Origin of the sequence: Blautia sp. An81 (assembly GCF_002161285.1) — a bacterium.
Classification (GTDB): domain Bacteria; phylum Bacillota; class Clostridia; order Lachnospirales; family Lachnospiraceae; genus Blautia; species Blautia ornithocaccae.
The window spans coordinates 1-57,671 of sequence record NZ_NFHH01000020.1; the positions used below are offsets into that span (position 1 = coordinate 1).

Annotated in this window: 58 protein-coding genes, 1 tRNA gene and 1 riboswitch; of the genes, 19 read left to right on the plus strand and 40 right to left on the minus strand. The window is 42.9% G+C overall.

The genetic code is table 11. From position 1 onward, the window contains the following. Positions 1-1,668 (plus strand): IS66 family transposase (tnpC, locus tag B5G33_RS15145; protein WP_143276540.1); only part of this gene is annotated, 1,668 nt, incomplete at its 5' end. Between the two features lie 339 nt (positions 1,669-2,007). Here tnpC and B5G33_RS22410 read toward each other — a convergent pair. The 9 genes from B5G33_RS22410 to B5G33_RS21405 form a co-directional block, all read right to left on the minus strand. After that, positions 2,008-2,403, minus strand: a complete 396-nt coding sequence (locus tag B5G33_RS22410; protein WP_330396710.1) for a PD-(D/E)XK nuclease domain-containing protein — start codon at positions 2,401-2,403, stop codon at positions 2,008-2,010. 79 nt (positions 2,404-2,482) lie between these two features. After that, positions 2,483-3,172: an AAA family ATPase gene (locus tag B5G33_RS22415; protein WP_330396711.1), complete on the minus strand. Its 690-nt coding sequence runs from the start codon at positions 3,170-3,172 to the stop codon at positions 2,483-2,485. After that, complete coding sequence (locus B5G33_RS22420) at positions 3,130-3,651, minus strand: AAA family ATPase (RefSeq protein ID WP_330396712.1); 522 nt, start codon at positions 3,649-3,651, stop codon at positions 3,130-3,132. The genes B5G33_RS22415 and B5G33_RS22420 overlap by 43 nt, the downstream gene beginning before the upstream one ends. Before the next feature lie 204 nt (positions 3,652-3,855). Continuing rightward, positions 3,856-4,233, minus strand: coding sequence for a PD-(D/E)XK nuclease domain-containing protein (locus B5G33_RS15155; protein ID WP_087418221.1), 378 nt, complete (start codon positions 4,231-4,233; stop codon positions 3,856-3,858). A 237-nt stretch (positions 4,234-4,470) separates the two neighbouring features. Continuing rightward, positions 4,471-5,010: a hypothetical protein gene (locus B5G33_RS15160; protein ID WP_087418222.1), complete on the minus strand. Its 540-nt coding sequence runs from the start codon at positions 5,008-5,010 to the stop codon at positions 4,471-4,473. After that, positions 5,003-5,755 (minus strand): ImmA/IrrE family metallo-endopeptidase, encoded by a 753-nt coding sequence (locus B5G33_RS15165; protein WP_087418223.1) that lies wholly within the window; start codon positions 5,753-5,755, stop codon positions 5,003-5,005. The genes B5G33_RS15160 and B5G33_RS15165 overlap by 8 nt, the downstream gene beginning before the upstream one ends. A 5-nt stretch (positions 5,756-5,760) precedes the next feature. Beyond that, complete coding sequence (locus B5G33_RS15170) at positions 5,761-6,093, minus strand: helix-turn-helix domain-containing protein (protein ID WP_087418224.1); 333 nt, start codon at positions 6,091-6,093, stop codon at positions 5,761-5,763. Positions 6,094-6,430: 337 nt separating this feature from the next. Further along, positions 6,431-7,900 carry an MBL fold metallo-hydrolase gene (locus B5G33_RS15175; protein ID WP_087418225.1) on the minus strand — a complete coding sequence of 490 codons (1,470 nt, stop codon included), beginning with the start codon at positions 7,898-7,900 and terminating at the stop codon, positions 6,431-6,433. 54 nt (positions 7,901-7,954) lie between these two features. Continuing rightward, positions 7,955-8,095 carry a hypothetical protein gene (locus B5G33_RS21405; RefSeq protein ID WP_158229630.1) on the minus strand — a complete coding sequence of 47 codons (141 nt, stop codon included), beginning with the start codon at positions 8,093-8,095 and terminating at the stop codon, positions 7,955-7,957. A 257-nt stretch (positions 8,096-8,352) separates the two neighbouring features. On the opposite strand from B5G33_RS21405, the gene B5G33_RS21740 reads away from it, so the two are divergent. Beyond that, positions 8,353-8,490: a hypothetical protein gene (locus B5G33_RS21740; RefSeq protein WP_204247402.1), complete on the plus strand. Its 138-nt coding sequence runs from the start codon at positions 8,353-8,355 to the stop codon at positions 8,488-8,490. A gap of 155 nt (positions 8,491-8,645) precedes the next feature. Further along, the gene (locus B5G33_RS15185) at positions 8,646-9,164 is read left to right on the plus strand and encodes a sulfatase/phosphatase domain-containing protein (RefSeq protein WP_204247403.1); all 519 of its coding nucleotides are present in this window, start codon (positions 8,646-8,648) and stop codon (positions 9,162-9,164) included. 120 nt (positions 9,165-9,284) lie between these two features. On the opposite strand, the gene B5G33_RS15190 is transcribed toward B5G33_RS15185, so the two are convergent. Further along, on the minus strand, positions 9,285-10,985 hold the full coding sequence (locus tag B5G33_RS15190) for an AAA family ATPase (protein WP_087418226.1): 1,701 nt from the start codon (positions 10,983-10,985) through the stop codon (positions 9,285-9,287). Positions 10,986-11,218: 233 nt separating this feature from the next. On the opposite strand from B5G33_RS15190, the gene B5G33_RS15195 reads away from it, so the two are divergent. The 6 genes from B5G33_RS15195 to B5G33_RS15220 all read left to right on the plus strand — a co-directional run bounded on the left by B5G33_RS15195 (position 11,219) and on the right by B5G33_RS15220 (position 18,479). Beyond that, complete coding sequence (locus B5G33_RS15195; protein ID WP_204247404.1) at positions 11,219-12,901, plus strand: sensor histidine kinase; 1,683 nt, start codon at positions 11,219-11,221, stop codon at positions 12,899-12,901. Then, the gene (locus B5G33_RS15200) at positions 12,898-14,475 is read left to right on the plus strand and encodes a response regulator transcription factor (protein ID WP_087418228.1); all 1,578 of its coding nucleotides are present in this window, start codon (positions 12,898-12,900) and stop codon (positions 14,473-14,475) included. The genes B5G33_RS15195 and B5G33_RS15200 overlap by 4 nt, the downstream gene beginning before the upstream one ends. A gap of 90 nt (positions 14,476-14,565) precedes the next feature. Beyond that, positions 14,566-15,831: an ABC transporter substrate-binding protein gene (locus B5G33_RS15205; protein WP_087418229.1), complete on the plus strand. Its 1,266-nt coding sequence runs from the start codon at positions 14,566-14,568 to the stop codon at positions 15,829-15,831. 302 nt (positions 15,832-16,133) lie between these two features. Continuing rightward, positions 16,134-16,778, plus strand: a complete 645-nt coding sequence (locus B5G33_RS15210; protein ID WP_204247405.1) for a carbohydrate ABC transporter permease — start codon at positions 16,134-16,136, stop codon at positions 16,776-16,778. Next, positions 16,775-17,611, plus strand: coding sequence for a carbohydrate ABC transporter permease (locus B5G33_RS15215; RefSeq protein ID WP_087418231.1), 837 nt, complete (start codon positions 16,775-16,777; stop codon positions 17,609-17,611). The genes B5G33_RS15210 and B5G33_RS15215 overlap by 4 nt, the downstream gene beginning before the upstream one ends. Positions 17,612-17,624: 13 nt before the next feature. After that, positions 17,625-18,479, plus strand: a complete 855-nt coding sequence (locus B5G33_RS15220) for an alpha/beta hydrolase (RefSeq protein WP_087418232.1) — start codon at positions 17,625-17,627, stop codon at positions 18,477-18,479. A 133-nt stretch (positions 18,480-18,612) separates the two neighbouring features. Here the strand turns inward: B5G33_RS15220 and B5G33_RS15225 are convergent, their stop codons facing one another. The 7 genes from B5G33_RS15225 to B5G33_RS15255 all read right to left on the minus strand — a co-directional run bounded on the left by B5G33_RS15225 (position 18,613) and on the right by B5G33_RS15255 (position 24,740). After that, positions 18,613-19,857, minus strand: coding sequence for a GNAT family N-acetyltransferase (locus B5G33_RS15225; RefSeq protein ID WP_087418233.1), 1,245 nt, complete (start codon positions 19,855-19,857; stop codon positions 18,613-18,615). Positions 19,858-19,893: 36 nt separating this feature from the next. Beyond that, a complete protein-coding gene (locus B5G33_RS15230; protein WP_087418234.1) occupies positions 19,894-20,328 on the minus strand; it encodes a cupin domain-containing protein in 435 nt (144 codons plus the stop codon). A 77-nt stretch (positions 20,329-20,405) separates the two neighbouring features. Continuing rightward, the gene (locus B5G33_RS15235; protein ID WP_087273304.1) at positions 20,406-21,650 is read right to left on the minus strand and encodes an ethanolamine utilization protein EutH; all 1,245 of its coding nucleotides are present in this window, start codon (positions 21,648-21,650) and stop codon (positions 20,406-20,408) included. Positions 21,651-21,742: 92 nt separating this feature from the next. Beyond that, on the minus strand, positions 21,743-22,285 hold the full coding sequence (locus tag B5G33_RS15240; protein WP_087273302.1) for a BMC domain-containing protein: 543 nt from the start codon (positions 22,283-22,285) through the stop codon (positions 21,743-21,745). A 3-nt stretch (positions 22,286-22,288) separates the two neighbouring features. Further along, positions 22,289-23,638 carry a 4Fe-4S dicluster domain-containing protein gene (locus B5G33_RS15245; protein ID WP_087418235.1) on the minus strand — a complete coding sequence of 450 codons (1,350 nt, stop codon included), beginning with the start codon at positions 23,636-23,638 and terminating at the stop codon, positions 22,289-22,291. A gap of 4 nt (positions 23,639-23,642) precedes the next feature. Continuing rightward, positions 23,643-23,936, minus strand: coding sequence for a EutN/CcmL family microcompartment protein (locus B5G33_RS15250; protein ID WP_087273298.1), 294 nt, complete (start codon positions 23,934-23,936; stop codon positions 23,643-23,645). Between the two features lie 3 nt (positions 23,937-23,939). After that, positions 23,940-24,740, minus strand: coding sequence for a hypothetical protein (locus tag B5G33_RS15255; protein WP_087418236.1), 801 nt, complete (start codon positions 24,738-24,740; stop codon positions 23,940-23,942). A gap of 400 nt (positions 24,741-25,140) precedes the next feature. On the opposite strand from B5G33_RS15255, the gene B5G33_RS15260 reads away from it, so the two are divergent. The 5 genes from B5G33_RS15260 to B5G33_RS15280 all read left to right on the plus strand — a co-directional run bounded on the left by B5G33_RS15260 (position 25,141) and on the right by B5G33_RS15280 (position 27,370). Then, positions 25,141-25,404 carry a hypothetical protein gene (locus B5G33_RS15260; RefSeq protein ID WP_087273293.1) on the plus strand — a complete coding sequence of 88 codons (264 nt, stop codon included), beginning with the start codon at positions 25,141-25,143 and terminating at the stop codon, positions 25,402-25,404. Positions 25,405-25,470: 66 nt separating this feature from the next. After that, the gene (locus B5G33_RS15265; RefSeq protein WP_087273291.1) at positions 25,471-25,959 is read left to right on the plus strand and encodes an RNA polymerase sigma factor; all 489 of its coding nucleotides are present in this window, start codon (positions 25,471-25,473) and stop codon (positions 25,957-25,959) included. Beyond that, complete coding sequence (locus tag B5G33_RS15270; RefSeq protein WP_087273289.1) at positions 25,949-26,770, plus strand: anti-sigma-I factor RsgI family protein; 822 nt, start codon at positions 25,949-25,951, stop codon at positions 26,768-26,770. The genes B5G33_RS15265 and B5G33_RS15270 overlap by 11 nt, the downstream gene beginning before the upstream one ends. A gap of 221 nt (positions 26,771-26,991) precedes the next feature. Then, positions 26,992-27,065 (plus strand) — tRNA-Arg (locus B5G33_RS15275). Positions 27,066-27,199: 134 nt separating this feature from the next. Further along, on the plus strand, positions 27,200-27,370 hold the full coding sequence (locus B5G33_RS15280) for a hypothetical protein (RefSeq protein WP_242971352.1): 171 nt from the start codon (positions 27,200-27,202) through the stop codon (positions 27,368-27,370). A gap of 44 nt (positions 27,371-27,414) precedes the next feature. On the opposite strand, the gene B5G33_RS15285 is transcribed toward B5G33_RS15280, so the two are convergent. Both B5G33_RS15285 and B5G33_RS22020 read right to left on the minus strand, forming a co-directional pair. Further along, positions 27,415-28,641: an ATP-binding protein gene (locus B5G33_RS15285; protein WP_087418237.1), complete on the minus strand. Its 1,227-nt coding sequence runs from the start codon at positions 28,639-28,641 to the stop codon at positions 27,415-27,417. A 208-nt stretch (positions 28,642-28,849) separates the two neighbouring features. Further along, positions 28,850-29,002 (minus strand): hypothetical protein, encoded by a 153-nt coding sequence (locus B5G33_RS22020; protein ID WP_242974717.1) that lies wholly within the window; start codon positions 29,000-29,002, stop codon positions 28,850-28,852. 250 nt (positions 29,003-29,252) lie between these two features. Between B5G33_RS22020 and B5G33_RS15295 the strand changes: the two genes are divergently transcribed. Further along, the gene (locus B5G33_RS15295) at positions 29,253-30,935 is read left to right on the plus strand and encodes a phospho-sugar mutase (protein WP_087418238.1); all 1,683 of its coding nucleotides are present in this window, start codon (positions 29,253-29,255) and stop codon (positions 30,933-30,935) included. Between the two features lie 182 nt (positions 30,936-31,117). Further along, positions 31,118-31,223, plus strand: a riboswitch (TPP riboswitch). A 40-nt stretch (positions 31,224-31,263) separates the two neighbouring features. Beyond that, positions 31,264-31,929 carry an energy-coupled thiamine transporter ThiT gene (locus B5G33_RS15300; protein ID WP_087273279.1) on the plus strand — a complete coding sequence of 222 codons (666 nt, stop codon included), beginning with the start codon at positions 31,264-31,266 and terminating at the stop codon, positions 31,927-31,929. A 202-nt stretch (positions 31,930-32,131) separates the two neighbouring features. On the opposite strand, the gene B5G33_RS15305 is transcribed toward B5G33_RS15300, so the two are convergent. Together B5G33_RS15305 and B5G33_RS15310 are read right to left on the minus strand one after the other, a co-directional pair. Beyond that, positions 32,132-34,564, minus strand: coding sequence for a glycoside hydrolase family 31 protein (locus B5G33_RS15305; RefSeq protein ID WP_087418239.1), 2,433 nt, complete (start codon positions 34,562-34,564; stop codon positions 32,132-32,134). Between the two features lie 30 nt (positions 34,565-34,594). Then, the gene (locus B5G33_RS15310; RefSeq protein ID WP_242974718.1) at positions 34,595-35,032 is read right to left on the minus strand and encodes a carbohydrate ABC transporter permease; all 438 of its coding nucleotides are present in this window, start codon (positions 35,030-35,032) and stop codon (positions 34,595-34,597) included. 22 nt (positions 35,033-35,054) lie between these two features. Between B5G33_RS15310 and B5G33_RS15315 the strand changes: the two genes are divergently transcribed. Beyond that, the gene (locus tag B5G33_RS15315) at positions 35,055-35,747 is read left to right on the plus strand and encodes a LacI family DNA-binding transcriptional regulator (protein WP_158229632.1); all 693 of its coding nucleotides are present in this window, start codon (positions 35,055-35,057) and stop codon (positions 35,745-35,747) included. Here B5G33_RS15315 and hydF read toward each other — a convergent pair. Genes hydF through B5G33_RS15335 form a run of 4 tightly spaced genes read right to left on the minus strand, consistent with a single transcriptional unit; the run spans position 35,742 to position 39,788 of the window. Beyond that, positions 35,742-36,959 carry a [FeFe] hydrogenase H-cluster maturation GTPase HydF gene (hydF, locus tag B5G33_RS15320; protein WP_087418242.1) on the minus strand — a complete coding sequence of 406 codons (1,218 nt, stop codon included), beginning with the start codon at positions 36,957-36,959 and terminating at the stop codon, positions 35,742-35,744. The genes B5G33_RS15315 and hydF overlap by 6 nt on opposite strands. A gap of 19 nt (positions 36,960-36,978) precedes the next feature. Next, positions 36,979-38,397 carry a [FeFe] hydrogenase H-cluster radical SAM maturase HydG gene (gene hydG / locus B5G33_RS15325; protein ID WP_087418243.1) on the minus strand — a complete coding sequence of 473 codons (1,419 nt, stop codon included), beginning with the start codon at positions 38,395-38,397 and terminating at the stop codon, positions 36,979-36,981. A gap of 4 nt (positions 38,398-38,401) precedes the next feature. Further along, positions 38,402-39,481 carry a [FeFe] hydrogenase H-cluster radical SAM maturase HydE gene (hydE, locus tag B5G33_RS15330; protein WP_087418244.1) on the minus strand — a complete coding sequence of 360 codons (1,080 nt, stop codon included), beginning with the start codon at positions 39,479-39,481 and terminating at the stop codon, positions 38,402-38,404. Continuing rightward, positions 39,471-39,788 (minus strand): TM1266 family iron-only hydrogenase system putative regulator, encoded by a 318-nt coding sequence (locus B5G33_RS15335; protein ID WP_087273261.1) that lies wholly within the window; start codon positions 39,786-39,788, stop codon positions 39,471-39,473. Before B5G33_RS15335 ends, hydE begins: the two co-directional genes overlap by 11 nt. A 368-nt stretch (positions 39,789-40,156) precedes the next feature. On the opposite strand from B5G33_RS15335, the gene B5G33_RS15340 reads away from it, so the two are divergent. Next, on the plus strand, positions 40,157-40,666 hold the full coding sequence (locus B5G33_RS15340; protein ID WP_087418245.1) for a GNAT family N-acetyltransferase: 510 nt from the start codon (positions 40,157-40,159) through the stop codon (positions 40,664-40,666). 4 nt (positions 40,667-40,670) lie between these two features. On the opposite strand, the gene B5G33_RS15345 is transcribed toward B5G33_RS15340, so the two are convergent. The 11 genes from B5G33_RS15345 to B5G33_RS15395 form a co-directional block, all read right to left on the minus strand. Continuing rightward, positions 40,671-42,098 carry a CotH kinase family protein gene (locus B5G33_RS15345; RefSeq protein ID WP_087418246.1) on the minus strand — a complete coding sequence of 476 codons (1,428 nt, stop codon included), beginning with the start codon at positions 42,096-42,098 and terminating at the stop codon, positions 40,671-40,673. A gap of 3 nt (positions 42,099-42,101) precedes the next feature. Then, complete coding sequence (locus tag B5G33_RS15350; RefSeq protein WP_087273255.1) at positions 42,102-42,773, minus strand: DUF4956 domain-containing protein; 672 nt, start codon at positions 42,771-42,773, stop codon at positions 42,102-42,104. A gap of 26 nt (positions 42,774-42,799) precedes the next feature. Then, on the minus strand, positions 42,800-43,549 hold the full coding sequence (locus B5G33_RS15355) for a polyphosphate polymerase domain-containing protein (RefSeq protein WP_242974719.1): 750 nt from the start codon (positions 43,547-43,549) through the stop codon (positions 42,800-42,802). Next, positions 43,527-44,606: a PepSY domain-containing protein gene (locus B5G33_RS15360; protein ID WP_087418247.1), complete on the minus strand. Its 1,080-nt coding sequence runs from the start codon at positions 44,604-44,606 to the stop codon at positions 43,527-43,529. Before B5G33_RS15360 ends, B5G33_RS15355 begins: the two co-directional genes overlap by 23 nt. Before the next feature lie 113 nt (positions 44,607-44,719). Beyond that, positions 44,720-45,661 carry an anti-sigma-I factor RsgI family protein gene (locus B5G33_RS15365; protein WP_087273249.1) on the minus strand — a complete coding sequence of 314 codons (942 nt, stop codon included), beginning with the start codon at positions 45,659-45,661 and terminating at the stop codon, positions 44,720-44,722. Further along, positions 45,658-46,386 (minus strand): sigma factor, encoded by a 729-nt coding sequence (locus tag B5G33_RS15370; RefSeq protein WP_087273247.1) that lies wholly within the window; start codon positions 46,384-46,386, stop codon positions 45,658-45,660. Before B5G33_RS15370 ends, B5G33_RS15365 begins: the two co-directional genes overlap by 4 nt. Positions 46,387-46,693: 307 nt before the next feature. Then, positions 46,694-47,575 carry a DUF3881 family protein gene (locus B5G33_RS15375; protein WP_087273245.1) on the minus strand — a complete coding sequence of 294 codons (882 nt, stop codon included), beginning with the start codon at positions 47,573-47,575 and terminating at the stop codon, positions 46,694-46,696. A gap of 14 nt (positions 47,576-47,589) precedes the next feature. Then, a complete protein-coding gene (serS, locus tag B5G33_RS15380) occupies positions 47,590-48,876 on the minus strand; it encodes a serine--tRNA ligase (RefSeq protein WP_087273243.1) in 1,287 nt (428 codons plus the stop codon). Positions 48,877-48,963: 87 nt separating this feature from the next. After that, the gene (locus B5G33_RS15385) at positions 48,964-49,488 is read right to left on the minus strand and encodes a DUF4446 family protein (RefSeq protein ID WP_087273241.1); all 525 of its coding nucleotides are present in this window, start codon (positions 49,486-49,488) and stop codon (positions 48,964-48,966) included. A 19-nt stretch (positions 49,489-49,507) separates the two neighbouring features. Further along, positions 49,508-50,440 carry a ParB/RepB/Spo0J family partition protein gene (locus B5G33_RS15390; RefSeq protein WP_087273239.1) on the minus strand — a complete coding sequence of 311 codons (933 nt, stop codon included), beginning with the start codon at positions 50,438-50,440 and terminating at the stop codon, positions 49,508-49,510. Continuing rightward, positions 50,437-51,207 carry a ParA family protein gene (locus B5G33_RS15395; protein ID WP_087273236.1) on the minus strand — a complete coding sequence of 257 codons (771 nt, stop codon included), beginning with the start codon at positions 51,205-51,207 and terminating at the stop codon, positions 50,437-50,439. The genes B5G33_RS15390 and B5G33_RS15395 overlap by 4 nt, the downstream gene beginning before the upstream one ends. A gap of 336 nt (positions 51,208-51,543) precedes the next feature. Between B5G33_RS15395 and B5G33_RS15400 the strand changes: the two genes are divergently transcribed. Further along, positions 51,544-52,497: an alpha/beta fold hydrolase gene (locus tag B5G33_RS15400; RefSeq protein WP_087418248.1), complete on the plus strand. Its 954-nt coding sequence runs from the start codon at positions 51,544-51,546 to the stop codon at positions 52,495-52,497. Positions 52,498-52,607: 110 nt separating this feature from the next. Here B5G33_RS15400 and B5G33_RS15405 read toward each other — a convergent pair whose 3' ends face one another. The 4 genes from B5G33_RS15405 to B5G33_RS15420 are packed head-to-tail and all read right to left on the minus strand — an operon-like array spanning position 52,608 to position 57,500. Beyond that, positions 52,608-54,077 (minus strand): DUF4340 domain-containing protein, encoded by a 1,470-nt coding sequence (locus tag B5G33_RS15405; protein ID WP_087418249.1) that lies wholly within the window; start codon positions 54,075-54,077, stop codon positions 52,608-52,610. A gap of 1 nt (position 54,078) precedes the next feature. Then, positions 54,079-55,602, minus strand: coding sequence for a GldG family protein (locus B5G33_RS15410; protein ID WP_087418250.1), 1,524 nt, complete (start codon positions 55,600-55,602; stop codon positions 54,079-54,081). A gap of 30 nt (positions 55,603-55,632) precedes the next feature. Next, positions 55,633-56,496: an ABC transporter permease gene (locus B5G33_RS15415; protein ID WP_087418251.1), complete on the minus strand. Its 864-nt coding sequence runs from the start codon at positions 56,494-56,496 to the stop codon at positions 55,633-55,635. A 2-nt stretch (positions 56,497-56,498) separates the two neighbouring features. Next, positions 56,499-57,500: an ABC transporter ATP-binding protein gene (locus tag B5G33_RS15420; RefSeq protein ID WP_087273225.1), complete on the minus strand. Its 1,002-nt coding sequence runs from the start codon at positions 57,498-57,500 to the stop codon at positions 56,499-56,501. Between the last annotated feature and the right edge of the window lie 171 nt (positions 57,501-57,671).

Here is a 57,671-nt window from a genome sequence, read left to right on the forward strand (position 1 = left end):
GATCCGATTTTTACAGAGGAACAACTGAACAGGATGAGCAGGGATGATATGCTTTCACTGGTAAAGATCATGCAGGGGCATTATCAGAAACAGAAAGAGGCCCTGGAAAAACAGGAAACAAGGATCCAGCTCCTGGAAGAGAAAACAAAGGAACTGGAATTCCTGAACGCCATGCTCTCGGACCGCCTTACCCTTGCCCAGAGGAAACGCTTTGGGGCGTCCAGCGAAAAATATGCGGACGGGTATACCCAGCTGGATCTTTTCAACGAGGCAGAGCAGGAAGCGGATCCCAATGCCCCGGAACCGGACCTGGAAGAGGTCCATCCGTCTTCTTACAAGAGGAAGAAACGTTCCGGCAAAAAGGAGGAAGACCTTTCCTCCTTTGAGACAACCGAAGTGATCGAGTACAAGCTGGCAGGGGCAGACCGTTACTGCCCGGACTGCAATACGAAATACAAGGTTGTCACAAAGGAAACCGTAAAACGGCTGAAATTCGTTCCCGCACGGTTTGAAGTCGTGGAAGAAGTGACCTTTGTATACAGCTGCCCGAAATGCGGAGCCATGAAGCGGCCGGAAAAAACACCGTCCCTTCTGAAAGGCAGCGTGGCAACGCCATCCCTGGTGGCGGGCATCATGAATGCCAAGTATGTAAACGGGATGCCGCTTGCACGTCAGGAACGGGAATTCGCCCGGTACGACCTGAACCTTTCCACAAAGACCATGGCGAACTGGATCATCCAATGCGCGGACCGGTATCTGCAGCCGCTCTACGCTCTGATGAAAGAAGAGCTGCTCCGGAGTAAATATTTACACGGAGACGAAACCCGGATCCAGGTGATTGATGAACCGGGCCAGAAGGGCTCCACCCAGAACTGGATGTGGGTCTATCTCACCGATGAATACAGCGGCTCACCCCGGATGGTCCTCTTCCAATATGAAAGGACCCGCGCCGGATATCATCCGGTGGAATTCCTTGGAGATCAGTTTGAGGGATATTTCACCTGCGATGGTTACCAGGCATACCACAGTCTCCCGGAAAGGATCACTGTAACGGGATGCATGGCCCATGCGAGACGCAGATTTGAGGAAGCCCTGACGGTACTGAAAAAGGATTTCACCAAAGAGCAGCTGAAGGAGACAACCGCATATCAGGCAATGGCACGGATCGGGATGCTCTATAAGATCGAGGAGATGATCCGTGACAAGTCACCGGAAGAACGGTATAAAGAGCGTCAAAAGCAGGCGAAACCGCTTTTAGAGGCTTTCTTTGAGTGGCTTCATACACTGGAGGATTCCGTAGACCGGTCTTCGTTGATCGGTGAAGCTGTCCTGTACACCCTGAACCAGGAAGTTTATCTGAAAAGATATCTGGAGGACGGACACTTAAGCATCGATAATCTGGCAGCGGAACGTGCACTGAAAAACTTTGCGACAGGGAGACGGAACTGGCTTTTCGCAAAGAGCATCCGTGGAGCGCAGGCCAGCGCGGCTGTATACAGCATCACGGAAACCGCCATGCTGAACGGGCTGAAACCCTACAATTATCTCACCTATGTGATGGAGCAGATGAAAGATCTTAGTCCATTCCCGGAAAAGGAAGCTATGCAGGAACTGCTTCCATGGTCCAAAAGCCTGCCGGCTGACTGCCGCAGCAAACTGAAAAAATGAGAGACTAATTTTCCCCCGGTAAATACTGGGGGATTTTCATATTTTGTCAAGATACGGATGATTACCTACTTACAATAAATTCTTAAGAAATTTCTTATACACATGAATTTTTCTTCTGAATATTGGTTTATTTATCCATGTATGGGGTTTTTTGGCGGATTTTTCCGTTAGAACTTTGCAATATCTTCTTTCTTACCCGGAGGGTATTGATTTGCAATCGGTTATCTAAATGATAAAGATACCGCAGTCTGCAAAAATATCTGTCTTCTGCAGACTACGGCGTTCGAAATGTTCTGTAAAATTTTATATGGATTTGAAAATTTTAAATACTGCTTCTCATCATTTCCCTGCCTTCACCATACATTCCTTCCGATAAAATGCCACTCCGTACTTCAAAATATCCTGATACCCTTCCCGGCGGAGTCCTTCCTCATACTTCTGCTCTTCGATCTGCCGGAGGGCCTCGTCACATTTTTTCTCCAGTTCCTGATAGGTCTTCGCCACTTTGAGCTCCAGGATCACTGCTTTTCCCCGGACGCTGGGGTATCTCACCAGGATGTCCGGCCTGCCCTTTCCCGATTCACGGTTGGACTGTACGATATAATTTCCCATAGGCCGCAGCAGCCCTGCCAGGAATCCATGGTAATAGCTCTCCTGATAATCATAAAAGCTGATGGTTTCCATGAGATTCTCCGAAAGGATCTCCGCCATCTTCTCTGTATCCCCTTTTAACAAACTCTCATACAGGGGCGTCAGTTCTTTCTTTTCTGTCTTCTTGTCAATCTTCTCTTCAAACCACCGGAGTACAGCGTTCTTATATATACCGCACCTCGCTGTTGGGGATCGCCATTTCCATGTAGATGGTCTCTCCCTCCTGTCTCTGGGAGATCTTCTTTAAATACCCGGTAAAGAACAGGAAATTCCACAGGTTGTCCTGGGTAGAGTGCATATCATCATAAGTAATATCTTCATGGATGGGCTTCTCGATGGTCCCGCCTTCGATCAGACCCTCAATCTCCTGCTTTACAGAGATGTCTGCATGTTCCACCAGATCTCTCACAATGCTGTTTGAACTGGTATTAGACCAATAGGGCTTGGCAAAGGCCTGTTTATTCTTATAGCAGGAATATACATAATTGATCACACTCCAGGGATTGTAGACCTCCGTCTCCCCGAACCGGTAACCGTCATACCATTTCTGCACCGTCTCCACTTCTTCCTGGGTGAAACCGAAGTGTTCCGCAAAGGTATCGTTGGTAATAGAGACTACATTCAGGTTATTCAGTCCGGTAAAGATGGATTCCCTGCTAATCCCCAGGCAGCCGGTGACTGCGGCAAACTCCAGATAATCATTGGTCTTCAGGGCGGACTCAAACAGGAACCGGATCAGGCTGACCATCCGGTCATAAAAGCCTCCAAAATAAGCGTTTTCCAGGGGAACGTCGTATTCGTCAATGAGGATCACTGACCTTTTGCCATAGACCTGGAAAAGACATTCTGACAAAAACCGCAAAGCTCCCAGGTACTCTTCCGGCTGGGCTTTCCATACAGCAAAACGCCGGAATTTTCCCGGTCTTCTTCCTGATCCAGAGAGTCCAGTATCTTGTCATGCCGTCGGTATTCTCTGGCGATCTCTTCTTTCAGACAATAAAATGCTTCCTCATAAGTAGCCTGTTTCATGGATTTTAATGTAACCGAGATCACCGGATATCTCCCCATATACTCCTTGTATTCTTCCCCTGCCTCCAGGATCTTTGTACCAGAAAAAAGTTTTTCTGTCTCCGGATATTCACAGTCCAGGAAATACCGGAGCATACTCATGTTCAGGGTCTTGCCGAAACGCCTGGGACGGGTAAAAAGATTCACTTTTCCCTTCATATCCAGCAGTTCTTTAATAAAAAGGGTTTTATCCACATAATAATAGCCATGAGTCATTAAGTCTTCGAAATTTTCTACGCCGATAGGCAGCGGCGTCCATGCCATAGAACAACCACCCCGGTAACTTCGGCAAGAAATATGAATAACGATAAATAATCTATTCTAAAATTCTATGAAGCGTCTTAACACCTCGAGTTATATACGTGCATACAGAAAGACCTTTAAGGAAATGCTCTCTTTCCTATAAAGGCCTTTCCGTTTTCCATTATCTCTCAGTGTTTTCTCATATCCGGATTTTTTCTTTGTAAATCACTTACAAGAACCTGCTTTCACCATACATTCCTTCTTATAAAAGGCCACCCCGCATTTCAGGATATCTTGATACCCCTCCCGGCGGAGTCCTTCCTCGTACTTCTGTTCTTCGATCTGGCGCAGGGCTTCGTTACATTTCTTCTCCAGATCCTGGTAGGTCTTCGCTACCTTGATTTCCAGGATTACCGCCTTCTCCCGGACGCTGGGATACCGCACCAGGATATCCGGCCTGCCCCTTCCCGATTGGACTGTATGATATAGTTTCCCATAGGCCGCACCTCGCTGTTGGAGATAGCCATCTCCATGTAGATGGTCTCTCCTTCCTGTCTCTGGAAAATCTTCTTTAAATACCCGGTAAAGAACAGGAACTTCCAAAACTTATTCCGGGTAGAGTGCACATCCTCATAGGTGATCACGCTCCAGGGATTATAGACCTCCGTCTCCCCGAAACGGTATCCATGCCATATTATCAGTCCCCTTTGCAAAATATTCTTGTCAAGGAATAATTCTTTTGTTATATTTAATTTGTTTACATAAATATGTCAAGAAATCTTTTCTTTGACTTACTGCCAAGTCGAGTGCCTGGCAGTTTTTCTATGTAAAGAGTTTCTGCTATACATCTTTCTGTTGGTTTAACATATACCCTGAAAAAGTAGTTGCTGGCAACTTACGCCTTTTAGCTAACATTTTATTCCAAATATTATTGCCTTCTGCTTCTGTTATCAGATTTCTTTTCAATGCTTCTACTAAAATTTCTCCTGTATCTATATGCTTCAAATTATACTTTTCAATATACGGAGCAATATCTCTGTAGTTGTTGCTTGCAAGAATCCCATTATAGGTTTTAGCCAATGCAATTCCGCCTGCTTCGCCATGACCAATACTCTTTTTGCCTTTTTCTCCACGTACAAGTTCAGCATACAATTTATATTCTTCGGTCCCTGTATCAATTGTTTTTATATATACATCCTTATTGCTAATCATTATGTCTGCACGCTGCTTAATGTGTGGAATGCTTGGATTGGACAGTTCATGATAAACCGGTTCCGGTAAAACAATTTTTCCTCCATAAAGTTCGTGTAATATACTGGTGTCGTTGATCCACAAAAATGCGGATAAACAATCTGTGTCAAAAAATAAATCGTCAGTCATTCAGATTAACTTCCTCCTCATCAAAATTGTATACTATATCCGCTCTATATGCATCCAACAAAAGTTCTTCTCTTTTTCCTTCGGAAATAAGTTCTTCTTTTGCCATCTTTTCAACTTTTCTAATATATTCACCAGTTGTAAAATATTGTTTATTTTTATCTGTAGAAAAATATAATTCTTTGCCATATCCCAGCTTGGCAGCTTCTGAGGAAACCGTAATAGCTTTATAATCATCAGCAGTATCATTGCTGAGCAGATTATCAGATACTAATCGATGAAGCATTGCCTGATGACTCACTTGAAAAAACTGTTCTGCATCAATTACCTTCTCAAGATTCCATTTTGCTTTATCCGGCTCATATTCTAGCAACGCATCATATGGCATCAATAAATAACTTGCAAATTGATCTGCTTCTTTTTCTGATTCTGATTTGTCACCACTCATACTCATTTCGCAAATTACTCGTTTCATATTTTCTTCATATAATACATGGTACAGTTCATGCGCCAGCGTAAACCTTTGTCTGCCATAAGAGGTTGTAGAATTTATACAGATAATAATATCTTCATTTTCTTTTGTACACATGCCGCTTATTCGTGATGACATTGGGTATCTAACTATCGTAATTTTTTTTTCTTTCCATCCATTAATGATAGAAAAAATATCAATTGGAGAATACCCATCCTCATTCCACATTCTTCGTGTTCTTAATGCTAATGAATTTAATTCCTGAGCTGTCTTCATAAATTTTAGTCTCCTATCATCTCATTCATATATCGAATGTTCATTACAATTTTATTGATTGCAGCTATACTTTCTAAATCTTCTGTCTGGATTCCATTAGAACGAAATGCAAAATTTAAGGGAATATGATCATCATCTTCTCCCATCAAATACGTATCTAGGCATCCAAACAAGTTACAAATTTTTTCAATTAGTGTAACATTTAAATTTCTCGTTCCATTTTCTAGTTTTGTAATCATTGTTTGATCCACATCTAAATAGTTCGCCAATTGTTCCTGTGTTATCTTGCTTTCTTTTCTAAGTTGTTTTAATCGAATATTTTTTGCTGTGCCCTCCATTTTTATTCTCCTTTCAAAAAACACTTTTCATGTTCACTTATATTATATAGCAGCAATGTCATATTTTCAATATATATATTCACATTTTTTATGACATGTATTGAATTTTATTTGACGCTTACCTACTGATATTCTCTTGGATCGATTGGCAGCACAATAAAAAAAGACGAATAGTTTAGGTATAGTTTAAAGAAGTGCCTACCGTAGAGTCCCTGTTCAATCCCTTGTTGAAGTCCCTGCTGCAGTCCTTGCAGTACTCTCTGAGCCGCTCTTTGTTCCAGGCCCTCACTTAAGTTGCGCATCTGCGGTTGCAGTCTGAGTTATTATTATCTTTTTCTTAAATACTGAAGTTTTTCACTTTATCGTACAAAGTCTGCTTTACTGTGTAATTTACGTTTTTCAGTTCCTGGATATGGTCGCCGTTCGGATGCTTATATCCTTTCCCGTCTTCGCCCACAGAAATGATGGCTTCTCCATATCCTGGAGCGATATTCTTCAGTTTATCCGTTTTCATCTCTGAACCATGGTGAGGCACAATAAGTTTCTCGATTTTTTTATTCAGCAGGCCTACGGGCCAGCTTTCATACTCACAGTCCCCTGAAAAAAGGGCTCTTTTTCCTGATCCAGTATCATCCAGTTCCAGAAGAAGTCCATAATTATTGTTTTTAGTAATCTTTCTTCCTACGCCGTCTCCCTTCCACAATATACCTTTTCTTCCTCTGCATATCTCTGTCCCATTTTTATCATTTGGCACACGAAGAAGCCGGCTATTATAGGACAGATATTTTGCCAGCCTTTCTGCAGACCCGGCGAATTTCATATCTGCAGACTTCTTAGGCTTTGATGATGAAGATATCTGAGGCGTTATCCAGTATTTCTGAAAAGCTTCATCCTTCAGCAGAAAGGCTCCCTTAATATGATCCATGTCCCAGTGTGACAAAATAACCATCGTAGGGCGGCTCTTCTGAATATCGCTCATAGACCGCTGCACCTCTGGTCTTTTACGATCCATAGACTTATTTTGGGAGTCCTTGGGGATTCCCACGTCAAAAAATATCCTGTGCTTTCTGTTCCTTATATATATGCAGTTTGCCTGTCCCACATTATAGACTTTCACACGAAACTTGTTCCGGGCATTATCGAAAACCTGTAGGAAAACTTTCTTCAGCAGCCTCTGGTCATCCTTATCCGGCAGCTTCCATGCATCGATCTTTTTCTGTTCCTCTTTTGTAACCGTTTTGCAGTTCTTATCCCACACGAAATATCCGCTACGTTCTTTAAAAGGACTGGCGCTGAATTCTACGATTCCTTCTATATAATAAGATCCTTCTTCAGAGACAGCATCACTGTTCAGCCAGGCCGTAAACCAACGGTCCATAACTCTCTCTGAAAACATCCCATACTCTCTTTCCTGGGATTTCCTGACAAAGCCGGTAAATTCATAGTAATATGGCTTATAATTCTTTCTAGCTTCTTCTGTCAGAAATCTGTCTGTTCTGTTGGCAAACTCTTCATAATTAAAATACTCATAATCTGCCTGGAGCATTTCTTCAGTCAGAAGAGAAATATGAACAACGAATCCTTCTCTCCTCTCTTCATTCTGAATGTTTTCTCTGATTTCAGGATGGTCCTCGCTAATGATCCTGGCATACACTTTCTGCCTTCCCTTCAGAAAGCCGAAGGGGTTCAGCATCTTTCCAAACTCTGTAAGGTTCCCAATCTTTTGATAATCCTCTTTTTTCGCGGCATGGCCTGCTGTATCCAATGATATGGCCTGCTGCAAAAGTTCTGTCTGTTTTTCTTTCATTCTTTTGATTCCTTTTATCTGGGGTGCAAATACATTTTTTACATATGTATTATTTTAACATACATGGTCTTTGAAAAGAAGCCTGTCTGTAATATCTTGATGAAGGATAAATTTTTGCTGTCCCTGATTGTACAACTCCATCAGATACCGATACATTTGTTCTTTCTTCTCCTCTATTCCTTTCCAGTTACTCATAGATTCTCACAGAAGGAAAGACATTTGAAGTCCACAAAATCTCTCCATAGTAATTTGAAGGTGTTCTGCTCCCTCTTCAATTTCCTTAAAGCTTCTTTTATCCAGGCTGAAGATTATCAAAAACAGACCTTTATCGATCCTTTCCCAAAACAATTTTTCTACTAGATCCCGATTCTCCTCCTACAGCCTGGAACGAATTACTGGAGTATCATAAAAAATTTGTCAAAAAGGAGGGGGATACACAGCTTGCACTGACTATGTTTAAAATAGACGGTCTGATTCAGTGGCATCAAATGATGGCGGCTGCTGTAGTAGTAATTATTCCTATGATCATCTTGTTCCTGTGCGCTCAGAAATATTTTGTTCAGGGAATTGTTACATCAGGTTTAAAATAATCTGCAAAAGTCAATAGGAGGATGTAAAAACCATAGCCCAGTATTTTGAGGAAAACGGATACGAAACCGCATATGTAGGGAAATGGCATCTTGCCAGTGAAAGAATCGATTTTGAAACGGCTCCCCTTGCTGACTATGAAACAAAAGCGATACCTTTGGAGCACAGAGGCGGAGATGACTATAAACGGTCCTGCCATTCCGCATGTCTGAAGGTTCCCCTTGTAATAGCAGGTCCCGGATGCTCCGGAGGCCGGAGAGTCAAAGACCTTGTAAGCACTGCCAGCCTTCCAAAAACTATGCTGGCTATGGCTGGAATTTATGTGGGAGATCAAATGATCGGTGAGGATTTGAAAGATGTGGCCGATGGAAATACCCAGGGAAGAGTCAACAGAGTCTTTGCCCAGATCAGTGAAAGCCGGGTTGGCCGATGTATCCACACGCCAAAATATCTTTACAGTGTCTATGCGCCGGATAAAGATGGATGGAAAGATAAGGACAGCGATTACTACGAAGAGGATTTTTTGTATGATTTAGAGAAAGATCCTTATGAACTCCATAATCTGATCTATGATAAAGAATATGAAGATGTCCGGAAGCAGCTGGCAGAAGAACTGAAAGAAGAAATGGCAAAGGCGGGGGAAAAGGTGCCTGTTATCTGTTCTTCATCTGACTGAACTTAGGGAATTTATTCCTCCAAAAAGGCCTTTAAGATGCTCCATTTTTCTTAAAGGCCTTTTTTCTGATATTTGTACATCTATATGAGCAGGTTCATGGCCGCAGATTCCCATACTTTCTCAGGTCTGGTTCCAGCACCTCCCTGCCTTCACCATGCATTCCTTCTTATAAAAAGCTACCCCGTATTTCAGGATATCTGTATATCCTTCCCGGCGAAGCCCTTCCTCGTATTTCTTCTCTTCGATCTGGCGAAGGGCTTCTTCGCATTTTTTCTCCAGTTCCTGATAGGTCTTCGCCACCTTGAGCTCCAGGATCACCGCTTTTCCCCGGACGCTGGGATACCGCACCAGGATGTCTGGTCTCCCTTTTCCCGATTCCCGATTGGACTCTACTATATAATTCCCCATAGGCCGCAGCAGTCCGGCCAAAAATCCATGGTAATAGCTCTCCTGATAATCATAAAAGCTGATGGTCTCCATGAGATTTTCCGACAGGATCTCCCCCATCTTCTCGGCGTCCCCATTTAGCAGGCTTTCATACAGGGGCATCAGTTCTTTCTTTTCCGTTTTCCTGTCAATCTTCTCTTCGAACCAACGCAGAACTGCGTTCTTGTACACATACCGCACCTCGCTGTTGGGGATGGCCATTTCCATGTAGATGGTCTCTCCCTCCTGGCGCTGGCTGATCTTTTTCAGATAGCCGGTAAAGAACAGGAAATTCCACAGGTTATCCTGGGTAGAGTTCATATCTTCATAGGTGATGTCCTCGTGGATAGGCTTCTCGATGGTTTTCCCTTCTATAAGTTCCTCGATCTCCTTCTTCACAGAGATATCCGCATGCTCGATGAGACTGCGCACAATGCTGTTGGAGCTGGTGTTGGACCAGTAGGGTTTGGCAAAGGCCTGTTTATTCTTATAGCAGGAATATACATAGTTGATCACACTCCAGGGATTATAGACTTCTGTTTCCCCGAAGCAGTAACCATCGTACCACTTCTGTACGGTCCCAAGATTTTCTTCCAGCCCGTAGTCCTTCAGCATCTTCTCCACTTCTTCCTGGGTGAAGCCGAAATGTTCCGCAAAGGTATCATTGGTAATCGACTCTGCCTTCAGGTTATTCAGTCCCGTAAAGATGGATTCCTTGCTGATCCGCAGGCAGCCGGTGATCACGGCAAACTCCAGGCAGTCGTTGGTCTTCAGAGCAGACTCGAACAGGGAACGGACCAGGCTGACCATCCGGTCATAGAAGCCGCCAAAGTAAGCATTTTCCAAGGGGACGTCGTACTCGTCGATAAGGATAACAGACTTTTTACCATAGACCTGGAAAAGGCATTCTGACAAAAAGCGCAAGGCCCCCAGATATTCCTCCGGCTGAGCTTTCCACGCTGCAAAGCGCCGGAATTTTTCCCGCTCCTCTTCCTGATCCAGAGAGTCCAGGATTTTGTCATGCCTCCGGTATTCTCTGGCGATCTCTTCTTTCAGGCAGTAAAAAGCCTCCTCATAGGTAGCCTGTTTCATGGATTTCAGCGTAACAGAAATCACCGGATAATTGCCCATATATTTCCGGTATTCTTCCCCATCCTCCAGGATTTTTGTACCAGAAAAAATCTTTTCTGTCTCTGGATATTCACAGTCCAGGAAATACCGGAGCATACTCATGTTCAGAGTCTTTCCGAAACGCCTGGGACGGGCAAAAAGATTCACCTTTCCTTTCATATCCAACAGTTCTCTGATGAAAGGTGTTTTATCCACGTAGTAATAACCATGTGTCACTAAATCTTCAAAATTTTCAACGCCGATGGGCAGCGGTGTCCATGCCATAGAAAAACCTCCCTTCCCAATGTAGTTTCATTTTACTACATTCGGAAGAGAGGCACAAGGTTCATCCAGATTCCTGTTTTACCTCAAAAGCCCCATTTGAAATTCTTTACTGCCATGTTATTATAAGATTGGTATGTTGACATTTTATAAATTCAGTTAGATCATTATTGGGAATTTTATAGCAGAAAGGAATGAGCGCCGTGCTGAACAAGATAAAAAATAAACTGAATATTATGAGTATGCGATGGAGGATCCTTCTCCTGGGAACACTCATTGTAGTGGGCATGATCATTTCCCAGATCTTCTATTTCTTTTTCGTTACCGTACGCTATTTTGAACAGGAGATCGATCAGGAAAATAAAAGTATCGCTGAAAATATCCAATATGAAATCGACACCTATATCTCTCAGATCATAGGGGAACTGACAAATATATACGACAGAGCAGATCTTCTGGAGCGGATAAAAAACGATGAGCTGGACTATAAAGACAGAAATGCAGCTCACGAGATCATCCTGAGTACCTCTCTCACTTCCGACAATGCAGCCATTTATATTTATAATAACAAGGATCAGCTGGTTAGCGGATATCGAAAAAACTCTTCCTATAAGTATCCTTTTTCTTCGGATATCTATGATGAGTCAGGAAGTCAGACTACAAAGCAGATAATCCAGGAAAGCTCCGGCAGTGTCCTTCTTTTGAGCTATAATGACGACAAAAAGGAAAACTATATCCGCATTGTTTTAAAGCTTTATCAGGACGGTGGAAAAGAACGTATCGGATATATTGTATGTGACATGAATAAATCTGATTTCACCAAAATTGCAGAGAGATATGAGTTTAAAGACCAACAGAGCATGTGGATAGAATCTTCAGATGGAATATTCACCTACCTGATCCAAAATGGCGAAAATATGTCTGTGGAGAAAGAGACTTCGGGAAAAGATTATTATACGGAATCCTCCGGTTCTGAATATGGATACAAAATTGCTTTTGTATATCCCGCTTTTTATATGGAGCCTCAGTTTCAAACACTCCTTGTCAATCTTATTTTTATGAGTATCTTTATTATCGTTCTTTGGGGCAGCATTATTATCATCAGCTCAAAGAAAATGACCAATCAGCTCAGCGGCATGATATCCTCCTTAAAGGAAATTGAAAAAGGAAATATGAATGTCCGGATTAAAAATATCTGGGATAACGAATTCGGCAGAATAGGAAAACATATCAACCGCATGATGGATCAGATCCAGAAGCATATATATGAAGAATATCAGTTAAAAATGAGTCTCAACGAAGCAAAATACTATGCCCTTCAGGCTCAGATCAATCCTCATTTTCTTTTTAACACCTTGGGGACAATGGCAGGAATCGCAGAGGTACAGGACTGTGGTCTTGTAAAAAATATGTGCGAAGCTTTATCCGATATTTTCCGATATAATATTATGGGAAATATTGATAAACAGTTTGTTCGTCTTGAGGAAGAGATCAGTCATATTAAAAATTATATGTATATCGTAAATATACGCAGAGGTGGGGATATACAGCTAGATATTCATGTAGAAGAGAAATATCTAGACCAACAGATTCCCAAGCTTTCTCTTCAGCCTCTCGTAGAAAATTCTGTGGAACATGGGATGAAAAACAAACGTGGGGAAAAGTTTATCTCTATCTCAGCATGGCAGGAAGAAAACTGTTTTTATCTTGAAACGGCTGATAACGGCACCGGCTTTGAAGAAGGAGCTGTACTTGAATATAAGAAAGAAGAGAAACATTTGTCTATTGGTTTAAAAAATATCGAAGACAGGATCCGCTATCTCTACGGACAAGAATACGGGCTGGAAATAAGCAGAACAGATATGACCCGAGTGCTGCTAAAGCTTCCTGTTTCCGTTGAAGAAAGGAAAAACATATGAAAGTTTTAATCGCTGAAGATGAATATTGGGTGAGAAAAAGCATTGTTTCTATGCTGAAGAAAGAAGAGCTCTCAGATATAGATATACAGGAAGCGGAAAACGGCGAAGAAGCCATCGTCCTTTTGGAATCAAATCCGGCGGATATAATACTCACAGATATAGAAATGCCCTTTGTGGATGGCATCCGGCTAATCCAATGGGTTAAAGAAAACTGTCCCTACAGTGTTGCAGGAGTGATCAGCGGATACAGTGACTTTCCTCTGGTAAAAGAAGCCTTGTTAAACGGAGCTTTAGATTACATACTGAAACCAGTAAAAAGAGAAAGCCTGAAAGAGTGTGTTGATAAGATGGCTGCAGCGGTCAAGGAGAAACAGAGTAATGCCGCACGTATGGAACGCCAGCAAAAATCCGAGACCATGTATCAAAGCTATCTCCAGGATATAGAGTTTAGCCGCTATATAACAGCCCGTCAGCGGCATAACAGTGTATCTATGGAAAGCTATGGGGTCAAAACACCCTTCAGGATGATCCTCATCCGGTATAAATCTAAGTCTGAGACAGGCAAGAACGGCATGAACTCTATTCTGGAAGAAAAGGAAAGAGTGAAAGACAGTCTGAAGAATGTTTTTAATACGAAAGCTGTTTTTTGGAACACTTATAGAGGCCAGGAGTATCTGGTATTTACAGAAGATAATCTGCTTTACTGCAGAGAAAAGACTTCTCTTATTTTTGCAGCTCAGGAAGGCTTCCTATGTGCCAGTATCGGTGAAAAGCAGAAAAATCTTCAGGATATCCCCTCTGAGTATAGGAATCTGCTTTTAAAAATCGTGAAAAATATACGATATAAAAGCCAGAATGAAATCTTTGACTATACACAGCCTGATCCGAAGCAGTATATCCATCTGGTACAGACGGAGCAATATCTGACTCCGTTGAAAAAGGAGCTGGAAAGCAGAAATCTGGAGCAGGTCTACAAAATAGTGATGGACTACATAGGCCTTGGAAAAATATGTGAGGAAAACTGGTACCTGTTTGAGGTTAAGCAGATTATCCAGAGGCTCAAGTCCACTATGGTCAAAGTATTTCAAAGAGATATCTCTGATGAAGATATGACTGAAGGGGACAGCTTATTTGATTCTATGGAACAGGCTCTGGACAGGGAAAATACCAGAGAATTCCTGGAATTGGCCACACAGGTCCTGAAAACCTATATCCAAAGTGAACAGGAACCCGAAGACCAGGAGCCGGAGGATCTGATCCAGAAGGTAAAGCGTTATGTTGAAGAAAATTATACAGATAATATCTCTCTGTCCAGTATTGCAGAAAAGTTTTTTGTAACTCCTTCATATCTTTCCAGGAGTTTCAAAAAGACAGAAGGAGTCAACCTTATTTCCTATATTACTGAAAAGAAAATACAGAAAGCCAAAGAATATATAGAAAAGGGAGAATTGAAATTATCTGAAATAGCTTTCCTGGCAGGATATGACGATTATACTTATTTTAATAAGGTGTTTAAGCGCTATACCGGATATAGTCCAAAAGATTACCAGGCACAGTGCAGGAAGACAGATTAAAGTCAAAAAATTACTAGGGATGAGGGCAAAATATTTCTAATACTTCGTCTTCCCAATGTTTATAATAAGCTCAAAAGGAGGTCGAATAATATGAAAGCAAAAAAATTATTGGCAGTTTGTCTGACTGGTTCTATGATCGCAGCCTGCGCCGCAGGATGCGGCTCCTCTTCCGGGGGCGGGGGAGAAGGCAGCGGAAAAGAGAATATCACCATCCGCGTACTGGCTACAGGTACTGATTATTCAGATATTATTGATGAAGCAGTCAGTGAAAATTTCCCGGAGATCACCCTGGAGTGGGAGACCATCAGCTGGAATGATCTTCAGGGAAAGATGCAGCAATATATGCAGTCCGGAATGCCAGACATCGTGATCGGCAAATCTCAGGATGCTAATAATTACGGAAGTTATGGCGTCTGGGAAGATCTGACTGACAAGCCATATATGGAAAAGGTAAATGAAGCAGCCCTTCCAGGTGTTACTGTTGATGACAAAGTCCTTGGAATGAGCTATACCGCTCTTTATGGAGGGATTTTCTACAACAAAGAAATCTTCGACGAGTATGATCTGGAGATTCCTCAGTCCTGGGACGATATTGAGGAGATCGTGAACATCCTGGAAAGCAACGGGGTCACCCCTTTTGCCACCCATTATATGGAAAATATACTTTATACTACAGCCATTGTGACCGGAAATAACCTGATGGCTGTAAGCGAAAACTGGGGACAGGAGTTTAAAGACGGAGAAAGAAGCGCCACCGATACAGAATTCAGAGAAGGTTATGAGCGTGTAAAATACATGATGGACCATTCCTGGGAGGATACTTATTCTGTAGACCAGACTACCTGTGACGCCAGGTTCGTACAGGGCGAAGCGGCAATGCAGATGGACGGTTCCTGGTGCATCAACAATTATATTTCTCTGGATGAAGATTTTGAATTTGGCGTATTTGCAGTTCCGGATTCCCAGGGGCAGAACAAACTGATCTTTGAGCCGGATCTGACATTCTTTAAATCTGCGGACTCCGAATACTCTGAAGAAATCGATGATATTTTTGAGCTACTTACAGATCCTGAGATAGCCGGACAGGTATGCGACGCTATTGCAGAAGGTTCTCTTATAGACGGAACACAAGTTACTTTCAACAATCCCTGTCAGCCAGATATTGATGAATATGTAAATAACGGCCAAATCATTGACCAGAATATCATAACGAATCAGCTTCCGGCATCTGGTTTCTGGGATGAATGTTCCAGTGATCTTTCTGAGTGGCTTCACGGAAATATGACATTGGACGAAGCTTTAGATGCTGCTGACGGCAGAAGAGATGTCTGTGGATTTAAAACTATAGAAGAGTAACAAGTTCGGCGGCTTCTAGATTATTTCAGAAGCCGCCGCTCTTTCAAATGGGGTATACATATATGAAAAACAAAAGTTCTTTACACAAAAAAATGGAAATCCAGTACGGCACACTGCTTCTCCCTGCCTTTGTCTTATTTTCTATAGGCATTATCCTTCCTATTTTTATGTGTCTTTATTATTCTTTCACTGAATGGGACGGTTTTAGTTCTCATATTAACTTTGTTGGAATACAGAATTATCTGAAAATCTTCCAAGATCCCAGTGTAGGAGAAGCTTGGAAATTTACTATTGTCTTCGCCATGATAAATGCATTTCTGGCAGATATCCTCACCCTGCTTCTAGCCGTTCTTTTCGACAAAGCAGTGAGACTCGCCAAAATATACAGGGCTATTGTATTTATTCCTTGTCTGTTCAGCTCTATTGTAACAGGTTTCGTCTGGAATAAAATTTATGCAGTAGTGCTTCCTGGAATCATGGAAAAGCTTCACCTGGACTGGAATGTGCAGCTTTTAGGCAGTGCAGACACAGTTGTGGCAGGACTTACCATAGCCAATGTGTGGCAATGGACTGGCCTGTGGATGATGATTTATCTAGCAGCTTTACAATCTATATCCACCGACTATTACGAGGCAGCCCGCATTGACGGTGCAAATAGTATTCAGCAATTTTTTAAAATCACTATTCCTCTTCTTATGCCGGCCATCACCACCTGTACCATAGGTCTGACTACCGGCGCATTGAAGACATATGATATCCTGGTAACCTCTACCGAGGGTGGGCCGGGAAGGGCTTCTACTTCCATCATCTATTATCTGTATACGGCAATATTTGAGCATAAGCAATATGGATATGGTTCTTCCATTGCAGTCACACTGATTATCCTGCTGCTTGTCATTGCACTAGTACAGCTGAAATTCTTTAAGAAGAAGGAGGTACAGCTATGACAAAGAAAAAATTTGGTATACAGGGGGTATTGCTCCAGACGCTGGCAACAATAATCGGAATACTGTTCCTGTTCCCTATCCTAATGATTGTAAACTTTGCATTTAAAACTAAAAAAGAATTGTATCTGGACAGTCCCCTTTCACTGCCCGGAGATCCCAGTTTTGACAACTTTATAAATGCCATTGATAAGCTTCATCTGGATATAGCGTTCTTGAATTCTTTATTCTATACAGCTGTCAGTGTATTGATCATGGCACTATTATGTACCATGACTGCCTGGGCCATTGCAAGAGGAAAAAACAGGTTCTTCCGGTTTGCTCTTGTATATTTTGTGATCGGTATTCTTGTCCCTTCTCAGGCTTTGATGCTTCCCATCTATCAGATCTGGAATGGTTTGGGAATGGTAAATTCCAGAATAGGAATTATACTGCTTTATATTTCTACAGGAATGTCCTTTGGAATTTTTCTTCAAACGAATTTTATGTCAACTATTCCTGTAGAACTAGAAGAAGCCGCCCGTATTGACGGATGCAACGTATACCGAACATTTTTCACAATTGTGCTGCCTCTTGGAAAAGCCTCTATGGCAACCATGATTATTGTTCAGTCTTTCACTATCTGGAATGACTTTCTTCTTACCAGCCTTATGGTAAGCAGAGAAAATTTAAGAACTGTTACACTGGCACTGAAACTTCTGTTTTCCGAACACGCAAAAGATTATTCCACAGCTATGGCTGGCATTCTTTTATCTGCGATCCCGGTAATCATTGTATTTCTCTGCCTTCAGAAACAGTTCATTAAGGGAATGACTGTAGGCGCAGTTAAAGGATAGGAGGATATTATCTATGATACATAAAGAGATTTCATTAAATCCTGAAGTTCCAGATGTAAAGCTGGTTACTTATCTCCTTTCTCCCTCCCGTGAAGTAAAGGTAGGCGAAAAAAAGCCGGCTGTGATTGTCTGCCCTGGAGGTGCATATCAGTTTTTGTCAGATAAAGAAGGCGAACCCATTGCTCTAAAATATAATGGGGAAGGTTTTCATAGTTTTGTATTCCGTTATCATGTAGGAACCGATGAATACACAAAACAGCCTCAGCCAATAATAGATCTAGCAAAAGCTATCCTTATTATCAAGCAGCATGCAGATGAGTGGGAAGTAGATCCGGACAAGATCAGTATCTGCGGCTTCTCTGCCGGAGGACATCTATGCGCAATGTACAGCTCTTTGTGGAAAGACAAATGGCTTTGCAAAACCTGCGGATGTAAAAGTGAAGATTTAAAAATCTCCGCAGCAGTCCTAGCATATCCTATGGCAGACTATGTTCTCGTAGAAACCATGCGTAGAAAAAGTCCTACAAACCTAATGGATCAGGTTAATACAGTGATGACAGGAACGAAAGATCCAGACATGGATATTATAGAAAAATGCAGCCCATTAAGTTATGTAAATAAAAATACCGTTCCTTGTTTTATCTGGCATACCTTTCAGGATGAACTGCTGGATGTGCGGAACAGCCTGCATTTTGCAGAAAAACTCTCTGAGTACCAGGTACCTTTTGAACTCCACGTATATGAAGAAGGCAGACATGGACTTGCTCTGGCATGTGAAGCCACAGACTGTGAGAAGCAAGAAAAGGAAAGAACTGCTGTGGAATGGTTCCAGGACATGATTGGCTTTCTCAGAAGAGGCAGAGCCTGAAACTCTCTTTTTCAACCTGTTATTTACATATACTAATGTATGAATTTCCGTAAAAAACCAGAGGACTATATCATTTTCCCCTTACAGTCCTCTGGTTTTTTTCCAGTCATCCTTTTCAGATATTCTTTCTTGTTTAGAAGTAAGTATAATTCTTAGGTTTCTCACTCCACCCTATGGCTTTCTGTATATCTCCTGCATAGCTTTCGTCACTGCAGCTCATTCTCCTGCTCCAGAGAATTTCTTTCAGGGGAATGGCTCCCATTACCAGGCTGGACAGGTCGGCAATATTAGTCTTCAGCTTTACATCTGCCCGGTCAGGTTCTTTACTGCTATCAAGGAGATTTACCTTTTCTCCTTCTATCCTGAGGAAGAAGCTCCGGTTGTTCTCTTCCACAAAGGTATCCTCCACCTGAAGCTCCAGGGTAAAGTTTCTCTCTGTCTTTGCCTCACAGTGATCCTGTTCTCGGAAATAGTTTTCCACACTGAGGATCCGGAACATATGACCCATGTTTTTCCTGGCAATCTCCTGGATGGCCCCGTCATAGGCTCTGTTTTCTCCGCTGTCTGGATTTGAGAAATACATCTGGAAATTTTCTTCAGAAGTATAAATTCGCACCCTTTCAATCTGGTCGGTCTGTGAGGCAAAGAATGTGAGGAATTCTTCCAAAGTATCCATATCTTCATACAGCATTTCCCGGACCGTCAGGTCATGATACATGTCTGTATAGTGATCTACAGAAGTAAATTCAAATGTAAGATATCCGGTAATCCTTCCATCTCTCCTGCACACAACCACATAAGGCATGTCGAAAATACGGTGAACGTCCATATAGGGATGGATGGTGGCTCCATGAGTCTTCTCTGCCACTCTCCGGTACAGCTTCAATATCTCCTCCTTGTCTTCTTCCCTGGCATATCCCAGGTGCTCCTTGTGTCCGAAGGAACGGATATACTGAGGCTTGGGAGAAAACATCATGCTTTCGTTGCAGTAGCCATAACCCATTTTCCCATAGAAAGCCGGGTTAAAGGGATGAAGGCCTCCCACTGGGGTTCCTGTCCCTGCAAAGACTCCTATGGCTACCCGGATCATATTTCTTGCCACATGCTCTTTTTTTCGGAGAAAACCGGTGGAAACATAGGCGATGCCTCCCATTTTCATCAGTTTTCCCCTTATATTCTGCTGGAAATCCATCATCAGCAGAGAGCCGATCAGAACACCTTCATCATCAAAGCAGCCCAGGTACCGGCCTTCCTGGGGACTTACCAGTTCTTCCGGCATATTTTTCAGGAGCTCCGGAGGCGTCTTGGATGGAAAGCCAGTGACTACATTTCTCTGAAGCTGCCTTACCTCTTCCGGCTTTACAAAGCGTATCTCCATGTCCGTCTCCTTTCTGCTGTCCATTTACGGCATATTCTACTGCCAGTCTGCCGGATATACGAAATATGCATATCTTGCAGTGGAAGGCGTCTGGAAATGGATATGTGAGTTTTTAGGAATATAAATGATATCCCCCGGATTTGCTGTCAGCACCCTGCCGTCAATCTCAATTTCCAGAACTCCGTCAATGACCATGTCATACTCATCATAGGTCAGTGTCCATTCAAAGCTGGTATGATCCAGTTCCATGATCCCGCAGCCCATCCTGGGAGCTTCCTCCAGAGTAACCACGTCTTTAAGACTTACGCCGTCCTGCTCAAATCTCTCGCATTTTACTGTATCTGTCTTGATCTTGATAATACCGCTGGGATCTTTTTCTTTTACAAAGTCTTCTTTTTCTGTATTCTGCACTGCAGATTCTTCCAGGATCTTCTGTACGATCTGCCGCACTAATTCTTCACTTACGTTCATTATCCCTCTCCCTTCTGGGTTCCAGTCTTTTTCCGGCCCGTATCCCCGGGCCGGAGCCTTTGGTTCAAAACTTCCGTCTATTCCTCGTCGTCTCCGCCCTGAGCTTTAATGGTAGACTGTACTTTGTCAAGGAGCTTCGGCGCCAGGACATTTGCAAGGATAAGCGCAGTAATACCTGCTACAAGTTTTCCTACGATAACCGGGAAGATCATGTCGGAGTTTACGCCGGCGGTAAATCCCAGGTGGTCGCCGAATACGAAGGCTGCACTTACAGCAAAGGCAACGTTGAGAAGTTTTCCTTTTGGATTCATGTCGCCCATAACGTTAAACATAGCAATATTGTTTGCCAGTGTAGCTACCAGACCTGCGCATCCTGTCTCGTTCATGCCCAGTTTCTTTCCAAGGGCGTTCAGTGGTTTTCCGAATGTACGGGTGATCCACTCTACCATAGGGAATGCTCCGATCAATACGATAGAAATCTGTCCGCAGGTAAGAAGTCCGGATTCCAGAGGAATGGTTCCCTCTGCGTCTGGCTCTACCATAAGGTTAAACAGCGGGAATTCAATGCCTGTCTGATATTCGAAAACAGCAATGGCAGTCAGCGCTGTGATCACAATGGTAACGCCTGTTCCAAACTTGTTAAATCCGCTGATCATCTTGCCGGGGATTATCCACAGACCGATGACGATCAGGGCTGCAATGATAATAACCGGAATCAGGTTTACAAGAATGGTGATGATATCAATCTTATACTGGGTCATGTTCATTACAAGACCGCCTACGATACAGCCAATAGGAATGGTGATCATACCTGCCAGGATACCGGCTCCCAGATAAGCTCTGTCTTTCTTTTTAATGATAGAAAGGGCAACTGGAATGGTGAATACCAGGGTCGGTCCCATCATGGTTCCCAGGATCAGTCCTGAAAAGTTTCCAATGGTATCATTAGAGGCAAGCTCCATAGCCAGGGGATATCCGCCCATGTCGCAGGCCAGAAGGGTAGTTGCAAACATGGAAGCATCTGCGCCGAACAGTCTGTAAATCGGCACAATGATTGGTTCCAGGATAACGGAGAGTACCGGCGCTGCAGCTACAACTCCTGCCATAGCCATGGCCAGAGGGCCCATCGCGTTGAAGCCTTCTTCAAATTTTTCTCCATATCCTTTTTTATTCCCCCGAATTTTGTCAATAGCTCCTACCAGCATAAAGATCATCATGATCAGGATGATTACAGAGTTAATAGAAATATTCTGAACCCATCCGCTTATGCTCTCAGTAAAAACGCCGACATTTGTAATATTATCTATTAGTTCTTGAAACATAGATCCTCCTCCTTTTTGTGATTTCATGTTTCTCTAGTGTACTGCTGCTGTCCTTTGAAAATGGTCTCTTTGAAATTTTCTTTTCATCTGCCTTATAAAAGAGACTGAAATACCTGAGGCGCCGGTCTTGGGATAACTGTGCTTTCCACATAGAGCTCTTTATCCCTCTTTGCGGCTTCTACTGCGGCTCTTACTGCACCTACGTCTCCTGTAAGTGTAACAAAGCCTTTTCCGCCTACTGCATAGCCCATCCGGACTTCGATCAAAGTGATATTGGCCGCTTTTGCTGCCTCATCCGCTGCCAGGATAGCGGAGGCCATGGAATAGAATTCCACAACTCCCACTGCCTGGGGATTTTCTACTGTTACTGTACCGGAAAGTGCCGGAATAAGCTGTTCATGGACATTGGAAATCCGCAGGGAGTCCACCACAAATTCTCCTCCCTGTGCCAGTCCCGCCTCCATAGAGGCCTTTACGTCTCCTGTATCTCCTCCTACAATGACCACATACTTTCCCGGGCATACAGTGGAGGCCCGAAGGAGCTCCACCTGAGCGGCCTTTACCATGTAATCGCTGACTTCGATTCCTCTGGCAATACTGGACAGTTCTATCATTCCGATTGCTTTGCTGCTCATAGCTTATACCTCCTCCCTGCAGATTTTAATGCCTTCCTGGGTGACTTCTGTCACCACTCCGGCCATACCAGTGTGAATGTTAAGGGAAAGCCCCTCTGCGGCTTTGGCAGCCAGTTCTCCCTTTTCCACATGCTGTCCCGGATGTACCACGGGAACTGCCGGCTTTCCGATATGCTGACGTAGAGGAAGGTAACATGTATTTACATCCAGTTCTTGAAAAACCGGCAGTTTCTGAGACACATAGGGGGCAAGTCCCAGCCGGGCGATCAGCCTTTTTGTAGGAATCTTCTTGTGCTCAATTCCAGCTCTGGCCTGGGGAGCCATATTTCTCTCAGATTTTACTTCCCATTTGTTCAAAATACCTTTTGCATATTCATTCATTTTTCTCGGTGACAATCCCATTGGACAGGCGAACATTTCGCAGACACCGCAGGAACAGCAGTTTACTGCGCTTCCAAAGGCTTTTTCCGCTTTCTCAGAAGAATTTATGAGGTTTTCTCTCCAGAGATTTCTCATGACCATATTAGGTCTTACCTCATGGCCGATAAGGAAACGGGGGCACATATCGGTGCACATCCTGCACTGGATACAGGCAGATTTTGCAATGTGGATCATCTGAGGCACGGTTTTCTCACTGCGCCTTACCAGATAATGGTCCTTCGGAAGGACCAGAAGATTTCCTGTAGTCTTTGTTACCACAGCGCTCTGGATTTCTTCCTGGGTCCGGAGCATTTTTCCCATCATAGGGCCTCCCAGGATCACTGCATAATCCCGGGGGATGATTTCCGCTTCTTTCAATATATCTGTGATCAATGTTCCCAGAGGCACATGAAACATCTTTGTCTCTTTTACCGCCCCTGTTACAGAAAGAAATTTCTCACAGACCGGGGTTCCCTCCAGCGCATCTGCTATAGACAGCACAGTCCCTACATTATCTACTACACAGCCTACGTCCAGAGGCAGTCCCTTCTCAGGAATGCTCCTGCCTGTTACATTCCAGACCAGGACCTGCTCGTCTCCTGCCGGGTAGAATGCCTCTGACTGAAAGATTTCTACCGATGCATTCAGCTTTTCTATGGCCTGGGACAGGGCCTGGATCTCTCTTTTGTATTCTCCCTTCAGGGCAATGACGCCGTGAGCCGCTCCCAGATGGGAAGCGATTTTTGCTGTGGTCTCCACGATTCTCTCCGGATAGGTCCTGCACAGATACTTATCCGTTTCGATCAGCGGCTCGCACTCTGCCCCGTTTACTATGAAATATTCTGCTTTAGCCTTCAGCTTTACATGGGTGGGAAATCCAGCCCCGCCGGCTCCGGCTACTCCTGCAGATTGGATCAATTCTAAAAATTCCATGGCATCACCGCTTTCCTTCTACCAGATCTTCTTCGATTTCCTGATCGTCTACAATCCCCACCACGGTAGCGTCTACGGGAATATCCATGCCTCCGGCTGCCCCTCTGGCGGAGCTGCCTCCTACATAGATTACCTTTTCTCCCACTCCTGCGCCGATAATATCCGCCGCTACAATGGGATACTCTATGGGAGAGTCATCCAGCAGATTTAAAGGCTGGAGTACCAGAAGCTTCAGGCCCGCCAGTTTTTCTTCCTTTCTGGTGGCCCAGATATTTCCGATCACTCTTGCTGTCTTCATCCTCTACTCTCCCTTCTTTTCCGGGCAGGTGTCCCGTCTTACTGAAATACCGTATCTGGAAGCATATTCCCTTGCCAGATCCGTGAAGATCGTCTTTTCTCCCACCAGGATTCTGGATATTTTTTTCTCCTTTATAGCGGCCATATCCCGCTCTGTAATGACTTTTTTAGTTAAAATCATTTCTTCTTCCTGGCAGGGTGCTGTATTGTCCTGTTTTTTTTGTGCCGGGCACTCCCTGTCTCCTTTTTCGGCTCCAGCTTCTGTCTCTGTGCCTGTGAGAAGGGCTGCCATGCGGCTGTGAGGAGTCAGGATTACTCCGCTTTTTTCCAGAAGTTCCAGGTTTTCCGCCAGCCTGTCAAAATAGGCCTTGGGAGCCGTATCTTTATAAGCAAAGAGTTCTACCCCTTCTCTGGCTACCAGGATTTTCTTTCCCAGCAAAAGGGCTTCTCCGAAGATTCTGGTAAAGTCACTGTCAAAGATTCCCGCCGCCAGTTTTCCCAGAGCTTCGTTTGACAGGGTATATACCACAATAGCTTCATAATCCCCGGCCTTACAGGTACCCTGAGCAAGAAGGGCGCACTCTGTTTTATACTCTTTTGCCAGTATCTGGTTTTCCAGAGTTTCATGGCAGATTTCGCCGTGCTTCTCCGTAAGGATCAGTATTTTAGGCTTTCCAGAACCCTGGCACTGCTCCGATGCCTCATCGGAGGACCCCAGGTCTTTTCCCTGGCCGGCTTCTTCCAGAGCACTGACTTTTTCCAGGACTCTTGCGCATATTGCACTGATCAAAGCCTCTGTATCCATCTCTCTCCTCCTGATAGGACGGGAAGGCAATATATTTCCTTCCTTTTGCTGTCTCTGGTCTGCCTTAGCCTTATAACAGCAAAAAAGCGCTTGATTAACCAACTATGCTTCGCTGGAGCATAGTCAGAAAACAAGCACTTCATCGTCCTTAGATTATAATCCATTCGTATCCACTACATCGCACATACGCCTAAATTAAATTTATTATAACATTTTGACTATTTTTTGTCAACTTTGTCTAAATATTTTCATATTCCTCCAGACAGTTTTATCTAATTTTCCTGATGAGAATATTTTTTAGATTTTATATCTTTTTTCAATATTTTGAATGAAATTCCCTTTCTCAATCGTATAAATAGTGAAACCAGAAAATAAAATTTTTCAGATCAGGGGTGTTGTTATGAGAAAATTTGTCAAAAAAATAGTTATTGGAACGGCTGCTGCATTATTGGTAACTACTGGAGTATTTGCTTCCGGCTGGGAGAATGCTGCAGAAAGCCAGGCATCGCCACAGCCTCAGGCATGCAGCTGGTGTCAGGAAAAATCACACTGTTATGAAGATATAGACAAGAATGGCATCTGCGATTATTATAGTTCTCACAGGAACTGCACACATTCTTGCCGGAAAAACAGCGGTTTCTCTCATCACTGCTTTACACACTAACGTCCGGAACAATTGGGGGATTTACGGGCGGAAAGCAGGAATAAATAAGAAGGGCGTGAAAAAGAAATGCGAAGTGAGGAAGAGGCTTCCAGGGCCATAGACCTATACGGAGATACTGTAAAAAGGATCTGCATGCTTCATTTGAAAAATTATTCTGACACCGAAGATATTTTTCAGACGGTGTTTTTAAAGTATGTCCTTCATGCTCCTGTTTTTGACAGTTCCGAGCATGAAAGGGCCTGGATCATACGGGTAACCATCAATGCCTGCAAAGATCTTCTGAAAAGTTTTTTCAGAAGCAGGACCCTTCCTCTGGATTCTATTATAGAAAAGCCAGGCGAACCTGACTCAGATTACAGTGATGTCCTGGAAGCCGTCTTGTCTCTTCCCCCAAAATATAAGGATGTTGTTTATCTCTATTATTACGAAGAATATTCCGCTGCAGAGATCAGCAGGATTCTTCACAAAAATGTAAATACTGTGTATACCCTTCTAAACCGTGGAAGACAGGCTCTCAAAACCAAATTGGAGGAGGTGGATGAACATGGAAAATAAGGAAAAATTAAAAGCTGCTTTTGATCAGGTTCATGCCGGGGATGCTTTGAAATCCAATACGAAAAATTACCTTTTTGAGCATGTATATAAGAAAGGCCATGTTCCCAGAACTTTCCTCCGGAGATTTGCAGTCTCAGCAGCCTGCTCTCTCCTTGTTTTCCTGGCCGGAGGCTCCTATCTGTTCTTCACGCCTACTGCTTTTATCAGCGTAGATGTAAACCCCTCTCTGGAACTTGGAATTAATCGCTTTGATCGGGTGGTCTCGGTCACCGGATATAACGAAGACGGCCAGAATCTGGCGGATAATCTGAGCCTTAAGTATCTGAATTATGCAGAAGCCCTGAAAAACCTTCTGGCAGATGAAGAGATGGAAGTCTATCTGGCCGATAATGCAGATGTGGTACTGACTGTAGCCGGAGACAATGAATCCCAAAGCAGCGAAATCCTGCAGAATGTAGAGTCCTCTATGTCCGAACATGAAAATGTATACTGCCATTCCAGCAATACAGAAGAACTCCACCACGCCCACGACGCTGGTCTCTCTTTTGGAAAATATCAGTCCTGGGAAATCCTTCAGGACCTGGATGCCGGCATCTCCCTGGAAGAAATCCAGGATATGACTATGACTGAAATCCGGGATTTAATCTGGAAATACTCTCAGGAAAAATTCCAGGAAAATCCTATGTCTGGTGATTCCGAAAACATGGAGGATTCCCAGGAGTGCCCCCTTGATGGTTCACAAGATTCCTCTGATGAAGAGAATTCCCTAAAGCATCTCCATGGACATCATGGGCAGTCCGAAGATGAATAGGGATGCATCCAGAATGAAAAACAGGCTATCCCCTTCTGCAGATCAAAAATAAATGCTTGCCAAAAAACACAAGTTATAGTATCATAGAAAGGCAGGAAATCTGCAGATGTCGCTATAGCTCGGCTGGATAGAGGACCGCCTCCTAAGGTGGCAGCCCGTTCAAGTCCAAAACTGAATAATTTGGTTGTAGCGGTTGCATAAAACCGTTATAATATAGACAAGTTCCTGTAGCTCAGTAGGATAGAGCGATTGCCTCCTAAGCAATAGGCCGCTGGTTCGACTCCAGTCAGGAACGTATAAACGCCATGAATCCAAGGATTTGTGGCGTTTTCTCTTTTAGAAATTCATGCATGGATATAAAATGCATAAATATAAATTCCTGCTAATTGGACTTGAACTGCTTTACCAACTTCTGCTAATAAAATCAGTGTGCTTGCTAGGCAGGCCAACAACTATATCAACAACGTGGAGAAATTCTTTGATGAAGGCAATCCAAATCCTACCGCCTTAAACGAATTTATCGCAGAGGCAAAGAAGCTGGATTCCAAAGCGATGTCCTACAACTTCGGTATTATGAAAGAACTGAATAGTAAAAAATAGAAGTGGTCAGTCACACATAAGGGAGGCTGACCACTTTCTATTATCTATATAAGATTACAAGGAATAAAGCAGTTTTTCTGATCAATCGGTATTACTTCTTCGCACATGCAGACAATACCGCCGCTGCCACGTTCTAAGGTTGTCTTGTCGAGCACCTCGTATTTTTTGATTTCTCTGCGATCAGGATTTGCAGATTTTTTGATTTCCAGCGGATGAACCAATCCATTTTCTTCTACAATCACATCAATTTCTTTTGCGTTAGAATCACGGTAGTATGTCAGGTTTGCTTTATCTGCTGAGTAAGAAAAACTTTTCAAAAGCTCGATCACAACATAGTTTTCAAAATAGTGTCCGTTTACGGCACCATTCATCAGGGTATCTCTGGTAAGCCACATAGACAGATAGGCACACAGTCCGGTATCACAGAAATACAGTTTGGGTGTTTTTGTTAATCGCTTCAATTCATTATTGGCAAAGGGCGGCAGAAGATAGACAATGCCTAATCCCTGCAAGATCCGCAGCCATTCTTTGGCTGTGGGCTGAGAAATTTCGGCTGCCTCCGCCAAAGTTTTATAATTTACCTGCTCGGCTGTCAAGGCAGCACAGGCAGTAAGAAATTTTCGGAAACGTACAGAATCGGTAATACCGCCTTCTTCCGCCACATCCCGCATCAGGTAGGTTTCAATATAAGAATTGAAATATTCCTGTCTCTGCTCGGCATCGGCCCGTAGCGCGTCTGGCATCCCGCCGCGCCAGATATGCTCGAACACATCTACAATATCATTCTTTTTTGCCGTTTTCTGCCGCTCCAAAAGACACGGCAGAGAGAAATCCAGTTTGTTTGTAAAAACTTCTCCGTCTACTTCATTTTTGGAAAAGCTGTATAGCTCCAGAATCCCGATTCTTCCGGCCAGTGTATCGCGGATATTTTTCATCATCTTATACTGCTGGGAGCCGGTCAGCCAGAATAAACCTCTTTCTTCGGTTTCATCGCACATAATTTTAATCTGTTCAAACAGCTCCGGGGCTTTCTGTATTTCATCAATGATGATTGGAGGCTTGTAAGTCTGAAAGAACAATACGGGATCTGTTTGGGCCAGGGTTCTTGCCATTGTATTATCCATAGAAATGTAAGTGCGGTTTTGTCCCTCGGCCAAATGTTTCAGCATGGTAGTTTTACCAACCTGCCGCGCACCTGTTACAAGCACTGCTTTGAAAAAGGAACTCATACGCAAAAATTTCCGTTCCAATGCTCGCTCAATATATGGCATAACATGACCTCCTTATTTTTAGGAAAATATAAAGTTTGCTTTATTTTATCCTAAAAACATACCCTTGTCAACTACTGCAAAGCACATTGAAACCGCGTTTTGCTCCCTAATGTAACCAATATAATATATGATTGGTTACATCCGTATAATAGCTACCCCCTGTTTTTTAGATTACCCATGCGAAAAAATATTTATTCAAAGCAATAAGTTATTTTCCCGTGCTGCCAAAAGCGCCCGCGCCGCGTTGTCCGCCCAGGTCATTCACGAAATCTGCAATCACCACAGGCATGATGATAAAGCGGTCAGCGCCGCCATTGGTGCAGGTGGAAAGGGTCAGCACCTTGCCGCTGCCTGCTGCCATGGCAATGCAGATCAGAAGCACGCCTCGGCGACAACACCGACTCCTGAACCGTGGGACAGCCTTTGGGCTGTTTTACATATCATCCTCTGATTACCGTCTTCATCTTTTATTTTTTTCTTTATAAGCTGTAAAAACGCTGTAAAAACCTTCAGGGAATGATTGCCGTTCGCCTTTAAACATGGTATATTAGTAATATGTATTGTGATGATTTCACAAAAAAACTATAAAGAATATGGTAGGAGTGGTAAAAATGTATCAGGAAGAGTATAAGCGTTGGTTAAACGCAGATCTGGAGGATGCGGATTTAAATCCGGAATTATCCCGGATCGAAGGAAACGATGATGAAATTAAAGAACGTTTTGCAGTAGCCCTGAAATTCGGTACAGCCGGGCTTCGCGGTGTATTGGGAGCAGGAACAAACCGCATGAATATTTATGTAGTCCGCCAGGCTACTCAGGGCCTTGCGAACTGGGTAAAAACTCAGGGCGGCACACAGACTGTTGCTATCAGCTACGACAGCCGTCTGAAAAGTGATGTGTTTGCCAAGAATGCCGCTGGAGTTCTGGCAGCAAATGGAATCAAGGTAAGGATTTATGACGCCTTAATGCCTGTACCGGCCCTTTCCTTTGCAACACGTTACTACAACTGCAACGCAGGTGTCATGGTAACAGCATCTCATAACCCTGCAAAATACAATGGATATAAAGCTTACGGTCCCGATGGCTGCCAGATGACTGATGACGCCGCCGCTATTGTATATGAAGAAATCCAGAAGACAGATGTACTTACCGGCGCAAAATATATGTCCTTTGCTCAGGGCGTTGAAGAAGGTCTCATCCGTTTTGTAGGGGATGACTGCAAGAAAGCCCTGTATGAAGCTATCGAATCCAGACAGGTTCGTCCAGGTCTGTGCAAAACAGCCGGCCTGAAATTAGTATACAGCCCTCTGAATGGTTCAGGTCTTGTACCGGTAACTCAGGTATTAAAGGACATTGGTATCACCGATATCACCATTGTTCCTGATCAGGAATATCCTAACGGCTATTTCACCACCTGCAGCTATCCGAACCCGGAAATCTTCGAGGCTCTGGAGCAGGGACTGAATCTGGCAAAAGAAACCGGAGCCGACCTGATGCTTGCCACTGACCCGGATGCAGACCGTGTAGGCATTGCCATGAAATGCCCGGATGGTTCCTATGAACTGGTAAGCGGAAATGAAGTAGGCGTACTCCTTCTGGACTACATCTGTGCAGGACGTATCGAAAAAGGCACTATGCCTGAAAAAGCTGTAGCTGTAAAATCTATTGTATCCACTCCTCTGGCAGATGCTGTAGCTGAGCACTACGGAGTAGAATTAAGAAGTGTTCTCACCGGCTTTAAATGGATCGGCGATCAGATCGCACAGTTAGAGGCTGCTGGAGAAGTTGACCGTTTCATCTTCGGTTTCGAAGAGAGCTACGGCTATCTGGCAGGTCCCTATGTTCGTGATAAAGACGCTGTTATCGGCTCTATGCTGATCTGCGAAATGGCTGCTTACTACAGAAGCATCGGAAGCTCTCTGAAACAGAGAATGGAAGAAATCTATGCTCAGTACGGACGTTACCTTAACAAGATTGACAGTTTTGAATTCCCAGGATTAAGCGGCATGGACAAAATGGCCGGAATCATGGAAGGTCTGAGAAAGAATCCTCTTACTGAAATCGCAGGATACAAGGTTACAAGCGTAACCGACTATACAAAGCCGGAAGAAACCGGACTACCTTCCGCCAATGTTCTCATCTATAAACTTGAGAACAAGGAAACTGTTATCGTTCGTCCTTCAGGAACAGAGCCAAAGATTAAAGTATACTATACAACCCTTGGCAAAGACCTGGCAGAGGCTCAGGCAGAGAAAGACAAGCTGTCTGAAGCTATGAAGCCAATCATGGCATAAAAACAGAGAAAACTATAATGCTTTCAAACAATAGGCAGCACAACCTATAAACTGTCTGCTGTCATGAATAATAGGCGGTTCGCAGAGCGGACCGTCTGTTTTTAAGACCTTTCCGGTCCGATTTCCCCTCTTGACATTTTTCCCTGATATGTATAATATAAAGTCCGGTTAAACTACATAAGATTGATAACAAGGGGAGCTTGTGTTACAGGCTGAGAGGAAGTTGTAAGCTTCGACCCATAACCTGATTTGGATAATGCCAACGTAGGGATGCGTTATTTTACTACAGCCCTTTTGTTTTCAGTCTTGGAAACAGGAGGGATTTTTTATGTTTCAATTTCTTGTTAATGCAGAAGGAGGACTGACTACCGCCGGATATGTACTCTGCATTGCCGCAGGGATTCTTCTTTTCGTGGCAGCCCTTGTCTTTGCAGGCAGGATTTCAGAGAAGAAAAAGATGGGAACCAGACAGCTTGTTTTCTGTGCCATGGCCATGGCGCTGGCTTTTATTACCTCTTATCTGAAGCTGTTCAATATGCCCTGGGGCGGAAGCGTGACTTTATGCAGTATGCTTTTCATTGTTCTTATAGCAAACTGGTATGGTCCAAAGACTGGTATTCTGGTAGGACTGGCCTACGGTATCCTGCAGTTTATCCAGGAACCCTATGTACTTTCTTTGTTTCAGGTATGCTGCGACTATATCCTGGCCTTTGCCGCTCTTGGCGTAGCAGGATTCTTTGCAAAGAGTAAACATGGTCTATTGAAAGGCTACATAGCTGCCGTCATCGCCAGAGGCGCTTTCCACGCCCTGGGCGGTTATCTCTACTGGATGGACTACATGCCAGACAATTTTCCAAAGGCACTTACCAGTGTATATCCTATTGTCTACAACTACAGCTATTTAGTTGCAGAAGGAATTATAACCGTGATCATCATTTCCATCCCTGCAGTATCTAAGGCCTTGAATCGGGTAAAACAGACTGCACTGCAGTAAAAACAAAAAATTCTGCCCTTTTTGCAGACAGGGAGCTGTCGCATTAATCAAAATCGAGAATATTTATACATTTTATTGCTCAGTCTGTGCCGCTTTGAGCCTATGGTCTCAAAGCTATGCTCGACAAATTCGCATAAAATGTGTAAATATTCCTGACATATGACTAATGCGACAGCCCCCTGTTCTCTTTTTATATTTTTTTCTACGCTGTTATAATCTCTGTCAGCACCCCAAGCAGCTCTGAATCCAGTTCCATGGCCTGAAGCTGGGATAAAAGTATGGTTTTATCTTCTGCATCTCTTACCATCTGATAGATTACGTCCTTCAGGACGAATTCAATCTCTGCTTGGTTCAGGAAATCAAAGGCGTAAGCCGCTATATCATTTTCTTTTTCTTTAATATTTCTCAGAAGAATCTGGATTTCCTGTGCAGAATCTAATTCTCCCAGGTCACAGCTCAGACTGGCTTTTTCTCTGTCATAAGCGATTTCTCCCAGTCTCCTTTCTCCTGCTACCGAAATCCTTACTGTTGTTTCCGGGAAGCTTTCTCTGGAAAGCTCTGCTGCTGCCTCTGTCTGGCAGGGCGCTACCTCATGGAAGATTACCTTCCAGTTTCTCTTCTGAGGCAGAAGCTCCTGGCTGCCCTGAGGGCTTTCGATTATCAGCTCTGCTGCATTCTCTCTGCTGTCCCAGGAAAAAGTCATAGGAGTCTTTACAAATTTCCCTTTTTTGTAATCTTCTGTTTCGCTGTCGTCTTCATAGAGTACAAAACTTCCGTCTGCGCCGGGATAAACATGAAGACACATTTTTTCCGGATTTTTCTGGATACTGTCCACCTCTTCTGTCATAGGAATAATAGCCCCTGCTTTTGCCAGCACAGGGAAGGAAGACAGTCCCCGATACATGTTCATCATTCTTCCACCCCGGTATTTCATTCCGGTAAACACATCGTACCAGGTTCCCTTTGGCAGCCAGGCCCTTACTTTTCCTACGTTCAGGCGGTCAATCTGAGGCGCTGTAATAGGCGCACACAGAAGCTGGTTTCCGAAGAAATACTGATTCGGCACTTCATAGGCTTCCCATTCTTCCGGATAGTCGTAGTACATAGGAAGAACCAGAGGAAGACCTTCCTCATAGGCCCGGTAGTTCATAGTGTAAAGATAAGGTACCATCCGGTGTCTCAGCTGCAGGAAACCTTTCATCATATCTGCAATGTCCTTCCGGTATCTCCAGGGTTCCTTGGCATTAAACTCACTGTTGCTGGAGTGAAGACGCATAACAGGAGAGAATACTCCGAACTGGAGCCACCGTCCTGCCATCTCATCATTTTTGATTCCCATCATATGGCCGCCGATGTCATGGCTCCACATGCCGTATCCAATGTTGGAGGCTGTAGCTGTAAAGTAAGGCTGGAAAGCAAGAGATGCCCAGGTCACAATGGTATCTCCGGAAAATCCTATGGGATAGCGGTGGCTTCCCGGTCCTGCGTATCTGGAAAAAGTCATAGGGCGTTTTCCCTCTCGCCCACTGTCCAGATAATGGTAATGGTTCAGCACCCAAAGAGGGTCCAGTCCTTCTACCTTGCTGAGGCCTCCGGACTGCCAGTCAAGCCACCAGAAATCCACGCCTTGTTTTTCCATAGGGTGGAAAATATGTTTAAAGCATGCTTCCAGGAAATTGGGATCTGCCGGGTCAAAGTTTATGGGCTGCTCTTTTTCCCAATCTACTCCCATTTCTTCTGCCACTGCCCTGTACTGCTCTTCGTGAGCCCGAACACCGTCTGCGGGGTGGACATTTAATGTCACTCTCATATTCCGGTTATGGAGCCACTGAAGGAACTCCTCCGGGTCTGGAAACAGATCTCGATTCCAGGTGTATCCTGTCCACCCGCTTCCGTACTTTGGATCAATGTCTACCAGATGCCAGTCCATATCAATAACCGCCACAGAAAAAGGAATTTTCTCCTTTTCAAATCGGTTCATCAATTCTTTATAGGATTCCTCTGTATATTTATAATACCTGCTCCACCAGTTTCCCATGGCATATCTGGGAATCATAGGGCTTTTTCCGCAGAGATAATAGAAATCTTTCAGAGCCCTTTTATATTCATGTCCATAGCCCCAGAAATAAAGATCCTCTTCCTGATGGCTCCTTGGTTCTATCCAGCCATCCTCGCGAAGAAGGAGAGACTTACTGTCATCCAGCAGGGAAAATCCATTTTTTCCGATAATCCCTCTTTCCAGAGGGATTTCTCCGTCTGCCTCGTCCAGTGTTCTGGCTGTCCCCTTCAGGTCCTGAAAGTCCTGTCCATAATGCCAGATACTTCCATAGGCGCTGAAATTTCCCACAGCCTGGATAGATAAACCATTGGGCGAAAATTTCTTTTTGTCATAGATCAGATGAAGCATAGAAGTAAAGATTTCCAGCTGCTCTTCTGTCTCTTTATAAGTAAAGTCTACTTTAGGGAAATCCCGGTTCCACACGCTCTGGGTAGCCCGGTCCTCAAAAATACCCTCTTCACTGTATTCCAGCCTGACAAGGCCTTCTGTAAGCATAGTAATCCTGTATTTTTCTCCCTGAAGGATGTTCTCCGGGTCTGCTTTTGGATTTGTCTGGATTTTCCAGTTTTTATTCATTGTTTCTCCTCCTGTTTTCATTTATATATGTCAGCCCTTTACAGCTCCTGAAGCCACACCTGCCACAAAGCGTTTCTGGAAGATTACATAAACAATGATGACCGGAAGGATTGAGATAGTCGTAGCTGCAAACAATCCGCCGTAATCTGTGGAATATCTTCCGTTAAACAATGTCAGCCCCACTGCCAGAAGCTGTTTGTTTTCACTGTCAATCATCAGGTAGGGCCACAGGTAATCTTCCCATACCCACAAGAACTGGAAAATGGCAATAGCCGAAATTCCATTCTTACACAAGGGCAGAATCAATTTATGGAAAGTCTGAAACTCGTTGGATCCATCCATCCTGGCTGCTTCGATAAGCTCATCAGGAATCGTTTCCATGTTTTGCTTCATCATAAAGATGCCGAAACCGCTGACCATTACCGGCAGGATCAGGGACAGATAAGAATCCTGAAGTCCTGCTTTCATAAACATGGTGTATCTGGGGATAATGGTTACAGACCAGGGAATCCCTCTGGTAGACCCTTACAACAGCGCCTTCTTTGGAGAGCTGGCCAGAGAAATCCAAAAAAATGGCTATGATCTCATGCTCCACTATATCAAGGATTATTCTGAGGTAAATTATTGCCTAAAATCCTGGAAGGTAGCCGGAGCGGTATTCATTGGTTCTTTCGATGATAATATCCGCCAGATCCAGGAGGATAATCATATCCCTCTGGTCTTTATCGGACCTGAAGCCATCGGAAACGGCGTTATCATGCACCGGCTCCAGGGATTCTGCAGCTATCTGCGGGAAGCCGGCATCCAGCTTCCGTCAGAACATATTATCAATCTGACCGGTCAGAATATAGAGGATATCCTGAAAATGCTGAAAAAAGCTCCTCATCCCGTAACTGGCATTTTTACCACAGCAGATAACTGCGCCTTTGAAATCTATGGGGCAGCTTACCGTCTGGGATACCGGATTCCTGAAGATTTTTCCGTCATAGGTTTTGATGATAACTCCATGAGCCGCCGTGCAATCCCTCCCCTGACTACTATCCGACAGGATATCTGTCAGAAAGCCCAGCTTGCCTGTCAAATGCTCATGAAAAAAATCGAAGATGCAAAATCTCCTGCCGAAAATATCATCCTGGATGTAGATCTGATAGAAAGAGAATCTGTCCTGGACCTTTCTCTATGAGAAAGGTTCCAGGCTCCTCTCCAATATCCCATTCATATAGGCGATAATAATCCCATAATTAGTCATAGGTACGCCCTGGTCCTCTGCACAGCTCAGCCGGTACTTCATTTCCCGCTCATTGAGCATGCATCCGCCGCAGTGGACAATGAGACTGTACTCTCCCAGCTCATCGGGGAATTCTGTTCCTGATGTAAAAGAAAATTCCAGATTTTTCCCCGTATATTTCCTTATCCAGGCCGGAAGTTTTACAGTGCCGATATCTCCGCACTGCCGGTGATGGGTACAGCCCTCGCTGATCAGCACCTTATCCCCGTCTTTCAGCTTTTCCAGAGTCCTTGCCCCTTCTACTACAGTTTCCAGATTCCCTTTATATCTGGCAAAGAGAATGGAAAAAGAAGTCAGAAGAAGCTCTTTGGGAGTATCTTTGGAAACTCTTCCAAATACCTGGCTGTCGGTGATTACCAGCCTTGGCTTCTTTCCTAAACTCTCCAGAGTCTCCTTTAACCGGTCTTCTTTAATGACCACAGATACTGCATCTGCGTCCAGAATGTCCCGGATAGTCTGCTGCTGTGGAAGGATCAGCCTTCCTTTTGGAGCAGCTTTATCAATAGGCACTACCAGCACAACAAAATCTCCGGGAGACAGCAGGTCTCCCACGATTTTCTTCTGGTTTTCCTCTGTACTGGCCAGAACTGCCAGCCGCTCCTTTAATTCCCGGACGCCCGTTCCCTCCTGAGCGCTGACCCAAAGGTAGTCTTTTCCTTCCTGGTACCCTTCCGGCAGACTGGAAAGGGTCTGACAGACCTCTTCCTCTGTAAGCAGGTCCCTCTTATTCAGTACCAGGATGCTGGGAATATTTTTCTTGTGGATCCTTTCCAGCAGAGCCTGGTCCTCCCTGCTCATACCAGCCTTTCCATCAATGACCAGGACTGCTGCGTCTGTCTTGTTCAGCACCTGATAACTTTTCTTTACCCGAAGGCCGCCTAATGCTCCCTCGTCGTCGATTCCCGGAGTATCCATCATTACTACAGGTCCCAGGGGAAGCAGTTCCATAGCTTTGTAAACCGGGTCTGTTGTCGTTCCCTTTACATCTGATACTACTGCCAGCTCCTGTCCTGTTACCTTATTCATAACACTGGATTTTCCTGCGTTTCTCTTCCCAAAAAATCCAATATGTACCCGCTCAGAGGCAGGCGTCTGATTCATTCCCATGTAAAGCCTCCTGTCTGTGTCAGAACCGGAAATCTCTGTTTCCTTTCTCAATTTCAATAAGCCGTTCCTGTACAATCTCCCTGGTACGTTCTCTTGGGATTTCTTTTATCTGCTCCTGGATCAGTTTCAGGCCTTTTTCCACTGTATCAGGGGAAGCATAATCCATAAGGTATTCCTTTAAGGTCATAAGAGCGTTAGGCAGGCAGCAGTTCTGGATCTGTCCGGATTTGCACAGAGACATGAACCTGTCTCCTGTCCTTCCCTCCCGGTAGCAGGCTGTGCAGAAGCTGGGCACATATCCCATTCCCATCAGCCAGTTCACCACTTCATCCAGGGTACGGTTGTCGCTAACCTCAAACTGTTCTGAAGATTCTTCCTCTGGCTCTGGTTCTGCATAGCCTCCTACGCTGGTCCTGGAACCGCCGGAAATCTGTGAAATTCCCAGATGAAGGACTCTTTCCCTGCATTTCTGATTCTCTCTGGTAGAGATGATCATACCTGTATAAGGCACTGCAATTCGGATACAGGCCACGATTTTCGCAAAAGTGTCATCGTCAATACCATTGTCAAAAGCATCCGGGTCAATATCATCTGCTTTTCTGACTCTGGGCACGCTGATAGTATGGGGTCCAACTCCATATACTGCCTCCAGATGCTCTGCATGCATCAGCAGGCCGGCAAACTCATAACGATACATTTCAAGTCCAAAGAGAACGCCGCATCCCACATCGTCAATTCCGCCTTCCATGGCACGGTCCATAGCTTCTGTATGATAATTATAGTCATGTTTTGGTCCTGTGGGATGGAGTTTCAGATAGCTTTCCTTATGGTAGGTCTCCTGAAACAGAATGTAGGTTCCGATTCCTGCTTCTTTCAGCTTTCTGTAGTTTTCCACAGTAGTAGCGGCAATATTTACGTTTACCCTGCGGATAGCGCCGTTTTTATGTTTGATACTGTAGATAGTCTTAATGCTCTCCAGCACATACTCAATGGGACAGTTCACCGGATCTTCTCCTGTTTCCAGCGCCAGTCTCTTATGCCCCATATCCTGAAGAGCGATAACCTCCTGACGGATTTCCTCCTGGGTCAGTTTCTTTCTGGGAATATGCTTATTCTTGGCATGATATGGACAGTATACACAGCCGTTTACACAGTAATTGGACAGATATAAAGGAGCAAAAAGCACGATGCGGTTTCCATAAAAATCCTTCTTGATCTGCTCTGCCAGGGCATATATTTCCTGGTTTTTATCTTCCAGGTCACAATCCAGAAGCACCGCTGCCTCTCTGTGGCTTAGCCCTTTTCTCAGTTTTGCTTTTTCCAGAATCTGGTCGATCAGTTCCCTGTTGTGTTTATTTTCCTCTGCATAGGCAAGGGTTTCCATGATCTCCTCATGGTTAATAAAATCATCTGCACATTTTGATTTTGGATCATACATAATCCTATACCTCCTCTGTTTTTGAAATATAATCTCCCCGGTCTACTACGACTTCATATCCGATTTCCCCCATAGATGCCCTCAAGGCGTCCAGACATTCTGCCGCTTCCTTCCCTGTATGGATCTTGTTGTCATACAGCAGGTATTTTTCCCTGACATTTTCCGGGGATAGGTTTGGCATTACTACATTTGCCCCTGCCAGGACTCCCCTTTCTCTCCCTCTGGGATCAATGGTTCCCAGGGCTGTAGTAGCCGGCAGGAGCACATTTGGAAGAAGGAGCCGTACCAGACTCAAAAGATATAAAGTCTGCTCCAGTTCTCCCTGTTTCTTCTCCCGAAAGGGTGTATCGTGATGAGGAATGAAAGGGCCGATCCCCACCATTTCCGGCTGGAGTTTCTCCAGAAATTCCAGGTCATCCATGAGAGTTTCTGTGGTCTGTCCCGGAGATCCCACCATAATCCCTGCTCCAGTTTGGTACCCCAGGCTTTTCAGGTCTTCCAGGCACTGAATTCTGTGGGCAAGGGAAAGTTCTTTTGGATGAAGTTTTCTGTAATGAGCTTCATTGGCGGTCTCATGCCGGAGCAGATATCTGTCTGCCCCTGCCTTCTTAAAGAGCTGGTAGCTTGCTCTCTCCTTTTCTCCAATAGATAAGGTTATAGCACAGTCTGGAAATTCCTTTCGGATTTTTCCTACTATCCTGACTATTCTCTCATCATTAAAATAAGGGTCTTCTCCCCCCTGAAGGACAAAGGTGCGAAAGCCCAGTTCATATCCGGCTCTGCAGCAGTTCAGAATCTGATCTTCAGTTAGCCGATAACGGGACGCATTTTTATTGCTCTTTCGGATTCCACAGTAGTAACAGTCATTTTTACAATAATTCGTAAATTCAATGAGACCCCGGATAAAGATTTTCTTTCCGTAAATCCGGTCTCGCAGCTCTGAGGCCTTTTGGGCTAAAAGCTCTGCCCGCTCACTATTTCGGCCTTCCAGCAAAGTTCTCCATTGATTCCTGTTCAGATGCCTGCCGCTGGAAAGCTCCTGGAAGCAAACCTGAAATTCCTCTTCACTGATTTTATTTTCCATCCTGTGAGTCCCCTTCCGTCCCTTTTTCTTTTCCTCTGGTCTTCTCTGAAGAGCTCTCTCTGGAATAGATTGCTTTGGAACTGACCCCTGGAAGTCTTCCCATTTTTCCAGCCAGAGCACTGATCACATCTGACGGGGCATCCAGGACTACACTGATAATATTCACCTGTTTTTTCTCGTATGGGATTCCCATTCGTCCAATGATAAATTCACTGTATTGATGGAGCAGCTCATTTACCCTTCCTGCCATTTCCCGGTTTTCAATAATAATTCCGATTACGGCAATCCTGGAATTCTCTTTATCCATATATCTCCTCCTTCCCTTTTCATCCCCGGATAAACTTAACCGGCAGGCGCCTGTTATACAGGCATCATGGCCCCTTTCTGGGTCTATAGCACAGAAAAAGGACCCGAAAGGGTCCCTCTTGTTTTAAACTATTACAGATTTTGTTTACAGCTATTTTCTCTTTCCATCAGATTCTCTTCCGGTCAGTATTCCGCTCTATGAACGCTTTGCTGACAGAACTACTGACAGCTCAGGCATTTTCTATTATTTTACCCTTATTTTCAAAAAGCGTCAAGAATCTTCAGGCTTTTTTCTGAAGATATATATTTTATTTGATTTCATATTTTTTTAGTATTATCCTATCAGAAACAGACAAAGGAGTTTGATTTATGGAAGGAAAATATATTCTTACAGCAGCAGTTCCTCAGAATCTTGATATATGCCTCGATATTATCCTTCAGGGAAAAGCCTTTCAAAGAGAGCAGGGTTTTATCCAGTGGACTGACGATTACCCCAACAGGTCTACCATTGAAGAAGACATCGAGAAAGGAATTGGCTATGTTGTAAAAGCAGAAAATCGGATCGCCGGCTATATGTGTATTGATTTTTCCGGAGAACCGGCCTATGAAAATATAGAGGGAAAATGGCACAGTGATCTGCCTTATGGAGTAATCCACCGCATGGCTTTTGATAAAGCATTTCGTGGAATCGGTCTTGCTGACATCACCTTTTCTCTCATAGAAAAGTTCTGTCTTAAAAAGGGTGTTTCCTATATACGCATTGACACGGACTTTCCGAATAAAAGAATGCAGCACATCCTGAAAAAGAACGGTTTTAAAAACTGCGGGATAATCACCCTTCGCGGAAGCGGTAGACTGGCCTTCGACAAGCTTTTTTAAATTTTCAGTTCCATGTCCTCATGTAATCCTCTTCAGCGGTCTCCAGATCCTGAAAGTCTCCCAAATCCTCCAGTCTGATATGTGCGGCGTCTAATCTGGCTTCGGGTGCTTCCTGCTGCCCTTTTATGGTAGCCGGCATTTCACCCTCCAGCTGCATCCGGATACTTTCTGCTCTCAGCACACATACCTGTTCCAGAGTATCCACAGCCAGTTTATAATCCTCATATGAACAGAATGCTGTAGGGTCTTTCTCTACATAAGGGTTTATCATTTTCTGAGTCTGTCTGAGAAAAAGCTGAAACTTTCCTGATTCAAAATATTGGGAAATAAATTGCTCAAAGAATTCCCGGTATCTTTGAAAATACTCATCTATTTTCATCAAGTTATGGTATAAAGGGCGATTCATCATCACGGATCCTTCTGCCGGAGTATAAATTGGATAATTAATCAGCACTGTTGGATCCTTAATAGGTTCTGTCTTTCCCAGGGCGTAGGTTCCAAAAGCCAGATTATAATCCCAGGGAAGGATGGACAGGATTCCTTCTTCTTCATACAAATAGTAATTATGCCCTGTATATCCCAGGTAGCTGTCCCAGTTCATTACAAAAACCTGTACGGTAAAGTACCTGAGCACTTCCTCTATATTCACTGCTTTCTCCAGTTCCTCTCCTTCGGAAAGTATCTTCAGAGCCTCTATTACCCTCTTTTTATCCCCCTGGGTGATATCCACCTTGGCATTGTCAAATATATTCGGATAGCTCTCCGGGTCATCATCAATATACTTAAGAGCCACATCGGCATTCTCTGCATCCAGCCGCTTATAATCCGGCTTATACAGTCTTCCGTAGTCATTGCCGAAATTTCTCCTGGCAAATGCTTCCTCTGGCTCCTCTATAGCTAAAAACAATCCCCAGCCTTCTCCGTTTACTGTCACCCAAACATAGCTGCGCAAAGGTGCCGGAACCTCCATAAATTCCATCATATCATAGGCTATCCAGGCCTTCATATAACTGTTGTCCTGAAAAGATGCGTCCAAAGACAGCTTATCTAGACCATAGTAATTTCCGCCCGAATTGAAATGGTCGAATTCCAGTTTCAGACTATATCTAGACAGCCCGTATTCTTCAGTAAGCCTCAGGGAATTGTTTCCCTTGGCCCTAAGTCCCACCTGATGAAATTCCTCTCCGTCTATTACTGCTGTGCAGGAAACATATTTTTCCTCCTCTGCATTTTCCAGGAACCCTTCCCAGTCTTCTATCTGTATATCCAGGCTATGTACCCTACTTTCATCAAAAAGCCGGGAAATATATCCGGGATTTTCGCTTGCCTTCGGTATTCCAAAAGCATCCCCATTCATAAAGATCAGAGTAAGAAGGACAGCTCCAAGAGCTGCAAGAATGCAGACAGCATCTATATACTTATATTTTACCATATCTTACCCCATATAATCTCCATTATAGGAAACAAGAACGCAGTGGGTAACGCCTTCCATAGCTGCCAGCTCATTCACAAACTGATTGCTGTCTTCCCTCAGCCGAACTTCATAGTTCAGTTCTATATCTCCGGCTTCCACACTTTTACTTTTTAGATTCATCCTTCGGACCTGAGAAGCTACGATAACCCTGACTTTCTCCTCTGTCTCCCGGCTGTCACAGTGGACCACCAGAATATAGGGACTGTCCACTGTCTTCCTGTTTGAAAAGCCCAGGATCACTACGCCTATAAAAATACTCCCTAAAACAGCCAGAGGAATCAGGCCAGCAGCCAGTATAATTCCCAGCGCAATGCTCCAAAACAGAAACGCTATATCCAGAGGTTCTTTTATAGCTGTACGGAAACGGACAATAGAAAGGGCCCCCACCATACCCAGAGACAGAACCACATTGCTGACTACCGTCATGATCAGGATTGTAGTGATCAGAGTCAGAGCAATCAATGTAGTGCCAAAGCTTGCTGAATACATAACGCTGCTGCAGCTTTTTTTATATACAAAAAAGATAAAAAGCCCCATTAAAAATGCCAGAACCAGGGCAATGGTCATATCAAGAACCGAGATTCCTGTAATATTCTCCAGAAAATTTGATTTAAATATATCCTGAAAAGTCATAACAAAATACTCCCCTCTCTCCCGGATCAGTCAAACCGCCTGCAAAGGGCATATTTAGAACAGGCCCCTGCCTGACGTCCCGGTACCTGTACAGCCATCCGCACCAGCTCCGGCAAAAATTCATCATACTTTACTTCCAGCACTCTGGAAAAGTCCATGGCTTTAATTCCTGTAAATCCTGTGTTTAAAAACTCCAGACTGCCCATTCCCGTATACAGATTTCTGTCCAGCGTGATCCTTACATTTCCCGGCGCATAGACAAAAGCCTCCCTGTCATAACGGACAATCGTCTTAGGTCTTAATCCCTTTCCCTGAATCTTACTGTATAATTCAATCAGAAGGGGCTCCCCTGATTCCAAAAGAAACCCATAGTCTCCCTTTAAAATCTTGTCTGCTTCATCCTGTGTGAGAGGTAGGCTTCTCTTTCCACAGAGGCCTTTCCTCTTAAACTTTTTTTCCAGGCGTATAAAAGATGTATCTGTGCCATAATATCTCAACCTGAATTTTTCTCTTTTATCTACTCCATCCAGTTTCTCTCTGTAAGCGCTGTCATAAGGAGTATCAAAGTAAAGGCTTGTGACCCTGTAGCTTCCCATAGGTCCCCCATGTTTATCATGGGAGAACAGCTTCCTCAGTCTCTGGGAAAGCACCAGATCTTCTCCAGGGCTGATCTGGTGCTTAAGCTCATGCCGCATGGATACCTTCTTTAACGGTTTAATTATCATAGTGGCTGTTTCCGTAGTCACTGTGGTCCTAGTCGTCATCTCCATCATCATCTATGTCATCATCCATGTCATCATCTGTGTCATCATCTGTGTCATCATAATCTGTCACACCGTCATTGTTTGGTCCATAGTCTGTGTCATCTATTCCTGATGTGTTATAATCTGTCACACCATCGTTATTGGGTCCATAGTCTGTATCTTCTGCTTCGCTGTAATCTGTCACACCATCATTATTCGGACCGTAATCTGTGTCTCCATAGTCAGTAATTCCATCATTGTCCGGGCCGTAATCCGTAGTGCTGTAGTCTGTCACACCGTCATTGCCGGTGCCATAATCTGTATCTTCTACTGTCTGCCCGACTACATGGTGCACTGCTTTTAAAATTTTTCCGGTTACTGCATGAACGTCATACTCATATTCATTATTGCCTGCTGTAAATTCCAGTTCGTAGATTGCAATTCCATCGTCAAAGTCAAATTCTTTATCTTCAAATACTGCATCTGCTGCACTGATATCAGCCTGAGCCAGAGCGATTTCCTTTGCCTTATCTAAGGAAATATAAGGAGATGGCTGACCATTCTTTGCATATCTTTCATCGTAATCGTCATCGTCTATAGTTACTATATCTGAGGTTAATTCCAGTCCCGCTACTGCTTCCTGAGTATTTCTGCTTATAGTTTCCAAAAAATCATCATCAGGAAGAACAGAACCAGGCTCCATCTGGATCACAATATTTTTCTTGTGACCATCTATTTCATCAACGAAGTATCCGGCTTCATTGATTCTGTTGATCAGTTCTTCTAATACTATGCTGCAGTCTTTTCCCTGATAATCCTGATATGCGGAAACAATTCCTTCACCATCCACATTTTTTCCTGTAAGAGCTGTTACCTTACCTTCTTCATCATATTCAATACTGATTTCCGGATTTACACTTAAGGTAATGATTCCTGTATCTGCAAGGGCTGTTCCCTGGGAAGATTCTGCTGCTGTAATTTCCTTTTTCTGCTCTGTTCCAGCGCCCTGGCTACCGCACCCGGTTGTAAAAACCGCTGCCGTAAAGGTAAGAGATGTTAATGCCGCTAATAAAACTTTTCTCATTTTCATAATAGATGCTCCTTTCACTTATACCATTTATCTCTGGCTCTTTTTTTCCTTGTATTCATAGAATACGGAAGCACTTTTTAAAAAACGGGGTATCCTGAAAATTTTTTTATTTTTTAATCATCCTCTTCTTCGTCGTCATCGTCTTCATAGTCTGTTTCTTCCTCCTCTGATGTCTGAGGCATCTGAGACTGAGGAGCTGTCTGGTTATAATCTGTTATACCATCATTATCCGATCCATAATCTGTATCCTCATAAACTGCCGGTTCTGAAGGCTGAACCTGCTGAGGCTGAGGCTGCTGCTGGGGAGCCTGCGTTTCCTGCTGTACTGCAGAAGACTGCTGTTCCTGACCGCTTTCCCGGCCTGTTTCCTGAGACACTCCGCTGGAATTTTCTCCGCTCTGTGTTTCCTGGGTCGCTTGGCTGGATCTATTCTCGCTTTGTCCAGGATTTTCTGTCGTAGAAGTCTCCGTATCTCCTGTCTGACGATCAATAATCTCGATAGTAATGGAAAGTCTATTCTTTAGGTGCCTCTTTACTTCCGATTCCAGTTCTTTGCTGTATTCTGAAAGAACAGCTTCCTCCGGGGCATCAATGGAAAATGATACCTGCCCTCCTTCTGAAAGAAACCCCATCTCAATAGCCCTGTCAATAAGTTCATCAGTAACAGTTACCTTATCTTTTCCTTTTCCCTCATATCCTTCCAGAAGAATCTTTCCATCCTCATTTGTCCCTATGAGCTCCAACACCTCCCCCTGCCGGTTGAGGTTCATCTGAACTTCCGGATTAATTGTAAGGTAGATAGAAGAGTAGGATACCATATGTCCCTGGTAATAGTTCATTCCAAAGACCAGAAGGAAACAGGCTGCTATGGCCGCTGCGCCTCCGGTAACCCATCTTACAGGTCTAAATCTTTTTTCCGGTTTATCCCTCATCAAAACAGGGTCGTATACCGTCTGTCCCACTTCATAGTGAAGGTTTGCAGCCTTCAGAAATCTTCCTTCTTCATCCAGTAATATGGCATAGCTGGAGTGGCATTCCATAACAATATAGCTCATCTTCCTGTCACTCCTTTCATAACCTGTTTTAAATGACCTCTGATAATCTCATATCCGTTTGTATAGATCAGCAGCAGCGCTACCATATATTTTCTGTGACGCTCCATCGTTTTTCTTTCAGCGCCGCTTCCCTGACAAAGCCTTGCGGCCGGCAGACGCTTTGTCCTCAGCAGTTCTTCAAAGATTTCCGGATTTTCCCTGGCATAGTTCAAGGCTTTTCTGCAGGCGTTCAGCGTCCTCTCCTGCTTTGGGCAGTTATCTGATACATCAGTCAGGGAAACTCCGAATTCTTTCATCTGCTCTGTCAGTTCTTCAATTTCCTTTCTTGTAGCTTCTCTGACTGTCATTTCCTCGCTGTGGTCTTTCCCATCAGATAAAGTATCTCCTAAAGCTTTTTCTTCATCATCACCAGCAGGGGTTTCCAGAGAAATTACCTTGCTGTGCCTCTGCTCCTTTCGATGATAGTCTATCAACCTGCTTTTAATCAACATGGCAGCATACTTAAAAAACGCTCCTCTTGCGGATGAATATCCGCAGATAGCCTCGTGAAAGGCTATCATAGCTATGCTCAATTCATCATCATGGCCTTCCACTGGGGGCCGCCGGAGAAATTTTGCGGTTTCTGCTTTTATAAATGGCATATATGTACGAATAAATACATCTGCCGCCTGCATATCGTCCCTGGCAGCTTCTACCTGTCGGATGATATCCCGCCCTTCCCTCATATTACATTTTCCTCCTGTATATAGATTACGTATCTCTCTTATTAAAACCGGGGCAATTTGCTAAAAATTGTAATAAATTACGGTAATCCTATCATCTTCATGTAAAGTTAATTGTACTCACTTTGTAAAATTTAAGTAAAAAACTGCCGTATCTCACTGATGCCCATACAGACATTTTGTAAAATACGACAGCTGTCGAAAATTAATTCTATTCTTTCTCTTATCTGAAATTATAGCCTAAAGTTTATTGTATTGTATCATTCACTTTCAGACAAGTCATTATGCAAAATGTGAGTGATACAGTGCACTAGTATTGAAAATCTACATAGCCTTGAAGCCACACAACTCCTTTAAATCTTCGGCCTCTGGCCGGTTCTCCCAGGAGATCATTTTCGTTGACGCATACGTCCAGTTCAATATCGTTACAACAAATCCGCATCTCGTAGACCGTATCTCCTGTAAGAATATTCTGGATCTTTGTGCATTCCAGGATCTCTCCCATGATATTATACAGATCACATTCCATTCCATAAGGCATAAAATAACTGTCCACAATACTGTACACATCTTCATTCTCCACCCTCTGGGAGATCATGGAATATGTATCCATATCCTCTATAGTAAGACTTTCCATAGCTTCTTCGTCCCCGTTTTTGGCGGCTGCCATAAGTCTTCCTCTGTTCATGGTCTTTTCCTCTGCTTCTGCCGCCTCTGCCTCCTGCTTCAGCACAGGCAGAAGAATCGTGCCTTTCTTGGCAAGGCCGGAAAGAGTCAGGCTATGGACTCCTCCCGCATAGTGGCCTTTGCACCTTTGGGTAAGATATTCCCCTGCATTTTGCAGATAAAAGATAATTGTCACACCGATACGCATATCGTCACAGGCTCCAGCATAGGATTCCTTCCCAGCATGCTTTTCAATTACCACTTCCTCTTCCATGGTAATGCCTGTTCCCCGGAAATATGGAAAATAATATTCCATCTGGAACTGATCATCCTCATCATATTCTCCGCAGACGGTAATGCCGAAGTCACAGCCGTACATTTTGGACAGTTCGGTAAATAGATGATTGCTTCTGTCCTCCACAACGGTCTTTTCATCATAGTTCTGGATAACATCCTGCAAAATGGTATCCAGTTCTTTCTTTTCCGTTATATCGGAAAACCCGATTGCTTTCAAATAACTGTGCAATGAGTAACCTCCACTTATTTCTTGGGCTTAATTACTTCTGCTCCTCCCATATAAGGTCTGAGAGCCTCTGGAATCTTTACAGAACCATCTGCCTGAAGGTTGTTCTCCAAAAAGGCAATAAGCATTCTGGGAGGTGCTACAACGGTATTATTTAATGTGTGGGCAAGATATTTTCCATCTTTCCCGTTAACGCGGATCTGAAGTCTTCTGGCCTGAGCATCTCCCAGGTTTGAGCAGCTTCCCACTTCAAAATATTTTTTCTGTCTTGGAGACCAGGCTTCTACATCTACAGATTTCACTTTCAGATCTGCCAGGTCTCCGGAACAGCACTCCAGAGTTCTTACAGGAATATCCATAGAACGGAAAAGATCTACTGTATTCTGCCACAGTTTATCAAACCACATAGGACTCTCTTCCGGCTTACATACTACGATCATCTCCTGTTTTTCAAACTGATGAATACGGTACACGCCTCTTTCCTCGATTCCATGAGCGCCTTTTTCCTTACGGAAGCATGGAGAGTAGCTGGTAAGAGTTTTTGGCAGTTCTTCTTCCGGAATAATGGTATCAATAAATTTTCCGATCATAGAGTGTTCGCTGGTTCCGATCAGATATAAATCTTCCCCTTCAATCTTATACATCATAGCGTCCATCTCTGCAAAGCTCATAACGCCTGTGACTACGTTGCTGCGGATCATAAAGGGCGGAACACAGTAAGTAAAACCTCTGTTAATCATAAAATCCCTTGCGTAAGAGATCACTGCAGAATGAAGTCTTGCAATATCTCCCATTAAATAATAAAATCCATTTCCGGCAACTTTTCTGGCGCTGTCAAGATCCAAACCATCAAAGCTTTCCATAATTTCTGAATGATAGGGAATTTCAAAATCAGGAACTACAGGCTCACCATATCTCTGAACCTCTACATTTTCACTGTCATCCTTTCCAATAGGAACCGATGGATCAATGATATTTGGAATAGTCATCATAATTTTTTTGATTTTTTCTTCCACTTCTTTTTCTTCAGCAGAAAGACTCTCTACTCTCTGAGCATTGGCAGTAACCTGTTTCTTGGCCTCTTCTGCCTCTTCTCTCTTGCCTTCCTTCATCAGTCCGCCAATCATCTTGGAAATCTTATTTCTCTCTGCTCTCAGACCTTCTACTTCCTGCTTGATCTCTCTGTTTCTCTTATCCAGCTCTATAACTTCATCTACCAGAGGCAGTTTGCTGTCCTGAAATTTATTTTTAATATTCTCCTTTACCACTTCTGGATTTTCTCTGACAAAACGGATATCTAACATTTTCTCTTCTCCTTATTGATTTACATAACTTCTTTATTATGGTTTACATAACATTCACCAAATTTTATACTTTCTGTGATTTGGAAATCAAATATCAAATTCACTTTCCTCGATTCCAAAATTCACAGCTCTCTTCAGGGCTTCCACTTCTTCCTCACTTAACATTATATAGGATTCCCCATTTACGATTTCTTTAATATACAGAAAACAATTTTCTCTGCTATGTATAGCATTCAGCAGAAATCCTGTATTCTCTTTGTCCAGCAGAGCAAGAACAAAACTGAGCTTTCCACCCATATCTTCAAAAGCATCGTATTTTACAATACCATATTTATGAAGCGAACTATTGTAAAGTTTCTCCAGCTTCTGGATATCTTCTCTGTTTATCTCACTGTTGCTTGCCAGTTTCTCAATCATATCAAATTTTCTTTTAAACAGTTTTTCCAGGGATTGTCCATCTTTACCCTTCATAAAGATCTTATATTTCTTATTCAGCCTGCTTAATCCTAAAGAAAGATTAAACGTACAGATTAGAAGTATGATCACCAGAATCAGAAGGGAAAGAAGCAGGATTCCTGAATAATTCTGCAGTGCATCTAAAAAATTACTCATACGTTTCTTACCCCTTATTCTATCTGATAGTCTCTAACAGTTCCACAATTCGTTCCAGTTCATCTTGAGAATAATATGCAATCTCAATTTTCCCCTTATCCTTGCTTTTACGACGAATAGCTACTTTTGAGCCTATAATTCCCTTTATTTTTTCCTCCAGCTGTTCGTATACAAGGTCCTGGGCCCGGTCTGCTTTCTTCTCTTTCTCTTCTTTTCGAGGATTAAGGATTTCCTTGACCAGTTTCTCTGTTTCTCTTACACTGAGCTTTTCATCAAAGACTTTAATCGCTGCAGCATGCTGCATATTCTTATCTTCTATAGACAAAAGTGCTCTGGCATGTCCTGTAGTAAGCATTTCATCTATGAGCATCTGCTGTACTCTTTCATCCAGCTTCAGCAGCCTCATAGAGTTTGTTACTGCTGTCCTGCTTTTGGACACACGTTCCGCGATAGTATCTTGTTTCAAATGAAACTCTTCCATGAGCCGTTTATAAGCTGCTGCCTCTTCGATAGGATTTAAATTTTCTCTTTGAATATTTTCAATAAGAGAAATCTCCACAGCTTCCTGCTCGGAAAACTCTTTTACAATTACAGGTATATCCTTTATTCCGGCCAGCTTAGATGCCCGCCATCTTCTCTCACCTGCAATTATCTCATAGTAATCGTCTTTTTTCTGCACCAGCAACGGCTGAAGTACACCAAATTGTTTGATAGACTCTGCCAGTTCCAGCAGAGCATCCTCGTCAAACTGCTTTCTTGGCTGTTTTCGGCTGGGCTCTACCTGGGCAATCTTCACCGTAAAAACTTTTCCTTTAGCCTCCCCTTCCGGTTCTTTCACTGTTAAAGTTTTTTCTGGTGTTTTCTCGGCTTGTCTGGGTTTTGAAGTGTCACTGATCATTGCGTCAAGACCTCTTCCCAGACCTCTGCCTAAGCCACCTTTTTTTGCGGTCATTCTTCATCCTCCCTGTGTAAAACTTCTTCTGCCAGAAGGCGGTAGCTTTCTGCACCTACAGATCGTGTATCATATAAATTAATAGGCATACCATAACTTGGCGCCTCTGCCAGTCTTACATTTCTCGGAATAATTGTTTTATAAATGGACTGATTCAGATTGGCTTTTACATTTTCCACAACCTGAAGAGAAAGATTTGTTCTGGCATCATACATTGTAAATACAACACCTTCTATAATAAGATCTGGATTCAGCCTCTCTTTTACCAATTCAATGGTATGTATAAGCTGCGTCAATCCTTCCAAAGCATAATATTCGCACTGTATTGGCACTAATACAGAGTCCGCTGTAGTCATAGCATTAATCGTCAGAATATTCAGAGAAGGCGGACAATCCATTATAATAAAATCATAACTATCTCTGATAGTATCGATTTGATTCTTTAAAAGGAATTCTCTGCCCTCAATTCCCACCAATTCTATTTCTGCCCCGGCAAGATTAACATTAGATGGTATTAAAGAAAGGTTATCATATACATTTTCAATAATACAATCTTTCAGCTCCCTCTCTCCTACCAACAGTTCATATAGGGTATTTTCTGTGTCATTTTTATCAATTCCCACACCGCTGGTGGCATTTCCCTGAGGATCAATGTCTATCAGCAGGACTTTCTGGTTCTGTTCTGCCAAACATGCAGAAAGATTAATAGCTGTGGTAGATTTTCCTACTCCACCCTTTTGATTAGCAATTGCAATAATTCTTCCCACTTATATTTCCCCTTATTGTAGATTAAAATTTATCTTTAAATTTCTAAAATTCATTATATCACCTTTCTTTTTCTATTTCTATACCAAGTGTTTCACGTGAAACATTTTTTATATTTTAATGAATTTTTCACTTGTTTTTATTCTTTTCTTGTTCATGTTTTTTGCTCCTGAAATGAACAGTCACCTTGCTAAGACTATGTAATGTTTCACGTGAAACATTTATCTTCAGCAACACCACTGCTGTCCGAAAATCTTCCAGGCTTTTTTTCTTGTATAATTGTTCTCTATGTTTTATAATATAATACAGGAAAATTAGTAGGAGGTATTGACATTAGAATGAAAAAGAATAAACACCGATTGGTCACTCTTGGTATTTTATTTACCGTAGCTACGGGAATTATATATCTTATTAACCGCATAGTTTTTGCCTCTGCAACTCTTAAAGATTTACTAAAATCTTCTGCTGACAATTATTATAATTGGAGATTTGGAAAAATTTATTATAAGAAAAAGGGTAGCGGTTCCCCTATACTGCTAATTCATGACTTGACAGTATATAGTTCCGCATATGAATGGAAAAACCTCATAGACAAACTGTCAAAGGACCATACAGTATATGTTCTGGACCTTCTTGGGTGCGGACGCTCTGAAAAGCCAAGAATAACTTATACAAATTATTTATATGTTCAGCTTATTTCTGACTTTATCAAAAATGTAATTCATGAAAAGACAGATATTGTAGCCAGCGGATATTCCAGTTCCTTTACTATACTTGCATGCCATAATGAATCTTCCCTTTTCGGAAAAATCTTTTTGGTAAATCCGCCTGAACTATCTACTTTAAATAAGATTCCAGGAAAAAGAAGTAAATTATATAAGTTTCTTCTTGAACTTCCTGTATTTGGAACCCTCGTATATAATATGATAACCTGCCAGAGCAATGTACAGCTGCTTTTCACAGAAGAGTATCTTTATAACCCCTTTGATGTATCGGCAGAAATGATTGATACATATTATGAAGCAGCTCATAAGGGATTTAGTAATTCAAAATTCCTGCTTGCCAGCATTATCGGATGCTACACAAACAACAGTATCAATCATGCTTTAAGAGAAATTGATCAAAGCATTATCCTTATTTCAGGTCAGGGAGAGGAAAAGGGGAAAGCAATTCAAGAAGCCTATGTTACTATCAATCCATCTATTGAAACTTGCTCTATAGAGAGAACAAAACACCTTCCTCATCAGGAAGCAGGAAACAGATTTGCAGAATTATTAAGCATTTATTTATAGTTTCTAGTAAAACGAGGCTGTCGCATTAGTCAAAAAGTATGACTAATGCGACAGCCTCGTTTTTTCAGATATTTAGATGTGCTTTTTTATCATATGTTTCACGTGAAACATTATTGATTCAATTCACTCATAGCATTATCAAATGCTTCAAAGAGTTCTCTGACATCCATTTTATTAACCATCATATGGTTTCCTTTGGAATCTACAACAAGATAGAAATTTGTATCATAGGAATAGAAATCTACAGTTACGTTAATTCCGCCTTCTTTATAAAAATTGATGCTCATTTCTGCATCGCCAGAGGGCTGTGCATTTTCATCCTGACTCTGCCACGTCATAGCAGTGATCAGATTGTAGAAGTTATTAAAATCTGTAGTTTCTATTTCCTTATCATTTATCATGTATTTTGTTTCTTCTGTTGTTTCTCCATCCTCATCTTCACTTTCTACCTCTACTGTTTCCTTGGTAGCTGTATAAGTCTCACCATTTCTGGTAAAAGTTACTTTGTCCAGATCTGCAAATGAATAGTCTGCAACTTTTGTGCTGAGGAAGTCTTCTTTATTCACCTCTGTAATATTCTGAATAGTTGATGCAGCTATGGTATACACACAGGAATCTTCCTGAAGTTTTCCGTAATAATAAGTACTGTCCTCTGTCTGATTTCCTAAGAGCATCACCATTTGCTTATCTACTGTAACTGTAGATTCTTCCTCACTATCTTCTGAATCTTCACTGCTTTCATCCTCTGAATCTGTGTCTTCAGCTTCTTCCTCTACCTGGTAATCCACTGTAATCACTGTAGGATTATCCAATCCGTAAGTTCCCAGATTGCTTAAATCATAAGTAACATAGTTAGTCCAAGCCAAAGTAGAAAAGTTGCTGGTATAAGTAGATACCAGAGAACTGTCTGCAGGAACGGTACTTCCATCTGTGTCTGCAAAAGTCCAGCCTGTTTCTGAACTACTATCCTGATAAAGTCTGGCAGTACCCTCGGGCTTCTGTATTGATACACTAGTTATGGTACTTCCTGTAATGCTGGGGATTTCCTCTTTATCTGCAATATCACTTAAATCAAACTGAAGATTCTCCTTTAAACTGCTGTCTACCAGATAAATCTTACTGTTATCATCATTTAAACTCATATAACAGCCAGATACTGCATCATTGGTGGCTCCTAGTTTTAAAGTATTCTCTTCTCCATCTGTATCTGTCACCTTTACAGTCACTTCCGGAGCATCCAGTCCATATTCTTCCAGATTCTCGGGATTTTCAATGGTTCTGGTTGAAGATACAGACGTCACATAAGATACTTTATCCAATATAGCAGACTCACTCAATGGAAAGCTGGAATCCTGACTATAGCTCCATGTATCATCGGAATGGGTGAAATCAAAAGTATTATCTCCTGAAACAATCTGCAGCTGGCCGATATCCTCGGCATCTATTTCAAAAACTGTTTCTGTTGTCTCTTCTTCCTGGTCATCTTCATCGTTCAGATTAAGACTCCTCAACACAAAATAAGCAGCCAGCAAGAGGACTAATATAAGGGTTCCGATAATCAAGCCTTTATTTTTCTTCATATCACTGTTTTCTCCTCTTCATCCAGATACCAAATCCGATACCGAGAACGCACACCGGAATAACTGCTGTTACAACAATACTCCAAAAGCTTACATCTGCTGCTGAGATTGTAAGTGAAGAAGTATCCAGGCTCTTACTTGCAATAGAGATGGTACTTGTACTGTCTTCCTCTGTCTGACACAGCCAGGACAGTGATGATGACAGAAGTTCATAGTTTGTTCCTGATACATAGCTGTTAATGGTGTCATCAAAAATTGTGCTTGATGAAAAATATACAATCTGTGTCTCAGCATCATCGCTAACCTCTTCTGTAATGGCTACCGCCAGATCAAAGGGACCGTCGATGTCAGAACTTTCTTTTTCTACTGTCTGCATATTTTCCAAATCCGTCTTAGAGTAAGCACTGTCTGAAGTTGAAAGAATACTCTGCACGTTCAGAGAATCTCTTACATTATCAATTGTCTCAATTCCCTGGGCAAGGGCCATAAGCACATATCGGCTGCCAGATGATAAAGAAGAAGTAATATCCGTGCTCTTAATATCCGGAAGCAGATAATAAGGATTCTGGGAAATATAGTGGTCTGTATCTCCTTCCATAACAACTCCGTCTACTGTACGAACGCCGTAATTTTCCAGGACAGATTTAAAATTCGGCATATCCTCAGTAGTGTAATCGGATATAATAAGTGCCTTTCCTCCATTCTCCAGATAATTAATAATCTTTGCTGCCTCATCTTCTGAAATATCTGTAGCTGGCGAATATATGAGCAGACAGGAAGCATCTTCTGGTACAGCGTCCTGTGTCAGAAGGTTCAGAGACTGGATTTCTATATTTGCCTTTTGAATAGTCTCTGTCATGTTTGTACTCATAGAAATCTCGTCATGTCCTTCCAGAGTATATAAAATAGGCATATCCTCTGAAATTACATAATTGATAGCACTGGTAAGCTGTCCCTCTCCATCAAAAGCCGTTGTCTCCTGAGTATAGGTCTGATAATTAATACTTGTCTCATACATATCACTATAGTCTACTACTCTGCTCTTATCTCCGCAAACTACAATAATACTATTATTATTTACAGAATCTGAAGTGTACTGCTGAGTAAAAGTAGGATAAACTGCCGGGTCTCTCTGCTCTACAGTAATATGCTCGTTTCTTTCTTCATATCGTTCCAGAAGCCTTTGGATATCACTGCTCTCCGTACCTTCCTGGGCGATCAGATACAATTCTACATCTTTGTCAAGATTGTCCAGAACCTCTTTTGTCTGATCTCCAATGGTATAAAGTTTTTCACTGCTCAGATCTAACTCTCGAATACTGGTAGGCAGTTCCTGTATCACCAGATTCAAGACCACTGCAATAGCAACAACAAGAGCTGTTATACCTATGCTGTAAGAACCATGGTGTAAAATCTTTTTGTTTTTAGTTCTTTTTTCTTTAATATTACTAATAGTATTCTTAATATTTATTTTTTCTTTAAGCTTCAAATTTTTTAAGCTGAATTTTCCTTTTGATTTTTTCATATCTGCATCTCCTTTACTAAAATTTCAGATTTAACTCCAACGCCGTTTTTGTATACTCTGAATTGTAAGAAATACAAAAATGCAGATAACCGACAGCATATAAATAATTCCTGATAGGTCTAGAATGCCGCCTACAAAGTTATCAAACTGGTTTGATATTGCCAGAAGATCCAGCAGTTTCTGTATCAGTCCCTCATAAATAGAAGATTTCACAATATACAGCACTACATTTACTGCTACCAATACAATTCCCAGCACAGAGGACAGAATCATATCTTTTGTCATCTGATATACTACCAGTGCGATAATCACGGAAATAACCAGAAAGGCTGCAAAAGAAGCCATAGATGTACTGGAAAAAAAGCTGGAAATTCCGTCCATTACATAGCTGCAGAACAGAACTCCAAATGTAAGCACTGCTGCAATAATCTGACTTTCTGTTATAGAAGACAGAAAAAGACCTACCGCAATCTGAGCACAGCCCAGAAGATAGAATCCAAATACTGCTGTATAAGTCGTTGTATAAGAAACTGTTCCGTATCTTCCCATAATAAAAGGATAGCAGCCCGCTATCACTACAGGGATCAGATATATGGATATCATACTCAGATATTTACCAAAAACAATTTTCCATACCGGTACAGGCGCTGTAAGCAGGAGCTGGTCTATCTTATTCTTTTTCTCCTCAGAAAGTATTCTCATAGTAAGCACTGGAGTAATGATCAGGAAAAGGAAGGTCACTGCATTCAGCGTAGAACCGAAGTCAGGACTTGCATATTGGAGATTATAGGCCGTGAAATAAATTCCCAGTAATAGTAAGATAAATGCAATAAAAACATATCCTATCATGGAAGTAAGATAACTTCTTAATTCTTTTTTGTATACTGCCAGCATAATTATTCTTCTCCCTCCTCTTCTCTCTCATCTTCAAAGATTTCTTCTTCTGTTGGCAAAGTCACCTGACTCCTCTCATCTGTAAGCTTCAGGAACACTTCTTCAAGAGACATATTTGACGACTGCATTTTCAAAATCGGACATTTTGCTTCTGCAAGGGCAAAGAATATATTTTCCCTCATGTCCACATCTCCTGCAATTTTTACAGTAAAGTCGCAAGCTCCTGGTATTATAGAATTATGGTAAATCATATCTTCTATATTCTCTACTAAATCCAAGGCCTTTCTAATCTGTCCTTCCTTACCTTTCACAGTCAGTTCCAAAGAATTTGCGCCTGACATCAGACGGCTCAGATTTTCCGGTGAATCACTGGCCACCAGTCTTCCTTTATCAATAATCAGCACATAATCACACACTGCGCTTACTTCAGACAAAATATGAGAGCTGAGAATAACCGTATGATTTTTCCCCAGACTCTTTATCAGATCTCGGATTTCTATGATCTGCTTAGGGTCCAGTCCTACAGTAGGTTCATCCAAGATAATGATCTCCGGATATCCCAGCAGGGCCTGAGCCAGTCCCACTCTCTGTTTATATCCCTTCGACAGGTTTTTTATCAGTCTGTTCTTTACATTCTGAATTTTCGTAGTTGACATAACTCCATTGATATTTCCCTGTCTTTTCTCTTTTGGAATCCCTTTCAGCTCTGCTGCAAATTCCAGGTATTCCTGTGCTGTCATATCCTGATACAAGGGCGGCAGTTCAGGAAGATAGCCTATTTTTTTCTTGGCCTCCTCCGGTTCATCCAGAATATTGTGTCCGTCAATCAGAATATCCCCTTCTGTAGATGCAATATAGCCGGTGATCATATTCATGGTCGTAGATTTTCCCGCGCCATTAGGACCCAGAAAACCGTAAATTTTCCCCTTTTCCACGGTAAAATTCAGGTGATCTACAGCAACATGAGCACCGTACTTTTTTACAAGATTCCTAACTTCAATCAAGATACTCCCTCCTTATTAATCTTTTTTGACTGTTCTATTTTATGGGAAAATTGTGATAAAAATTAGGTTAGAATGTGATTTTTCTGTGAAACAAAAAGACTTGTTATAAAAAGAGGGACGGGAACTGCTGGTATAGTTTTTCAATAGAGAATAGAGAGGGCTGCTTTCTTG

Bases quoted from the DNA above. Each gene is read 5' to 3' on its own strand.
- B5G33_RS22420 (WP_330396712.1), bottom strand. From the start codon at position 3,651: ATGGCATGGACGCCGCTGCCTATCGGCGTAGAAAATTTCGAAGACTTA.
- B5G33_RS15160 (WP_087418222.1), bottom strand. From the start codon at position 5,010: ATGACTGACGATTTATTTTTTGACACAGATTGTTTATCCGCATTTTTG.
- B5G33_RS15165 (WP_087418223.1), bottom strand. From the start codon at position 5,755: ATGAAGACAGCTCAGGAATTAAATTCATTAGCATTAAGAACACGAAGA.
- B5G33_RS15170 (WP_087418224.1), bottom strand. From the start codon at position 6,093: ATGGAGGGCACAGCAAAAAATATTCGATTAAAACAACTTAGAAAAGAA.
- B5G33_RS15175 (WP_087418225.1), bottom strand. From the start codon at position 7,900: ATGAAAGAAAAACAGACAGAACTTTTGCAGCAGGCCATATCATTGGAT.
- B5G33_RS21405 (WP_158229630.1), bottom strand. From the start codon at position 8,095: ATGAGTAACTGGAAAGGAATAGAGGAGAAGAAAGAACAAATGTATCGG.
- B5G33_RS21740 (WP_204247402.1), top strand. From the start codon at position 8,353: ATGTTTAAAATAGACGGTCTGATTCAGTGGCATCAAATGATGGCGGCT.
- B5G33_RS15190 (WP_087418226.1), bottom strand. From the start codon at position 10,985: ATGGCATGGACACCGCTGCCCATCGGCGTTGAAAATTTTGAAGATTTA.
- B5G33_RS15195 (WP_204247404.1), top strand. From the start codon at position 11,219: ATGAGTATGCGATGGAGGATCCTTCTCCTGGGAACACTCATTGTAGTG.
- B5G33_RS15200 (WP_087418228.1), top strand. From the start codon at position 12,898: ATGAAAGTTTTAATCGCTGAAGATGAATATTGGGTGAGAAAAAGCATT.
- B5G33_RS15205 (WP_087418229.1), top strand. From the start codon at position 14,566: ATGAAAGCAAAAAAATTATTGGCAGTTTGTCTGACTGGTTCTATGATC.
- B5G33_RS15210 (WP_204247405.1), top strand. From the start codon at position 16,134: ATGATAAATGCATTTCTGGCAGATATCCTCACCCTGCTTCTAGCCGTT.
- B5G33_RS15215 (WP_087418231.1), top strand. From the start codon at position 16,775: ATGACAAAGAAAAAATTTGGTATACAGGGGGTATTGCTCCAGACGCTG.
- B5G33_RS15220 (WP_087418232.1), top strand. From the start codon at position 17,625: ATGATACATAAAGAGATTTCATTAAATCCTGAAGTTCCAGATGTAAAG.
- B5G33_RS15225 (WP_087418233.1), bottom strand. From the start codon at position 19,857: ATGGAGATACGCTTTGTAAAGCCGGAAGAGGTAAGGCAGCTTCAGAGA.
- B5G33_RS15230 (WP_087418234.1), bottom strand. From the start codon at position 20,328: ATGAACGTAAGTGAAGAATTAGTGCGGCAGATCGTACAGAAGATCCTG.
- B5G33_RS15235 (WP_087273304.1), bottom strand. From the start codon at position 21,650: ATGTTTCAAGAACTAATAGATAATATTACAAATGTCGGCGTTTTTACT.
- B5G33_RS15240 (WP_087273302.1), bottom strand. From the start codon at position 22,285: ATGAGCAGCAAAGCAATCGGAATGATAGAACTGTCCAGTATTGCCAGA.
- B5G33_RS15245 (WP_087418235.1), bottom strand. From the start codon at position 23,638: ATGGAATTTTTAGAATTGATCCAATCTGCAGGAGTAGCCGGAGCCGGC.
- B5G33_RS15250 (WP_087273298.1), bottom strand. From the start codon at position 23,936: ATGAAGACAGCAAGAGTGATCGGAAATATCTGGGCCACCAGAAAGGAA.
- B5G33_RS15255 (WP_087418236.1), bottom strand. From the start codon at position 24,740: ATGGATACAGAGGCTTTGATCAGTGCAATATGCGCAAGAGTCCTGGAA.
- B5G33_RS15260 (WP_087273293.1), top strand. From the start codon at position 25,141: ATGAGAAAATTTGTCAAAAAAATAGTTATTGGAACGGCTGCTGCATTA.
- B5G33_RS15265 (WP_087273291.1), top strand. From the start codon at position 25,471: ATGCGAAGTGAGGAAGAGGCTTCCAGGGCCATAGACCTATACGGAGAT.
- B5G33_RS15270 (WP_087273289.1), top strand. From the start codon at position 25,949: ATGGAAAATAAGGAAAAATTAAAAGCTGCTTTTGATCAGGTTCATGCC.
- B5G33_RS15285 (WP_087418237.1), bottom strand. From the start codon at position 28,641: ATGCCATATATTGAGCGAGCATTGGAACGGAAATTTTTGCGTATGAGT.
- B5G33_RS22020 (WP_242974717.1), bottom strand. From the start codon at position 29,002: ATGGCAGCAGGCAGCGGCAAGGTGCTGACCCTTTCCACCTGCACCAAT.
- B5G33_RS15295 (WP_087418238.1), top strand. From the start codon at position 29,253: ATGTATCAGGAAGAGTATAAGCGTTGGTTAAACGCAGATCTGGAGGAT.
- B5G33_RS15300 (WP_087273279.1), top strand. From the start codon at position 31,264: ATGTTTCAATTTCTTGTTAATGCAGAAGGAGGACTGACTACCGCCGGA.
- B5G33_RS15305 (WP_087418239.1), bottom strand. From the start codon at position 34,564: ATGAATAAAAACTGGAAAATCCAGACAAATCCAAAAGCAGACCCGGAG.
- B5G33_RS15310 (WP_242974718.1), bottom strand. From the start codon at position 35,032: ATGAAAGCAGGACTTCAGGATTCTTATCTGTCCCTGATCCTGCCGGTA.
- B5G33_RS15315 (WP_158229632.1), top strand. From the start codon at position 35,055: ATGGTTACAGACCAGGGAATCCCTCTGGTAGACCCTTACAACAGCGCC.
- hydF (WP_087418242.1), bottom strand. From the start codon at position 36,959: ATGGGAATGAATCAGACGCCTGCCTCTGAGCGGGTACATATTGGATTT.
- hydG (WP_087418243.1), bottom strand. From the start codon at position 38,397: ATGTATGATCCAAAATCAAAATGTGCAGATGATTTTATTAACCATGAG.
- hydE (WP_087418244.1), bottom strand. From the start codon at position 39,481: ATGGAAAATAAAATCAGTGAAGAGGAATTTCAGGTTTGCTTCCAGGAG.
- B5G33_RS15335 (WP_087273261.1), bottom strand. From the start codon at position 39,788: ATGGATAAAGAGAATTCCAGGATTGCCGTAATCGGAATTATTATTGAA.
- B5G33_RS15340 (WP_087418245.1), top strand. From the start codon at position 40,157: ATGGAAGGAAAATATATTCTTACAGCAGCAGTTCCTCAGAATCTTGAT.
- B5G33_RS15345 (WP_087418246.1), bottom strand. From the start codon at position 42,098: ATGGTAAAATATAAGTATATAGATGCTGTCTGCATTCTTGCAGCTCTT.
- B5G33_RS15350 (WP_087273255.1), bottom strand. From the start codon at position 42,773: ATGACTTTTCAGGATATATTTAAATCAAATTTTCTGGAGAATATTACA.
- B5G33_RS15355 (WP_242974719.1), bottom strand. From the start codon at position 43,549: ATGATGATGGAGATGACGACTAGGACCACAGTGACTACGGAAACAGCC.
- B5G33_RS15360 (WP_087418247.1), bottom strand. From the start codon at position 44,606: ATGAAAATGAGAAAAGTTTTATTAGCGGCATTAACATCTCTTACCTTT.
- B5G33_RS15365 (WP_087273249.1), bottom strand. From the start codon at position 45,661: ATGAGCTATATTGTTATGGAATGCCACTCCAGCTATGCCATATTACTG.
- B5G33_RS15370 (WP_087273247.1), bottom strand. From the start codon at position 46,386: ATGAGGGAAGGGCGGGATATCATCCGACAGGTAGAAGCTGCCAGGGAC.
- serS (WP_087273243.1), bottom strand. From the start codon at position 48,876: ATGTTAGATATCCGTTTTGTCAGAGAAAATCCAGAAGTGGTAAAGGAG.
- B5G33_RS15385 (WP_087273241.1), bottom strand. From the start codon at position 49,488: ATGAGTAATTTTTTAGATGCACTGCAGAATTATTCAGGAATCCTGCTT.
- B5G33_RS15390 (WP_087273239.1), bottom strand. From the start codon at position 50,440: ATGACCGCAAAAAAAGGTGGCTTAGGCAGAGGTCTGGGAAGAGGTCTT.
- B5G33_RS15400 (WP_087418248.1), top strand. From the start codon at position 51,544: ATGAAAAAGAATAAACACCGATTGGTCACTCTTGGTATTTTATTTACC.
- B5G33_RS15405 (WP_087418249.1), bottom strand. From the start codon at position 54,077: ATGAAGAAAAATAAAGGCTTGATTATCGGAACCCTTATATTAGTCCTC.
- B5G33_RS15410 (WP_087418250.1), bottom strand. From the start codon at position 55,602: ATGAAAAAATCAAAAGGAAAATTCAGCTTAAAAAATTTGAAGCTTAAA.
- B5G33_RS15415 (WP_087418251.1), bottom strand. From the start codon at position 56,496: ATGCTGGCAGTATACAAAAAAGAATTAAGAAGTTATCTTACTTCCATG.